Origin of the sequence: Corynebacterium halotolerans, from assembly GCF_050107895.1 — a bacterium.
GTDB lineage: Bacteria > Actinomycetota > Actinomycetes > Mycobacteriales > Mycobacteriaceae > Corynebacterium > Corynebacterium halotolerans_B.
In genome coordinates, this window is record NZ_JBNILW010000007.1 from 1 (window position 1) to 57,671 (window position 57,671).

At 65.8% G+C, this 57,671-nt stretch carries 46 protein-coding genes, 3 tRNA genes and 2 pseudogenes (1 of these 51 running past the window's edge); 24 read left to right on the forward strand and 27 right to left on the reverse strand.

Annotated elements, in window-relative coordinates; genetic code table 11:
• A pseudogene (locus ACQCVD_RS08160) lies at nucleotides 1–131 on the forward strand (IS5/IS1182 family transposase); the annotation flags it as partial.
• Here ACQCVD_RS08160 and ACQCVD_RS08165 read toward each other — a convergent pair.
• Both ACQCVD_RS08165 and ACQCVD_RS08170 read right to left on the reverse strand, forming a co-directional pair.
• A pseudogene (locus tag ACQCVD_RS08165) lies at nucleotides 129–398 on the reverse strand (class I SAM-dependent DNA methyltransferase); the annotation flags it as partial. The pseudogenes ACQCVD_RS08160 and ACQCVD_RS08165 overlap by 3 nt on opposite strands.
• A 315-nt stretch (nucleotides 399–713) precedes the next feature.
• Nucleotides 714–797, reverse strand: a tRNA-Leu gene (locus ACQCVD_RS08170).
• A gap of 463 nt (nucleotides 798–1,260) precedes the next feature.
• Here ACQCVD_RS08170 and ACQCVD_RS08175 point away from each other — a divergent pair.
• The 7 genes from ACQCVD_RS08175 to pknB are packed head-to-tail and all read left to right on the forward strand — an operon-like array spanning nucleotide 1,261 to nucleotide 10,957.
• Complete coding sequence (locus ACQCVD_RS08175) at nucleotides 1,261–2,307, forward strand: DUF3662 and FHA domain-containing protein (protein WP_426823245.1); 1,047 nt, start codon at nucleotides 1,261–1,263, stop codon at nucleotides 2,305–2,307.
• A 39-nt stretch (nucleotides 2,308–2,346) separates the two neighbouring features.
• On the forward strand, nucleotides 2,347–2,838 hold the full coding sequence (locus tag ACQCVD_RS08180; protein WP_426823246.1) for an FHA domain-containing protein FhaB/FipA: 492 nt from the start codon (nucleotides 2,347–2,349) through the stop codon (nucleotides 2,836–2,838).
• A complete protein-coding gene (locus ACQCVD_RS08185) occupies nucleotides 2,835–4,334 on the forward strand; it encodes a protein phosphatase 2C domain-containing protein (RefSeq protein WP_426823247.1) in 1,500 nt (499 codons plus the stop codon). The genes ACQCVD_RS08180 and ACQCVD_RS08185 overlap by 4 nt, the downstream gene beginning before the upstream one ends.
• Nucleotides 4,335–5,801: an FtsW/RodA/SpoVE family cell cycle protein gene (locus tag ACQCVD_RS08190; RefSeq protein ID WP_426823248.1), complete on the forward strand. Its 1,467-nt coding sequence runs from the start codon at nucleotides 4,335–4,337 to the stop codon at nucleotides 5,799–5,801.
• Between the two features lies 1 nt (nucleotide 5,802).
• Entirely contained in the window at nucleotides 5,803–7,251 is a 1,449-nt protein-coding gene (locus ACQCVD_RS08195; protein WP_426823249.1) for a penicillin-binding transpeptidase domain-containing protein, read from the forward strand.
• 53 nt (nucleotides 7,252–7,304) lie between these two features.
• On the forward strand, nucleotides 7,305–8,942 hold the full coding sequence (locus ACQCVD_RS08200; protein WP_426823409.1) for a protein kinase domain-containing protein: 1,638 nt from the start codon (nucleotides 7,305–7,307) through the stop codon (nucleotides 8,940–8,942).
• Nucleotides 8,939–10,957, forward strand: a complete 2,019-nt coding sequence (gene pknB, locus ACQCVD_RS08205) for a Stk1 family PASTA domain-containing Ser/Thr kinase (RefSeq protein WP_426823250.1) — start codon at nucleotides 8,939–8,941, stop codon at nucleotides 10,955–10,957. Before ACQCVD_RS08200 ends, pknB begins: the two co-directional genes overlap by 4 nt.
• 222 nt (nucleotides 10,958–11,179) lie before the next feature.
• Here the strand turns inward: pknB and ACQCVD_RS08210 are convergent, their stop codons facing one another.
• A complete protein-coding gene (locus ACQCVD_RS08210; RefSeq protein WP_426823251.1) occupies nucleotides 11,180–12,532 on the reverse strand; it encodes an MFS transporter in 1,353 nt (450 codons plus the stop codon).
• 510 nt (nucleotides 12,533–13,042) lie between these two features.
• On the opposite strand from ACQCVD_RS08210, the gene ACQCVD_RS08215 reads away from it, so the two are divergent.
• A complete protein-coding gene (locus ACQCVD_RS08215) occupies nucleotides 13,043–13,825 on the forward strand; it encodes a thioesterase family protein (RefSeq protein ID WP_426823252.1) in 783 nt (260 codons plus the stop codon).
• 262 nt (nucleotides 13,826–14,087) lie between these two features.
• On the forward strand, nucleotides 14,088–14,357 hold the full coding sequence (gene crgA / locus ACQCVD_RS08220; protein ID WP_426823253.1) for a cell division protein CrgA: 270 nt from the start codon (nucleotides 14,088–14,090) through the stop codon (nucleotides 14,355–14,357).
• Nucleotides 14,358–15,138: 781 nt separating this feature from the next.
• Here crgA and ACQCVD_RS08225 read toward each other — a convergent pair.
• The 4 genes from ACQCVD_RS08225 to ACQCVD_RS08240 form a co-directional block, all read right to left on the reverse strand.
• On the reverse strand, nucleotides 15,139–15,861 hold the full coding sequence (locus tag ACQCVD_RS08225; RefSeq protein WP_426823254.1) for a rhomboid family intramembrane serine protease: 723 nt from the start codon (nucleotides 15,859–15,861) through the stop codon (nucleotides 15,139–15,141).
• A 118-nt stretch (nucleotides 15,862–15,979) separates the two neighbouring features.
• Complete coding sequence (locus ACQCVD_RS08230; protein ID WP_426823255.1) at nucleotides 15,980–16,513, reverse strand: peptidylprolyl isomerase; 534 nt, start codon at nucleotides 16,511–16,513, stop codon at nucleotides 15,980–15,982.
• A 193-nt stretch (nucleotides 16,514–16,706) separates the two neighbouring features.
• Nucleotides 16,707–19,049, reverse strand: coding sequence for a 5-methyltetrahydropteroyltriglutamate--homocysteine S-methyltransferase (gene metE / locus ACQCVD_RS08235; protein ID WP_426823256.1), 2,343 nt, complete (start codon nucleotides 19,047–19,049; stop codon nucleotides 16,707–16,709).
• A 123-nt stretch (nucleotides 19,050–19,172) separates the two neighbouring features.
• A complete protein-coding gene (locus ACQCVD_RS08240) occupies nucleotides 19,173–20,231 on the reverse strand; it encodes a methylenetetrahydrofolate reductase (protein ID WP_426823257.1) in 1,059 nt (352 codons plus the stop codon).
• A 490-nt stretch (nucleotides 20,232–20,721) separates the two neighbouring features.
• Between ACQCVD_RS08240 and ACQCVD_RS08245 the strand changes: the two genes are divergently transcribed.
• Nucleotides 20,722–21,636, forward strand: a complete 915-nt coding sequence (locus ACQCVD_RS08245; RefSeq protein WP_426823258.1) for a hypothetical protein — start codon at nucleotides 20,722–20,724, stop codon at nucleotides 21,634–21,636.
• 407 nt (nucleotides 21,637–22,043) lie between these two features.
• On the opposite strand, the gene ACQCVD_RS08250 is transcribed toward ACQCVD_RS08245, so the two are convergent.
• The 3 genes from ACQCVD_RS08250 to ACQCVD_RS08260 all read right to left on the reverse strand — a co-directional run bounded on the left by ACQCVD_RS08250 (nucleotide 22,044) and on the right by ACQCVD_RS08260 (nucleotide 25,901).
• Complete coding sequence (locus ACQCVD_RS08250) at nucleotides 22,044–22,655, reverse strand: hypothetical protein (RefSeq protein WP_426823259.1); 612 nt, start codon at nucleotides 22,653–22,655, stop codon at nucleotides 22,044–22,046.
• A gap of 102 nt (nucleotides 22,656–22,757) precedes the next feature.
• Entirely contained in the window at nucleotides 22,758–24,638 is a 1,881-nt protein-coding gene (locus ACQCVD_RS08255) for an FAD-dependent oxidoreductase (protein WP_426823260.1), read from the reverse strand.
• A gap of 249 nt (nucleotides 24,639–24,887) precedes the next feature.
• Nucleotides 24,888–25,901, reverse strand: coding sequence for a helix-turn-helix domain-containing protein (locus ACQCVD_RS08260; RefSeq protein WP_426823261.1), 1,014 nt, complete (start codon nucleotides 25,899–25,901; stop codon nucleotides 24,888–24,890).
• A 245-nt stretch (nucleotides 25,902–26,146) separates the two neighbouring features.
• On the opposite strand from ACQCVD_RS08260, the gene ACQCVD_RS08265 reads away from it, so the two are divergent.
• Entirely contained in the window at nucleotides 26,147–27,199 is a 1,053-nt protein-coding gene (locus tag ACQCVD_RS08265) for a hypothetical protein (protein WP_426823262.1), read from the forward strand.
• Nucleotides 27,200–27,261: 62 nt separating this feature from the next.
• On the forward strand, nucleotides 27,262–27,831 hold the full coding sequence (locus ACQCVD_RS08270; RefSeq protein WP_426823263.1) for a phosphoesterase: 570 nt from the start codon (nucleotides 27,262–27,264) through the stop codon (nucleotides 27,829–27,831).
• 67 nt (nucleotides 27,832–27,898) lie between these two features.
• Here the strand turns inward: ACQCVD_RS08270 and ACQCVD_RS08275 are convergent, their stop codons facing one another.
• The 5 genes from ACQCVD_RS08275 to gyrA form a co-directional block, all read right to left on the reverse strand.
• On the reverse strand, nucleotides 27,899–28,522 hold the full coding sequence (locus ACQCVD_RS08275) for a GNAT family N-acetyltransferase (protein WP_426823264.1): 624 nt from the start codon (nucleotides 28,520–28,522) through the stop codon (nucleotides 27,899–27,901).
• A gap of 126 nt (nucleotides 28,523–28,648) precedes the next feature.
• Nucleotides 28,649–28,721: transfer RNA gene (locus ACQCVD_RS08280), tRNA-Ala, on the reverse strand.
• An 8-nt stretch (nucleotides 28,722–28,729) separates the two neighbouring features.
• Nucleotides 28,730–28,806 (reverse strand) — tRNA-Ile (locus ACQCVD_RS08285).
• 161 nt (nucleotides 28,807–28,967) lie between these two features.
• Nucleotides 28,968–29,312, reverse strand: coding sequence for a DUF3566 domain-containing protein (locus tag ACQCVD_RS08290; RefSeq protein ID WP_426823265.1), 345 nt, complete (start codon nucleotides 29,310–29,312; stop codon nucleotides 28,968–28,970).
• A complete protein-coding gene (gyrA, locus tag ACQCVD_RS08295; protein WP_426823266.1) occupies nucleotides 29,313–31,913 on the reverse strand; it encodes a DNA gyrase subunit A in 2,601 nt (866 codons plus the stop codon).
• Nucleotides 31,914–32,041: 128 nt separating this feature from the next.
• Here gyrA and ACQCVD_RS08300 point away from each other — a divergent pair, with 128 nt between their 5' ends.
• The 3 genes from ACQCVD_RS08300 (at nucleotide 32,042) to ACQCVD_RS08310 (ending at nucleotide 33,462) form a co-directional block, all read left to right on the forward strand.
• A complete protein-coding gene (locus ACQCVD_RS08300; RefSeq protein ID WP_426823267.1) occupies nucleotides 32,042–32,284 on the forward strand; it encodes a CopG family transcriptional regulator in 243 nt (80 codons plus the stop codon).
• Nucleotides 32,281–32,565 carry a hypothetical protein gene (locus ACQCVD_RS08305; RefSeq protein ID WP_426823268.1) on the forward strand — a complete coding sequence of 95 codons (285 nt, stop codon included), beginning with the start codon at nucleotides 32,281–32,283 and terminating at the stop codon, nucleotides 32,563–32,565. Before ACQCVD_RS08300 ends, ACQCVD_RS08305 begins: the two co-directional genes overlap by 4 nt.
• Nucleotides 32,566–33,000: 435 nt before the next feature.
• Nucleotides 33,001–33,462, forward strand: a complete 462-nt coding sequence (locus ACQCVD_RS08310) for a DUF6918 family protein (protein ID WP_426823269.1) — start codon at nucleotides 33,001–33,003, stop codon at nucleotides 33,460–33,462.
• Nucleotides 33,463–33,529: 67 nt separating this feature from the next.
• Here the strand turns inward: ACQCVD_RS08310 and ACQCVD_RS08315 are convergent, their stop codons facing one another.
• From ACQCVD_RS08315 to dnaA, 7 genes are all read right to left on the reverse strand, one after another.
• Nucleotides 33,530–34,012: a flavin reductase family protein gene (locus tag ACQCVD_RS08315; RefSeq protein WP_426823270.1), complete on the reverse strand. Its 483-nt coding sequence runs from the start codon at nucleotides 34,010–34,012 to the stop codon at nucleotides 33,530–33,532.
• A 268-nt stretch (nucleotides 34,013–34,280) separates the two neighbouring features.
• On the reverse strand, nucleotides 34,281–35,195 hold the full coding sequence (locus tag ACQCVD_RS08320) for an alpha/beta fold hydrolase (protein WP_426823271.1): 915 nt from the start codon (nucleotides 35,193–35,195) through the stop codon (nucleotides 34,281–34,283).
• Nucleotides 35,196–35,336: 141 nt separating this feature from the next.
• Nucleotides 35,337–37,376: a DNA topoisomerase (ATP-hydrolyzing) subunit B gene (gene gyrB / locus ACQCVD_RS08325; RefSeq protein WP_426823272.1), complete on the reverse strand. Its 2,040-nt coding sequence runs from the start codon at nucleotides 37,374–37,376 to the stop codon at nucleotides 35,337–35,339.
• Nucleotides 37,377–37,527: 151 nt separating this feature from the next.
• On the reverse strand, nucleotides 37,528–38,238 hold the full coding sequence (locus tag ACQCVD_RS08330) for a DciA family protein (RefSeq protein ID WP_426823273.1): 711 nt from the start codon (nucleotides 38,236–38,238) through the stop codon (nucleotides 37,528–37,530).
• A complete protein-coding gene (recF, locus tag ACQCVD_RS08335; protein WP_426823274.1) occupies nucleotides 38,222–39,430 on the reverse strand; it encodes a DNA replication/repair protein RecF in 1,209 nt (402 codons plus the stop codon). Before recF ends, ACQCVD_RS08330 begins: the two co-directional genes overlap by 17 nt.
• Nucleotides 39,431–39,553: 123 nt before the next feature.
• Nucleotides 39,554–40,753, reverse strand: a complete 1,200-nt coding sequence (gene dnaN, locus ACQCVD_RS08340) for a DNA polymerase III subunit beta (protein ID WP_426823275.1) — start codon at nucleotides 40,751–40,753, stop codon at nucleotides 39,554–39,556.
• Between the two features lie 778 nt (nucleotides 40,754–41,531).
• A complete protein-coding gene (dnaA, locus tag ACQCVD_RS08345; RefSeq protein WP_426823276.1) occupies nucleotides 41,532–43,637 on the reverse strand; it encodes a chromosomal replication initiator protein DnaA in 2,106 nt (701 codons plus the stop codon).
• An 800-nt stretch (nucleotides 43,638–44,437) separates the two neighbouring features.
• Here dnaA and rpmH point away from each other — a divergent pair.
• The 8 genes from rpmH to ACQCVD_RS08385 all read left to right on the forward strand — a co-directional run bounded on the left by rpmH (nucleotide 44,438) and on the right by ACQCVD_RS08385 (nucleotide 50,438).
• Nucleotides 44,438–44,581 carry a 50S ribosomal protein L34 gene (gene rpmH, locus ACQCVD_RS08350; protein WP_156193598.1) on the forward strand — a complete coding sequence of 48 codons (144 nt, stop codon included), beginning with the start codon at nucleotides 44,438–44,440 and terminating at the stop codon, nucleotides 44,579–44,581.
• Between the two features lie 26 nt (nucleotides 44,582–44,607).
• Nucleotides 44,608–44,976, forward strand: coding sequence for a ribonuclease P protein component (gene rnpA / locus ACQCVD_RS08355; protein WP_426823277.1), 369 nt, complete (start codon nucleotides 44,608–44,610; stop codon nucleotides 44,974–44,976).
• The gene (gene yidD / locus ACQCVD_RS08360) at nucleotides 44,960–45,223 is read left to right on the forward strand and encodes a membrane protein insertion efficiency factor YidD (RefSeq protein WP_426823278.1); all 264 of its coding nucleotides are present in this window, start codon (nucleotides 44,960–44,962) and stop codon (nucleotides 45,221–45,223) included. Before rnpA ends, yidD begins: the two co-directional genes overlap by 17 nt.
• Before the next feature lie 74 nt (nucleotides 45,224–45,297).
• A complete protein-coding gene (gene yidC, locus ACQCVD_RS08365) occupies nucleotides 45,298–46,254 on the forward strand; it encodes a membrane protein insertase YidC (RefSeq protein WP_426823279.1) in 957 nt (318 codons plus the stop codon).
• Between the two features lie 185 nt (nucleotides 46,255–46,439).
• Nucleotides 46,440–47,084 carry a 16S rRNA (guanine(527)-N(7))-methyltransferase RsmG gene (rsmG, locus tag ACQCVD_RS08370; protein WP_426823410.1) on the forward strand — a complete coding sequence of 215 codons (645 nt, stop codon included), beginning with the start codon at nucleotides 46,440–46,442 and terminating at the stop codon, nucleotides 47,082–47,084.
• 139 nt (nucleotides 47,085–47,223) lie between these two features.
• Nucleotides 47,224–48,333: a ParA family protein gene (locus ACQCVD_RS08375; protein ID WP_426823280.1), complete on the forward strand. Its 1,110-nt coding sequence runs from the start codon at nucleotides 47,224–47,226 to the stop codon at nucleotides 48,331–48,333.
• Nucleotides 48,334–48,365: 32 nt separating this feature from the next.
• Nucleotides 48,366–49,733: a ParB/RepB/Spo0J family partition protein gene (locus ACQCVD_RS08380; RefSeq protein ID WP_426823281.1), complete on the forward strand. Its 1,368-nt coding sequence runs from the start codon at nucleotides 48,366–48,368 to the stop codon at nucleotides 49,731–49,733.
• Between the two features lie 36 nt (nucleotides 49,734–49,769).
• On the forward strand, nucleotides 49,770–50,438 hold the full coding sequence (locus tag ACQCVD_RS08385; protein ID WP_426823282.1) for a hypothetical protein: 669 nt from the start codon (nucleotides 49,770–49,772) through the stop codon (nucleotides 50,436–50,438).
• Between the two features lie 183 nt (nucleotides 50,439–50,621).
• On the opposite strand, the gene ACQCVD_RS08390 is transcribed toward ACQCVD_RS08385, so the two are convergent.
• The 5 genes from ACQCVD_RS08390 to ACQCVD_RS08410 all read right to left on the reverse strand — a co-directional run.
• On the reverse strand, nucleotides 50,622–51,803 hold the full coding sequence (locus tag ACQCVD_RS08390; protein WP_426823283.1) for an N-acetylmuramoyl-L-alanine amidase: 1,182 nt from the start codon (nucleotides 51,801–51,803) through the stop codon (nucleotides 50,622–50,624).
• Nucleotides 51,804–51,910: 107 nt separating this feature from the next.
• Nucleotides 51,911–52,234, reverse strand: a complete 324-nt coding sequence (gene trxA / locus ACQCVD_RS08395) for a thioredoxin (protein ID WP_426823284.1) — start codon at nucleotides 52,232–52,234, stop codon at nucleotides 51,911–51,913.
• A gap of 41 nt (nucleotides 52,235–52,275) precedes the next feature.
• Nucleotides 52,276–53,217: a thioredoxin-disulfide reductase gene (gene trxB, locus ACQCVD_RS08400; RefSeq protein WP_426823285.1), complete on the reverse strand. Its 942-nt coding sequence runs from the start codon at nucleotides 53,215–53,217 to the stop codon at nucleotides 52,276–52,278.
• Nucleotides 53,218–53,613: 396 nt separating this feature from the next.
• Nucleotides 53,614–54,183: a sigma-70 family RNA polymerase sigma factor gene (locus ACQCVD_RS08405; RefSeq protein ID WP_426823286.1), complete on the reverse strand. Its 570-nt coding sequence runs from the start codon at nucleotides 54,181–54,183 to the stop codon at nucleotides 53,614–53,616.
• 165 nt (nucleotides 54,184–54,348) lie between these two features.
• On the reverse strand, nucleotides 54,349–57,671 hold the 3' portion of the coding sequence (locus ACQCVD_RS08410) for a murein biosynthesis integral membrane protein MurJ (RefSeq protein WP_426823287.1). 214 nt of this gene lie beyond the right edge of the window; only the last 3,323 of its 3,537 coding nucleotides appear in the window; the start codon falls outside the window, past its right edge; the stop codon is at nucleotides 54,349–54,351.

The window sequence follows — 57,671 nt, forward strand, 5'->3', positions numbered from 1 at the left end:
CATTGAAGCGTTCATTTCTTTAGCCAACGCCGTGATCGTTGTCCGCCGGCTGGTCCGGGAAGCCTGGAGCACCTATCGCTGGGAGACTCGCCCGACCCAACGACCCTGACCTATCCGCGCGATCTCTTATACCGCACGACGTGGGGCGAGGTTCGCAGTTCCTCTACCTCGCGGAGCGGATCACCCGTGGTCTCCCGGAAGTAAACGACGTTCTTCTGCGCGACTTCCTGGTCAAGGTCTGCGGCGACGTTGAGCGAGCCCTTACGGAGCCGCGTCACATTGCCTTTTGGCTTCCCGTAAGCCAGGAGCAAGTCGAAAATGAAGTTTCGGTCGTAAGATTCACGTCCTCCAAGCGGTGCGACACGTTCTTCTACCGCCCGCAGATTGAGTCTAGCCACACCCAAGCTCCTTATTTATCATTAAATTTCTTTGCTTCAAGCTTATCGGAGTGGCGGCACCGCCCTCTTAACGACTGTTGGCAAAGGGTGACGGACCCCACCTGGCTGCGTTGAACAATAAAGGTCGATATAAAAGGCGAGATAATCTAAACCCCTGCAAAGTGACTGGAGACAGCCTGAAACCAGAACTTGCGCCCGAAACTCCCCCAAAGCACATTTCATGGCCACCCGGTGCCAAAAACAAAAGAAACCAGAGGCCACACCCTCTTTCGAGTTTGTGACCTCCGGTCGTTGCGGTTCGAGAACCGCTCACTGTGCCCGGGGGGGGACTTGAACCCCCACGTACTTGCGTACACTGGCACCTGAAGCCAGCGCGTCTGCCAATTCCGCCACCCGGGCCGGGTGGTATCCGCTCGGCTAGTGCCTTGCGACTTATTTAAGATAGCATGCGCCCCACTCAGTTCCGCAAATCACCTGCTAAATGCACGGATTTTCCCTCTACGGATCAAGACAGAAACCTGTCTCCTGTGGTGTTATCTCTACGTTTTCACTTGTGTTGCCCTCTATACTGATGGGGATCGTACGGCCGACCATTGGTGCTTCCCTTTTTGATCTGGAAAGAAGCGGGGCATGATGGGGCGTGAACGCACTACGCGTTGACGTGCCGACGGCACCCGGAAGCCATTCGGGCCACCCGATGTTCGTACGAGTGAAAGTTTCTGTCATCCGTTTCCGGCCGTGCCTGCTCCTCACCCTGAGGAGCCGGCACGGTCAGACTGGTGCCGGGCCTGTTACCTCCTGGGAATGGGACCGGCGTCAGCTGGATTGTTTCCGTCAAAGGAGTTGGAGGAGGAGGTCGCAAATGTCCGTCTTGGGGCGTTTCGCCAAGCTCGACAGTGCCCTGCAGCGCGGCCTCGACAACAGTTTCGCGCTGGTCTTCGGTGGCCGGGTCGTGCCCGCTGAAATCGATGAGTTGCTCAAGCAGGAGGCCGAGGACAATATTGTCCGCACTTATGACGATGTCATCGAGGCTCCCAATGTCTACTCGGTCGGTGTGAGCGGGAAGGATTTCCGCAACCTCTCGGAGCAGAGCCCGGAGCTGCCGGATTCGTTCGCCGATCAGATGGCCCGGTACTGCCGTAACCAGGGGTGGACCCTGGCCGGCCCGGTCGTCGTCACGATCGGCGGCGATTCCGGCATGCGCACCGGACAGCTGAAGGTCTCCTCCACGTCCTCGCCGCAGCCCGCCGGGCGCAGCGGCTTCGACGATTCCGAACTGGTCGCTTCCGAGTCCTCCACGGGGGACGAGGAAGATCCCGGCGCCGCCGGAACCGAGTGGTCCGCGGATTCCGACGTCCCCGCCTCCTCCGACCGGAACTCCGGCGCAGTCGCGTCCGGGGCAGCCGGTCTCGGGGCGGGTGCCGGTGCCGTCGCCGCTTCGGCGGCGGGGGCACCGGGTACCGTCGATCCCTCCGCCGGAGCCGACGCGGGGCAATCCCACGAAGAAAGTGAGAACATGAGCGATTCCGGTAATCAGGAAGCACGCAGCAATGCGGCCACCGAACACATGGCGGCGCAGTCCCCGGACGGTGCAGTCACCCCGGACACCGGCTCCGGCCCGACGGTGAGCCTGCTGTTGCAGGACGGTTCCAGCCGGACCTACCTGGTCCACGAGGGTTCGAACATCATCGGCCGTAGCAATGACGTCGATTTCCGGCTTCCGGATACCGGGGTGTCCCGGCAGCACGCCGAAGTGACCTGGGATGGCCGGGATGCCGTCCTGGTGGACCTGCAGTCCACCAACGGCACCACCGTCAATGACACCCCGGTGGAAAACTGGCTGCTGGCGGACGGTGACGTGATCACCCTGGGGCACTCCCACATTGAAGTCCGCATCACCGGGCGCTGATCCCGCACCCCGCCGACCCCAACTGAGGAGGTAGACCGCATGGATTCTCTGATCCTGCTGTCGTTCCGGATCGCACTGCTGGTGCTGCTGTGGTTCTTCGTGCTCATGGCGATCAACGCCATGCGCCGGGACGCCAACGCAGCCGCCGGTGTCACGGGTCGCCGTGGCCGGAAGAACAAGTCCGCCGCCGTGGCCACCCCCGCGGTTCCGCCGCCACCGCCCCGCAAGCGCGGTGAGCAGGCCCGCGAGCTGACCATCGTGGAGGGGCCGTTGAAGGGCTCCCACATGGAGATCACCGCGCTGGATGAGGTGGTGCTGGGCCGTAGTCCGGACTGCACCTTCGTGGTCGGTGACGACTACGCCTCCGGCCGCCACGCCCGGCTCTTCCGCCGCGGCAATGACTGGTTCGTCGAGGACCTCGATTCCCGCAACGGCACCTTCGTGGGCGGTTACCGCATCGATCAGCCCGAGAGCGTGACCGTGGGCAGTGACATCAAGGTCGGCAGAACGACAGTGAGGCTGATTCCGTGACGCTGCGATTCGAGTTTGCCGCCGCCTCGGACCGCGGGCTGGTCCGGAACAACAATGAGGACTCCGCTTACGCGGGGCCCCATCTGCTGGCACTCGCCGACGGCATGGGCGGCCACGCGGCGGGAGAGGTCGCCTCCCAGCTGATGATCAACCATCTGCAGAAGCTGGATGCGGACGCCGGCGACAATGACATGCTCGCCCTGCTGGGCGGCGTCGCCGAGGACGCCAACCTCTCCATCGCGGAGCACGTGCGGCAGCACCCGGAGACCGAGGGCATGGGCACCACGCTGTCCGCCCTGATGCTCAACGGGGACGAGCTCGCGCTCTGCCACGTCGGCGATTCCCGCGGCTACCGGCTGCGCGACGGCCAACTGCAGCAGATCACGGTGGACGACACCTTCGTCCAGTCCCTGGTCCGCGACGGCAAGCTCGACCCGGAGGACGTGTCCACCCATCCGCAGCGTTCGCTGATCCTGAAGGCCTACACCGGCCGGCCGGTGGAACCGACGCTGCTGAACGTGGATCCGCGCCTCGGGGACCGCTACCTGCTCTGCTCCGACGGACTGTCAGACCCGGTCACACACTCCACCATCGAGTCGACCCTGGGCACCGGGACACCGGCCGAGGCCGCGGCCCGGCTGGTGGAGCTGGCCCTGCGCTCCGGCGGCCCGGACAACGTGACCGTCGTCATCGCCGACGTCGTCACCGATGAGCCGACGACGGCCACCCAGTCCCTGCAGGCCACACCGGTCACCGTGGGCGCGCTCAGCGGGGAGGCGGCCGACGCCCTCACGCACCCGAACACGGCTGCCGGTCGGGCCGCGGCGATCAGCCGCCGTCCCCAGACCATCGCCCCCAGCGGGGAGGCGCAACCGCAGCCGTTGGCCGGTGCCCCGGAACCCCCGGAAGCCGCCGACGACGAGGAGGACGACCATTCCGGCCGGAGTGGTCGTTCCTTCGGCCGGACGCTGATCACCCTGATCGTGGTGCTGATCGTGCTCATCGGGGTGGCCGGTGCCGGGTGGTGGCTGACCACGAAGGTGCAGAACACCTACTACGTGGCCACCACGGATCAGGAGGAGCTGGGCATCTGGAAGGGGGTGGACTTCTCCGTCTTCGGCAGGGACCTCAACGAGCAGTACCAGCAGGCCTGCCTGAACGAGCAGGGCCGGTTGCGCATGACCGGCACCGGGGAGGCCGGGGACACCGAGTGCAACCCGTTCTCCCTGAACGATCTGCCGGAATCCACCCGCTCCTCCGTGTCAGGCCTGCCGGGCGGCTCCTATGACGAGGTGCTGCAGCAGATGCGCCGGTTGGCCGATTCGGCCCTGCCGGTCTGTGTCACCCGGGAGGGGGAAACCCCCGAGGGTGAGACACCGTCCGGGGATGAGAACCCGGCCGACGCCGCCGACGCGGGCGCCGGGAACCCGGAAGCAAACGCCGCCACTGCCGGGGACCGCAACACCCCCGGCGTCGACTGTCGGGAAGTGGGTTAGATGAACGCCTTGAAGAACATCGTGATGCGCCGCACCGAGATGGGGCTGCTGATCCTGGCGGCGATCATCATCGCGGCCGCCCTGGTCAACCTCGAGCTGTCCCAGGGCAACACCCTGACCACCGAGATCCTCTGGTTGATCGGTGGCTACATCGTCGTGTTCACCATCGCGCACCTCGCGCTGTGTTTCACCGCGCCGTACGCGGACCAGGTGATCCTGCCGGTGGTGGCCCTGCTCAACGGGCTGGGTCTGGTGATGATCTACCGGTTGGACCTGGCCACGGGCAACACCATGGCCAACCGGCAGGTGATGTGGACGCTGGTGGGGGTGATCCTGCTGATCGGTGTCCTGGCCATCATCCGGGACCACCGGTGGCTCTCGCGCTACAGCTATCTGCTCGGCCTGATTGGCCTGGTCTTCCTGGCCCTGCCGCTGGTCTGGCCGACCTCCATGAATGCCGACGCCCGCATCTGGATCTCCATCGGCCCGTTCTCCGTGCAGCCCGGTGAGTTCTCCAAGATCCTGCTGCTGCTCTTCTTCGCGCAGCTGCTGGTGAACAAGCGCGCCCTGTTCACGGTGGCCGGCTACCGCATCTTCGGCATGGAGTTCCCGCGCCTGCGGGACCTCGCGCCGATCCTCGCGGTCTGGGCCGTCGCCATCCTGATCATGGCCGTCTCGAATGACTTCGGCCCGGCGCTGCTGCTGTTCACCACGGTGCTCGGCATGCTGTTCCTGGCCACCGGCCGGGTCTCCTGGCTGCTGATCGGCTCGGTGCTGGTCGCGGTCGGTGCGGTCGGTATCTACCTGATCTCCGGCAAGATCCAGGAGCGCGTGGACAACTTCCTGGACCCCATCGCCCACTACGACACCACCGGCTACCAGCTCTCCCAGGCCCTGTTCGGCATGTCCTGGGGCGGGGTCTCCGGCACCGGCCTGGGCCAGGGTTACCCGGAACAGGTCCCGGTGGCCCACTCGGACTTCATTCTCGCCGCCGTCGGTGAGGAGCTGGGGCTGGCCGGTCTGGCCGCTGTCCTGATGCTGTTCGGGCTGCTGGTCACCCGCGGCTTCCGTGCCGCGCTGAACACGAAGGACTCCTACGGCAAGCTGATGGCCTCCGGCCTGTCGCTGACGGTGGCCATCCAGATCTTCGTGGTCGTCGCCGGTGTCACGGCGCTCATGCCCATGACCGGGCTGACCACCCCGTTCATGTCCCAGGGTGGTTCCTCCCTGATGGCGAACTACATCCTGGTGGGCCTGCTGCTGCGGATCTCCAACGCCGCCCGCCGCCCCACCGAAGCGGAGCCCGCTCCCCCGACCCCGGCGGGCCGGCCCCAGTACGCGCTGGGGCATGAGCCGGACGGCTCGGAGACCGGCATCTTCCAGCAGTACCCGGGTGACGCAGCCGGCAACGTCCCGGGTGGGGCGTCGGCACGGCGTGCCGCGGACGGATCCGGGCAGGTGAACTGAGATGAACCGTTCCATTCGCTTCGTCGCGATCTTCTCGTTGCTCCTGGTGCTGATCCTCATGGTGAACCTGACGGTGATCCACGCCTTCCGCGACGACGAGTACGCGGCCAACCCCCTCAACAACCGTGCCTTCCTGGAGATGAAGACCCAGCCCCGCGGCCAGATCACGGCCGGCGGGCAGGTACTGGCCAGCAGCTGGCAGGACGACGAGGGGATCTACCACCGCACCTACGACAACAACTACCCCACCGCCTACGGGCCGGTCACGGGGTATCTCTCGGACATCTACGGCGCCTCCGGTCTGGAGTCCAGCTACAACAACATCCTCAACGGCACGGATCCCTCCCTGGCCGCCTCCCAGTGGCTGGACACGCTGACGGGCAAGGACAACGAGGGCGCCAACATCGAGACCACGCTGGTGCCCGCCGTCCAGCAGACCGCCTACAACGCCCTGGCGGAACGGGGCTACGAGGGTGCCGCCGTGGCGCTGCGGCCCTCGACGGGTGAGATCCTCGCCCTGGCCTCCACCCCGGGTTATGACCCGAACCAGATCGTGGACCCGGCCACCGCGGAGGACGCCTGGTCCCAGCTGAACAGTGATCCGGCGAACCCGCTGCTGAACACCGCCACGCAGGAGACCCTGCCGCCCGGATCGATCTTCAAGATCATCACCACGGCCGCCGGTTTGGACAACGGCTATGACAGCAGTTCCTCGCTGACGGGGGCCTCGTCGATCACGCTGCCGAACACCAACACTGGGTTGACCAACTACAACGCCCAGACCTGTGGTGGCGGTGGTCAGGTGACCCTGCAGACCGCCTTCGCCCTGTCGTGCAACACCGCCTTCGCGGAGATGGCGATGGACGTCGGCGATGAGGCGATGCGGGAGGCGGCCACCGCCTTCGGCGTGGGCGAGCAGTACGACATCGGGCTGCCCACCTCGCCCGGTTCCCTGGGTGAGATCCCCGACGACGCCTCCCTGGCGCAGACCGCCATCGGGCAGCGCGACGTCACCATGTCCGCGCTGCAGGCCGCGGTGATGGCCTCGGTCGTCGCCAATGACGGGGTGCGGATGTCGCCGTACCTGGTCTCCCGGGTCACCGGCACGGACCTGCAGGAGCTGCGCAGCCGCAGCCCCGAGGAGATGAACGAGGCGATCAGCCCCGAGGTCGCCGCGGAGCTGACGGACCTGATGCGCGCCTCCGAGCGCAACACCTCCGGCTACACCGGGCAGGACATCGCCTCCAAGACCGGTACCGCCGAGCACGGCGAGGGCGTCCCGCCGCACACCTGGTACGTGGCCTTCGCCCCGAGCGAGGACGCCGACGTGGCGGTCGCGGTCGTCGTCAAGGACGGCGGCGGGCAGGGCAGCAGCGCGACCGGTGGCTCCGTCTCCTCCCCGATCGGCCGGGAGATCCTCAACTCCGCGCTGCAGAACGCCAGGGAGTGAGGTGAACAGTGAGCAACGACGAGCACGACGGCACCCGCGCCGGGCATGAATCGGTGGGGGCCGACACCACCGGCCGGGAACGGCTGCAGCGCCTGATCGGCGAGGACTACCAGCTGCAGTGGATCATCGGCCACGGCGGCATGTCCACCGTGTGGTTGGCCGATGACATGGTCCACGAGCGTGAGGTGGCCATCAAGGTGCTGCGGCCGGAGTTCTCCGACAACCGGGAGTTCCTGGACCGCTTCCGCAACGAGGCGATCGCCGCGGAGTCCATCACCTCCGAGAACGTGGTGCGCACCTATGACTTCCGCGAGATCCCGGATCCGGCGGGCCACACCTTCTGCTTCATCGCCATGGAGTTCGTCCGCGGGGAGTCGCTGGCGGACCTGCTCTCCCGGGAGGGCACCCTCCACGAGGCGCTCGCCCTGGACGTGATGGAGCAGGCCGCGCACGGGCTGGCCGTGATCCACCGCATGGGGCTGGTCCACCGCGACATCAAACCCGGCAACCTGCTGGTCACCCAGAACGGACAGGTCAAGATCACCGACTTCGGCATCGCGAAGGCGGCGGCCGCGGTCCCGCTGACCCGCACCGGCATGGTGGTGGGCACCGCCCAGTACGTCTCCCCGGAGCAGGCCCAGGGCCACACCGTCACCTCCGCCTCCGACGTCTACTCCCTCGGCGTGGTCGGCTACGAGATGCTCTCCGGTGGACGACCGTTCGCCGGCGACTCCTCGGTCTCGGTCGTGATCGCCCACATCAACCAGGCCCCGCCGGCGCTGCCGACCTCGGTGACCGCGCAGGCCCGCGAGCTGATCGGCATCTCCCTGCGCAAGGACCCGAACACCCGCTTCGCCGACGGCAATGAACTGGCGCTGGCGGTGGCGGCGGTGCGCGGCGGTAACCGGCCGCCGCAGCCGAAGTCCGCGGCCATGACCCAGGTGGCGCGGGAGCCCTCCCCCACCGCCTCGACGGTCGCGCTCGGCAACGTCGCCCAGCCGGCCACCGTGGTCACCGCCGCCGCGGGCAGCGGTGCGCGCGGTGCGGCGGGCACGGCCGGGGCGACCCGGACGGCAGGCCCCGCCGGCCCCACCTCGATCCCGGCGAAGCCGCAGCCGAAGAACTCCGGCCCGGGTGGCTTCGGCACGGGTGTCGTCATCGCCCTGGGATTGGCGGCGGCCGCCGCCGGCGGCATCTACCTGGCGGCCAACGGGGCGTTTTCCGGTGGGGAGGACCCCACCTCCCCACCGACCCCGAGCCCGGAGATCGTGACCGAGTACGTCACGCCCACCGAGGAGGACCCCGAGCCGCCGCAGACGCAGACCTGGCAGCCGCCGCCGGCCACCAGTCCGGAGACTTCGGCGCGGCCGAGCTCCCCGACCTCCGGATCGCAGGAACCCTCGGAAAGCGGGGATGTTCCCCCACCGCAGTCGAACACCGCCACCCCGGAACCCGATCCGGGTGACACCGGTGGAGGTAACGAAACCGGCGGTGGCGGCGACAGTACCGGGGATGGGGGCGCCACCGCCCCCACCGGGGGAGACACCGGTGGCAACGGCGGGGCCGGAACGACCGTGCCCCCGCAGAGCGCGCCGGACGTACCCGCCGCGCCTCTGGGAACGACCCCGCCCGGTGGCGACACCGGCGCGGGCGGCGCCCAGACTGACTCTACGGAAGGCGGTGCGCTGTGACTCATGTGATCGATGATCGTTATGAGCTGGGCGAAAACATCGGTAACGGTGGCATGTCCCAGGTCTATGCCGCCCAGGACACCCTCCTCGGCCGGGGCGTGGCGGTGAAGGTACTGCGGCTCGAGCTGGCCCGGGACGTCAACTTCCGCGAGCGGTTCCGCCGTGAGGCGCAGAACTCCGGACGGCTGAATCACCCGTCCATCGTCGCGGTCTACGACACCGGCGAGACCGAGGTGGACGGCATCGCCGTGCCCTACATCGTGATGGAGCGCGTGCACGGCCGCACCCTGCGCGACGTCGTGCGCGAGGACGGGCCGATGAGCCCCGCAGCGGCCGCCGCCACCCTGGCACCGGTCTGCGACGCTCTGCATACCTCGCACGAGTCCGGCATCATCCACCGCGACGTCAAGCCGGCGAACATCATGATCACCAACACCGGCGCGGTGAAGATCATGGACTTCGGCATCGCCCGGGCGTTGGACGACAACACCTCCGCCATGACCCAGACCTCCGCGGTGATCGGCACGGCCCAATACCTGTCGCCGGAGCAGGCCCGCGGCAAACCCGCGGACGGCCGTTCCGACATCTACGCCCTGGGCTGCGTGCTCTACGAGATCATCACGGGCCGCCCGCCGTTCGAGGGCGAAACCCCCTTCGCGGTGGCGTACCAGCACGTCCAGGAGGACGCCACACCGCCGTCGGAACTGATCGCGGGACTGACCCCCACCGAGTCCATCAACGTGGATTCGGTGGTGCTCACGGCCATGGCCAAACACCCGGCCGACCGTTACCAGGATGCCGCGGAAATGGGTGAGGACCTGCAGCTGCTCGCGCGCAACGCGGTCACCCGCGCCGCGCGGACCCACCTGAGCCCGGAGGCCGGGGGCACGGGTGCCGACGTCGCGCCGACCAAGGTCGCCCACGAGGAGCACCCGACGATGGTGGCTCCGGCGGGCGCGGCTGCCGTCGGCGGGGCGGTCGCCGCCACCCACCGCACCCCGGACCGTCCGGGACCGACGGGGCGGGCCGATGATGCGGACCGGAGGAAGAACCGGTGGCTGGCCACCGCCGCGGCGCTGCTGCTGGTGGTGACCCTGGGTGTGGTCGCCGCCTTCGCCTGGGATGCCCTGCGGCCGACCGGGGAAAGCGAGCAGCGCACTGAAAGCGCGATGGTGACCGTCCCGGACGTGCTCGACCAGCCGGAGGATGAGGCGGTGGCCCAGCTGGAGGAGGCGGGCCTGACCGTCGACGTCGTGGAGGAACCCAGCCCGGACATCGACGAGGGCAACGTCATCCGCGTCGACCCCTCCGTCGGCTCCCAGCTGCAGCGCGGCACGGAGGTCACCCTGGTGGTCTCCACCGGTGAGGAGATCACCACCGTGCCGGACATCCGGGGCATGACCACCGAGGAGGCCGCGAGTGCCCTCAGCGACGTCGGTCTGGAGCTGGACTCGACTGTGCAGGAGGACAGCAGTGACGAGGTGGCCGCAGGCCTGGTGATCGGCCAGAACCCCACCGCCGGTTCCCAGCTGGCGATGGGCTCGCTGGTCTCGATCACCGTATCCACCGGCGCCGAGCTGGTGCGGGTGCCGTCGCTGAGCGGCATGGACTGGTCCCAGGCCCAGGACACCCTGACCTCCCTGGAATTCGTGCCGGAGGTGGAGTACGTGGATTCCATGGAGGATGAGGGACGGGTGCTCAGCGTGGCTAACCAGGGCACCGAGCAGCCCCGCGGTTCCACCGTGACGGTGCAAGTTTCCAACGGTCAGCTGATCCAGATGCCCGACATCACCCGACTGGACAAGGGGGATGCCCTGTCCGCGCTGCGCTCGGCCGGTTGGGAGGGTTCGGATTCCCAGCTGGTGGCCGGGGAGACGGTGGACACGGGTGCCCTGGTGGATCAGGGACTGATCGCGGTGAGCACGCCGGCGGGTGGGGACACTGTCCGCCGGGACGCGGACATCAACGTCCGCTACTACGAGTTCAGCCTCTCCGCACTGAACCCGGCGCGGTAGCGCCCGGGCCCGGGGACGGGGGATGGTTCCGGTGAACACCGGAGCCCTCCCCCGTTTTTGTCATTCCCGGGAAGGACCGGGATTCCGGGAGGCCGCAATGGAGTATCCGGCTGCGGCAACGGTCGATGACCGCTTCGGCAGGGACGACGAGGACAACGAGGACACAGGAACGCGGCATGACACGATGCGTGTCATGCCGCGTTCCTGCCCTGCAGCGAAGTACTACTGGACGTGCGGGTTTGTCTCGTGGCCGGTGCCCTTGGCACGCGGTTCCGACGTGACGATCGCACCCCGGGGATGCTGGTTGCGGGAGATGCTGAAGATCAGTGCCCCCAGCAGACCCACGCCGGCGAAGGCGAAGAATCCCCACGGGTAGGCCAGGTTCGCCGAGACCAGGATGCCGCCCAGCAGCGGGCCCGAGATCGCACCGATGCGGCCTACGCCAGCGGAAAAGCCCATGGCGGTCGCCCGCATCGAGGAGGGGTGGTTCGCCCCCACGAAGGCGTAGACCAGCACCTGGGAGCTGAACACGAAGACGCCGGTCACAAACACGATCACGTAGATGCCCACCAGCGGCAGGCGCACGGCCAGCAGTGCCAGGAACACCGCGGAGGCGACGAACCAGAACAGTGCCACCGAGCGCGGGGTCCACCGGTCGGCCAGGGTGCCGGCGATCAGCAGGCCGACGACGGCACCCACGTTGAGAACCAGCAGGAAGCCCAGGGAGTTACCCAGATCGTAATCGGCCTGCCGCATGATCTGCGGCAGCCAGGTGTTCATTCCGTAGACCAGGAGCAGTCCCATGAAGGAGGTGGCCCAGATGACCAGGGTGTTGCGGCGGTAGTTCGAGGTGAACAGGGCAGCCAGCGAGCTCTTGTCCTCGACCTCCTGGTTCGCCTGTCGGTCCAGGGCATCGTCGAGCTCGAGTCCGTACTGCTCCGCGATCTCCCGGGCGCGCTCTCCCTGGCCGCTCACGCGCAGGTACTGCGGGGATTCCGGCATGAAGGCCAGCATGAGCGGGGCCAGGATAACGCCCGGGATCGCACCGATCAGGAACATCGCCTGCCAGCCGAAGGCGTCGATGACCCAGATCGCCAGCAGTGCGGTCAACACCGCACCGACGTGGTAGCCGGTCATCAGCAGGGTCGAGGAGGAACCTGCCTTATCCCGGGAGCGGAACTCGGTGACCATGGAGATCGCCGTCGGTAGTGCGCCACCGAGGCCCAGTCCGGCGAGGAAGCGGAAGAGGATGAACCAGAAGACCTCCAGGTCAAAAGCCAGCGGCAGAGTGAGCACGGAGAACAGGAACACGCTGACAGCCAGAATCTTCTTGCGGCCGAAGCGGTCGGTGAGCACGCCGATGACCATGGCACCGATCATCATGCCGATCAGGCCGGCGGTGGAGATCTGGGTGCCGTGCACGGCGGTCAGCTCCCAGTGTGGATCCTCCAGCATCGAGGGCAGGGTTGCGCCCAGAACAACCAGGTCGAAGCCGTCGAGCATGGCAGCCAGCCAGGCCAGGACGGTCACAATGGCCGTGCTGCGTGTGGCAGTGGCGCGGGTGGGAGACGTCATGTGTTTAAACCTCAGTTTCGGTGTGTCGGGGGCAGCGGATAACCCAGGCAGAGATCTTCCGGCCGCGGGATCGAGGGTCAGAAAACGCCGTTCAGCCGGATACCTGGCGACGAAGCGACCTGCTCCTGAGATGGTGTTTCGGCTGGAACGTAATCGCTGGTCGTGGGCGAGGGACGCAACGGAGAGCAGCTGATCTCAGTGAGATCTGAACATCGGAGGCGGCACTGTCCAACCTGTCCAGCCCTGTGAGGGAAGGTGGTCAGACACAAGATTAGGACTCACGCCACAGGACACAAAAGCGGACGCACCGTAAACGGAACCGGGAAGACTCATGGTGGTCCGACCTGCGGAGACGTAGCTTACATTTTGCCCCAGGGTGGCGTTAGGGGTGTACCTCAGGGTTTCAGTGCAGTCTCCCGTTCGATGTGGAAGGAGGGGGAAGGCGGGAAGCCCGGGTGGCGATGGTGACCAAGCCCGGTTCCCGCCCGTCTCCTGGCCTAGGATTGCGGCATGAGCACGGCTTCCTACTTCATCCGTACCGGTCCCACCACCTTTGAGCCCACCCGCCATGCCGTGGGGGCCTGGTCGAAGGAGGACCACCATTTCAGCCCCATGGCGGGGTTGATGCTGCACGTCATTGAGCAGTCGCGTGAGGACACTCCCACCCAGCATCTTCAACTGGCCCGGATGTCCTTCGACATCCTGGGGCGCATCCCCCTTGCTGAGGTGGACATCCGGGTTGAGGTGCTCAGGCCGGGGCGGACCATTGAACTGGTCCAGGCCACCCTGCACATCCGGGACCGCAGCGTGATCACGGCCCGGGCCTGGTACCTCATTCCCACCGACACCACAGAGGCGGCAGCCTCCGAGATCACCCCGTTGCCGGCACCCGAGAACTGCCCGGTCCGCGATCTCGGCGGTACGTGGTCCGGTGGTTTCATGACCCAGCTGCAGGCCCGGGAAGCCCTCACTACGCGGCCGGGCCGGGGTGCTGCGTGGCTGACCTCTCCGACACAACTGGTCCAGGGCGAGAAACCGGTGGAGATCGCCGAGTACTTCGCCCGCATCGACACCGCCAACGGCGTCGCCGTGCGGCAGAGCCCGGAGCAGTGGATGTTTCCCAACGTGGACCTGACCGTGCATCTGTTCCGGAAACCGGTCGGCACCTGGACCGGATTGGACACCCGCGTCGACTGGGGCACCTCCGGCATCGGCATCACCAGCTCCACCCTGCATGACGTCGACGGCCCCGTGGGCCGGGTGGAACAGAGCCTGACCGTCCGGCGACTTTAAGGACCACGGTGACCGGCGCCCTGCGTTGCGGCCGGGACCTCACTGGAGGAGGCGCCGGGACTTCGTCGACGCGGCCCCCGGTAATTCCCCGGGGCGATCACGGGCCGGTGGCCTGCTAGAATCGACGAAGGAAAACCTGCAGGTCCTGATAACAACTGGATTCCCCGATCCGGTTTCGTGGATGCCATCCCAGCATCGGTGTCGTCATCCATCAGTCGGCCTGCACCAGGATACGTTCACTCACCACCACGAAGAGGTCCTCATGCCTAAGGCAAAAATCACGAAGAACTCGGTACCCCAGGCCTCCAGCGGCACCGCTCACCGCACCCCGGTCAAGATCAACACCGGTGGAACCCCGATGTGGTACAAGGTGCTGATGTTCGGCTTCATGTTGCTCGGCCTGATCTGGCTGGTGGTCAACTACCTGGCCGGCGAGCAGATCCCCTTCATGCTGGAACTCGGCGCCTGGAATTACGGCATCGGCTTCGGGCTGTTCATCATCGGCCTGCTGATGACCATGGGCTGGCGCTGATCTCCCCTCCCCTTCCGAGTGAACCCCGGCCGCTGTGGTCGGGGTTTTCCCGTTTCTGGAGACCTCTCTCGGAATCTTCAAGCTCACCCAAGCTTGTCAACGCCGCACCTCACACCGGCGCGGACACCCCACTGTCGGCGCGGGAGGTCAGCGAGCCGAATGTTTTTACCGGCCAGGATGTCGGCGAAGCTGTATCCGAAAATCTCAACCCCTGGTGACCTCGTCTGCTCCGAAAAAGGAGACCCACCTCTCCCCCAAGGACAGGTTTCTCCACTTGATTCACAGGGAGTAGGGAGCTTCCCCCGCTCGACTTCACCCGATTCCCATGCGGTATCTGGCTAGTTCCTGTCCGTCTCCTTCCGGAACCACATATTCTCACACCCTCTGCAAGGAAGTTATCCACAGCCTGTGGGTAAATCTGTGCATAAACTTCGCAGCACCGCACTTTCCACAGTCTCCACAGCCTGTGGATAACTCTGTGCACAACTTTGGGTGATCGCACACCAGTTCGCAAATATCCCCAAAGTGCCTGTGAATATGTGTAAGGCTCGAAGATTCAGCGGAGGCGTTCGATAAATTACAACTTTGTAATTGTCCACAATGTGGACAACTCCTGTGGATAACAGTGAGCTTTGGCAGGAAGTGGATAACCGGTGGACAACACGCCGAGGTTATCCCCAACCTGCGGAGAGGTGAGAGGTAGACAACAAAAATGCCGGGCCGAAGCCCGGCTGTTGCCAACACTGTGAACTGCGGTGAGAACCGATCCAGCCAGTCGATTTCACCCCGTCAGCAATCCCGCCATCCCTGAGTTAGCGGTGGTCACATTCCACCAGAGGACCAGTACGAGCACCACGAGAAGAACTCCCGTGGTCCCCGCCACCTGGACACGGCGGGACCGCGAGGCCAGGAGGAACGCCAGCACGATGCCGGTGGCCAGGCCACCCAGATGTCCCCACAGTGAGACGGAGGAGGCCACGAAGGTGTAGGCCACGTTGACCGCGATCAACACCAGCGGTGCCCGCAGATCGGTGCCCCGGCGCAGGCTGACGGTGACGAACACCGCCAGGAGACAGTAGAGCGCTCCGGACGCCCCGGCGGTGGGGGTCAGCGGTTCCAACCACAGGATGGTGGCGGACGCCCCGATGCCGCCGGCCAGAAAAATGGTGGCGTAGAGCGGACTGCCGTAGAATTTCTCGATCTCCCGGCCGACCAGGATGAGGAAGAACATGTTGACGGCCAGGTGGCCCAGATCCAGGTGCAGGAAAATCGCCCCGATGGTGCGGGCCAGACCGAAGGGTTCTCCCACCACCTCCGGTCCCCACAGAATCCAGGCGTCCCCCAACGAAGAACCTGCCAGACTGTGGATCAGCGACCGGGACTGGAGGGCGGTGACGGCCCACACGAGGCAGGAGATGGAGATGAACAGGGAGGTCACCGGTGCCTCCCGGGTGTATCGGGCGAGCCAGTCGCGCACGGTACCGGGTCCTTTCGAAGAGGTCATGCAGCCAGGGGGACGGGGTACCCCGGCGGGACACAAAAAGCCTGCGGACCCGGCGGGAAGCCCCTACGAGGCTTCCTGGCGGGTCCGCAGGCCAGTGGACAGGGTGGGGTGGCTCGGACTACTCCGAGATCTCCACGGACTCGATGACGACCGGCTCGACCGGGCGGTCCATGCGGTCGGTGCCCACAGCGCCGATCTCGTCGACGACCTTGCGGGAAGCTTCGTCGGTGACCTCACCGAAGATGGTGTGGGCGTTGTTCAGGTGCGGGGTCGGGCCCAGGGTGATGAAGAACTGGGAGCCGTTGGTGCCCGGGCCGGCGTTGGCCATGGCCAGCTTGTAGGGGCCGTCGAAACGCAGCTCGGGATGGAACTCGTCGGCGAACATGTAACCGGGGCCGCCACGACCGGTGCCGGTCGGGTCGCCGCCCTGGATCATGAAGCCGCTGATGATGCGGTGGAAGATGGCACCATCGTAGAACGGGCCCTCGTTGGTGCCCTGGGCGTTCTCGGTCTTGTAGTCCTGGGTGCCGTTCGCCAGCCCGACGAAGTTCTCGACGGTCTGCGGGGCGTGGTTGCCAAAGAGTTCGACAACGATGTCACCGTGGTTGGTGTGCAGCGTTGCGGTAGCTGTCTTCAAAGTCATGGTGACCATACTAGTGAATACACAGCTATCGCGGGCAACGGCGGTGAGCAGTTCCGCTCACCGCCGTTGTGTTTCCGGAGGAATGTCGGGTAGGTCGCGGATAATGGCCGATTGGGGGTTGCTGGGGACCACAATCCGGCAGTATCCGCGACCTACCCGACATGAACGACCATATCCCAGGGGAACAGCCGCCTATCGGCGGTTAAGCCACCGGTGCGGTTTCCTTCAGCTGCACGTTTTCCACCACGTGGTCCCGGGCGATGACGAGGTTGCGCAGGGAGGCCTCCACTTCCTCATAACCGCGGGTCTTCAGGCCACAGTCCGGGTTCACCCAGAGACGGTCGGCCGGCACGTGCCGGGCAGCTGCGGTGAGCAGCTCGATCAGCTCGGTGACCTCGGGGACACGCGGCGAGTGGATGTCGTAGATGCCCGGGCCGATGCCGGAGGTGAACTTCTCCTCGATGTCGCCGAGCAGCTCCATCCGGGAGCGGGCCGCCTCAATGGAGGTGACGTCCGCATCCAGATCGTTGATGGCCTCGATGATCTGGCCGAACTCGGAGTAACACAGGTGGGTGTGGATCTGGGTCTCCGGCTTGGCGTCCACGGCCACCAGGCGGAAGGAGCGCACAGCCCAGTCCAGGTAGGATCGGCGGTTCCCGGCCCGCAGCGGCAATAGCTCGCGCAGGGCGGGCTCATCGATCTGGATGATCTTGATGCCGGCGTCCTCGAGGTCGGCGACCTCGTCGGCCAGGGCCACGCCGAGCTGGTCAGCGGAGGTGGACAACGGGACGTCGTCACGCACGAAGGACCACGCCAGGATGGTCACCGGGCCGGTGAGCATGCCCTTGACGGGCTTGTCGGTCAGGGAGTCCGCGTACTTCGTCCACTCCACGGTCATGGCCGCCGGACGGGAGACGTCGCCGAACAGGATCGGCGGGCGGGTGCACCGGGAGCCGTAGGACTGGACCCAGCCGTTCTCGGTGACCACGAAGCCGTCGAGCAGCTCCGCGAAGTACTGCACCATGTCATTGCGCTCCGCCTCACCGTGGACCAGGACGTCGAAGCCGAGACGTTCCTGCAGCTCGATGACGTCGCGGATCTCGGCCTTGAGAGCATCCTCGTAGGCGGCCCCGTCGATGCGACCGGCCTTGAAGTCCGCCCGGGCCTTGCGCACCTCCGCGGTCTGCGGGAAGGAGCCGATGGTGGTGGTCGGCAGCTTCGGCAGGTTCAGGGCCCGCTGCGCCCCGACGCGACCGGCGAAGTCCGGCTCTCGGGTGACCTGCCCCTCCGGCAGGGCGGCCCGGCGCTTCTCGACGTCCGCGTCGTGCACCCGGGTGGATTCAGTGCGGGTGCGCACGGCGCGGTCCGAACGGGCGAAGGCCTCCCCGGCGGCGGTGGTGCCCTGCCGCAGCGCGGTATCCAGCGCCACGACCTCGCCTATCTTCTCGTCCGCGAAGGACAGCCAACCAACCACGTCCACCGGCAAGCTGGTCTCCGCGGCGACGGTGTGCGGCACGTGCAGCAGGGACACGGAGGTGGACACGGAGACCTCGTGGTCGGCCCGGTGGAACTTCTCCAGGACCTCGAGGCGCTCCCGCAGGTCCGCGGCCCAGATATTGCGGCCGTCAATCACGCCGACGACGATGCGGGTGCCCGGGTTCACGGTGGTGATGATCCGGTCCAGGTAGTCCGGAGCGTCCTTGAGGGTCTGCGGCGCCAGATCCACGCCGAGGGCCTCCGGGCGGACGTCGGCCAGCGCATCCAGCCCGGTCTGCAGCGAACCGTAGGGCGCGGAGAGGAAGACCGCGGGGCGGGTCGCGGCGTCGTCAAGCAGGGTGGCGTAGGTCTTCCGTGCCAGCTCGGCGAGCTGGTCGTCGCAGGCCACACCCAGGTCTGCGACGAGCGCCGGTTCCTCGATCTGGACCCATTCCACGCCGTTTTCCGCCAGCACCTGCAGGACCTCGGCGTAGGCGGCGGTGAGTTTCTCCAGGTGATCCAGCGGCTGAGTCTGCGCTCCCTCGGCGGGCTTGGACAGGGCGAGCAGGGTGACCGGGCCGACCAGGAAGGGGCGGACCGTCGTGCCGGCCGCCCTGGCCTCGGTGAACAGCTCCAGCAGGCGCTGCGGGCGCGGGCGGTAGTCGTCGTTGTCGGCGACCTCCGGGACCAGGTAGTGGTAGTTGGTGTCGAACCACTTGGTCATCTCCAGCGGGGCGGTGTCCGCGTTGCCGCGGGCCAGCGTGAAGTAGTCGTCCAGGTTCACGTCCTCGGCCCCGCCGCCGAGCAGGCCGACGGTCACCGCGGTTTCCAGCACGTGGTCATAGGGGGCGGCGTCGGCGGGGATGGCGTAGTCCTCGGTCAGTCCCAGCTCGACCAGGCGGGCCCAGTTGTTCAGCCGCAGGCTGTGGGTGGCGGAGCGGAAGGCCTCGGCGTCGATGCGGCCCTGCCAGTAGGATTCGAGCGCCTTCTTCAGTTCCCGGTCCGGGCCGATGCGGGGGTAGGCCTCGATGGTGGCGTTCGGGAATTGGACGTGCTTGATGACAGTCATGGCTAAGCTAGTGCCCTTTCTCGGGAAGAAATTCAGGTTCAGTACCGGCCCGGTGGTCGGGCCAGGTGTGATGAGATGAACTGCTCTTCGCGGGGGCTCCCGGTGCTGTGGTGTCGGATGCGGTCACGCACGTCTGGTGCGTGGTGCGATTCCTATCCTGTCCAGCAGTTCTGTGACGGTGTCAGCTCGGTTGAAGGTGTTCAGGTGCAGGCTCTCCGTGTCATTTTCCAGGAGTTCCCGCGCCAGCTCAGCGGTGAGTTCCAGACCGAGGTCGTACTCGCCCTCCGGCGTGCCCGCTCCCTCGAGCCGGCGGATCAGCCGGTCGGGGACGGTCAGGCCGGAGAGCTGCCCCATTCGGCGCAACCGCTGCACGCTGGTCATCGGGACGATCCCCGGGATCAGCGGGATCGACACTCCGGCCAGGCGGGCGCGTTCCCGGAAGCGGAGGAAGTCCTCCGCGTCGAAGAAGAGCTGGGTGATGGCGAAGTCCGACCCGGCGCGCTGCTTGGCCAGCAGCACATCGATGTCTTCGTCCCAGCCGGAGGACTCGAAGTGCCCGGCGGGGTAAGCGGCCACCCCCACCGCGAGCCGTCCGGCGGCGAAGCGGGCGGCCTGCTGCTTCTCCACGTCCCGGATGAGCCGCACCAGGTGGTTGGCGTAGGGCAGGTGGCCGGGATCGGGCCCGGCCTGGTCCTCCGGATAGTCGCCCCGGAGGGCCAGGAAGCCCCGGACACCGGCGTCCACCAGGGTGTTGATCCAGCTGACCAGCTCTTTCCTCGGACCGGCCGTGCAGGTCAGATGCGCCAGGGGACGCATGCGGGTGGTCTGCGAGATCTGGGCGATGAACTCGGACGTGCCCTCCAGCCAGCTGGAGCGCTGTGAACTGGTCACCGCCAGGTAGTCCGGTTCGTAGGTGTCCAGGGTGGCCAGCAGGTGGTCGACCTTGGCCTGGTCCGAGTCGTGCCGGGGTGGAATGACCTCGAAGGACAGCGAGGTACGGCGGCGGGCGCCGGGCTGCCGCCCCAGCAGGTCCGTGGGGTCCAGGACAGGGGTCTGCGGGGTGGGGTGAACCAGATCCTCGTCCAACGGCGCGGATGCGGAGAACCGTGGCCGGTTGCTGCCGGTGACCTGGGAGAAGGAGACGCGGTGGGACGTGCCCAGGGTGGTTGCGTCGCCGCTCATGAGTGCCTCCTCAGAAAACTTCGTGGGTGTCCCGCCGCAGTTTTTTGGGGCGGGGTGTGCACGGCGTCGAGGAGGCTTCCTGTACCCGTGGTGAACTGCGTTTGAATCTAGCAACGCGGCACCACGGTGCCACAACACTTATTTTTCTGTGGCTCATCAACAAAGCCGGTGACCTGGACATATTGCTGGTCAATTCCTGAATATAATTCCTGCCGGAGAGGCGGTTCTCCCCCATTTCTGAACCAAGCTGTCCAGTTTCCCGCTCCTCGTTTCAGCACGCTTCAACACTCACTGCTGACCCTGCTGTCCCATCGGCGGGGGTGGCAGAACGAGGCCGGGTGGCGGAGGTGGCGCAGAGGCTCGGGTGGATGGACCACCGGATTCGCTGCGGGCACCGAATTCACAAGGAATCCCCGGCCACCGTTCAGCCGGGATGGCTAATCTGGAAGGCACGGATGACAAACGAGACCTCCGACATCAAGGGAGAAACATGAACACGAGCACGCTGAAGATTGCCCTCAACGCCAGTAACGCGGCGTGGAACCAGTTCAAGAAGTACCGCGACGAGAAGGCCATCCAGGCCTATGAGCGACTCTCTGAAGCCGCGGAATCTGTCGGCGGTGTCGAAGGTCTCCGTGAGCGTGGCAGCGAGCTGCTCGACGACTCCCGGCGGGAAGCCGGTAACGTCACCAAGTCCGCCCGGGCCCGCCTCAACAAGGCTCTCGATGATGCCCAGGCCAAGGGGCAGGAACTCGCAGAACGCGGCCAGCAGGTCGCCGAAGACACCCGGAAGAACGGAAAAAAGAAGCAGCGCAAGGCCGTCAAGGCCGCAGCACAGGGCCGGAAGGAAGCCACCCGAGCAGCCAACCGGACCCAGAAGAAGACCGCCAAGCAGATCGCCAAGCTCGGCCGGAATAAGCAGGACAAGCAGCAGGGCACCAGCAAGTGGCTGGTCTTCGGACTGGTGAGCGTGCTGATCGCCGCCGTGGGCGGAGGAGTCTACTGGTTCCTGAACCGGAAGCCCGCTCCGGGCACCACTCCTCCGCGTGTCGAGGAGCACGGTGGTGGCAAGACCGAGTCGACTCTGGTGTACTCGACCGAAACCCCGGCCGAAGTTGAACCGGCGAAGGGGAAACTGCAATCTGAGGAGGAACTGTTGGCATCACTGGACGATCAGCTGGACAAGCACCGCGCCGAGGAAGCCGTCGGCGACACTGCAGAGCAGGATGAGTCAACGGTCGCCGACGCCGCAGCCGAGGCCGTAGCCAACGCCGAGGAGGCCACCGCAGAAGCCGAAGAAGACGAGGAGCCCGTGGCCAACGAGGAACTCCTCGAAGAAGGCGAGGAGATCCAGGCGGAGTACGACAAGCACAACGCTCCCCACCGCGACCAGAGCGACAAGTAAGTTTTCGCGCTTCCTGGGTCTGCCCGGGCTGCTCCGGGGTCTGCCCGGGGCTGAACGAGATCGCGGACGCCGCCACGATGGATGTCGTGGCGGCGTTTTTGCGTGGTGTGGACGGTTTATGGATGGCGATTTCGGATCGTGGCTTGTGGCATGAACAGTGACCGGCAAAAACACACAACCGGTTGCGGGAGACGGTGCGGGGGACGGAGAACACGCCGCAACCCACCACTTCGCCTCCGCGATGAGGTCGTGGCAGCGTTTCTGTGGTGAAGGGGCATTAGTTCATGGCGTTCTCGGGGCGGGTGACAGCGTTGCAAAAGGATCGTGTTGATTTATAGGGGAAAATCGACACGATCCTTTTGCAACGCTGTCACCCGCGGGCTGCCTCAAAAAGCCGCCCCACAAAGCTATTCCGCTGCGACGAAACCGTAGGCTTCCGCCAGCGCCACAGCATCGGCCCACAGTGGAGCCTTGTCACCGTGCTCGTCCGGGTCGGCGAGCTGCGGCATCTCCTCGGAGAGGCTGGTGCTGAGCAGGTACTGCTGCTCCGGGTAGTAGATCTCCAGCTCCACGAACGGCGCTTCGGGATCATCAGCGGTGAATCCGGCGTTACCGGCCACCACCTGCACCAGTGGTTGGTCCCCTTCCGGCTCCTGATAGCGGAGGACATCCGTGGTGGTGTAATTTTCCACCGTATCCGCCGTGGACCGGCCGGTGCTCCAGATGAACCAGGGCAGATCATCCGGCACGCCCACGGCTTCCCCGGAGGGCACGCACATGCCACCCCGTGACAGTCCGTCGTCGGTGGCCTCAGCCGGCATCGGGTCCACTTCGCATTCGGGGTCAGCCGCCAGGTACTCACCCGGGAGGAACTCCCCCGCCTGCTCGTGGGTGTCCGTGACATCGATGGATTCCGGGGCCAGTGACTGCTCCGCGGTGTCTCCACCGCCGGAACAACCGGCCAGCACTCCCGTCAGCAACAGCCCCGTCATACCGGCACCCAGCACTTTTATCCGCATGAAAGATCAGCCTAACAACTCGGGCGTCCTCCGGAACCACCGCCGGAACACCGGTGAACTCCCCGGACACCAGCCCGGGGAGTTCACCGTGAGGGGAAAAGGTCAGCTGACCACGCGTGCCGTCTTCAGCCCGGCTGTGTTCGTCAGTTGCGCCAGCTCCTCGTCGCTCAACGTGGTGTCTGCTGCGGTGCCCCGGCTGAGGATCGCGGACAACACGGCCGTAAGCGCACCCTGCGGATCATCCACCAGGTGATGGGCGCGCCAGCCGATGTGCTTGTCCGGGCGGACCAGGATCATGCCGTCCTCGGCGACCTCGCGCTGGCGCAGCCAGTCGCCGTAGAGGTCCTGGTGTTCGCAGCCCTCGCCGATGACCACGGCCCTGATCTCCAGGCCCAGCTCGGTGGCCACCTGTGCAGCAGCCTCCGCCCAGGGGCGGCCCGTGATGCCCGTGAACAGGGTGAATCCGGTGCCGGTGGCCAGGTCATGGGTGGACTGCTTGGTCATGGTGTCCCCGATCCAGGCGTGCGGCAGGCGCAGGCCGGGGTAGGTGGACTTCTGATGGTGGAGCATCGGGTCCTGCGTCACCTCAGGGCGGCCGCCGCCGTCGCAGACCACGGCGGTGGAATCGTAGAACTGACCGATCTCGGTGCCCTGGGCGTTGAATTCATAGTCCTTGTCGTCCAGGGCCTGGCGCAGCGCCTTGCGACGGGCGGCTCCCTCGGGGGTGGGTTCCTTGCGCAGCTTGAGGTTCTCGCGGAACTCCTCATCCGTCTTCGCGTCGGCCACGCCCAGGGCCTCGAAGATGGGACCGTACTCCCGGCCCGAGTCATTGGCGCGCGTGACGATCTGCTTGGCCACGGGTGCCCGTTCCACGGAGTAGGTGTCCAGCAGCTCCGCCCCGGCCTGGCCGTTGATGACGGCAGCCAGCTTCCAGGCCAGGTTGTAGGAATCCTGGATGGAGGTGTTGGAACCCAGGCCGTGGCTCGGCGGATGGCGGTGCGCGGCGTCGCCGGCGATGAACACCCGGCCGTTCTGCATGTGGGTGGCGTACTGCTCGTTGTTGCCCCACAGCGAGTAGCCGGTGATCTCCATCTCCAGGTCCGGGATGCCCACCAGGTTACGGACGATGCGCTTGGCCTCGTCCTCATCCAGTTCCGGGGCCTCACCGTTGATGTCGTAGCCCCAGACCACCAGCCACTCGTTCCAGGGGCGGACGCAGCGGACCAGGCCGGCGCCGATGCCGCCGATATTGGAGCCCGGGTGGAACACCCAGTAGAGAATGGAGGGACGGTGGGCGGCCAGGTGGGAAAGATCCGCCTTGAACTGGATGTTCATCGAACCTCCGATGTCCATCTTGCCCTCGAAGGGGGTGTTGATGTCCTCGGCGACCTGTGACCGTGCTCCGTCCGCCCCGACCAGGTACTTCGCCCGGATGGTGTATTCATGCCCGGTCAGGCGGTTACGCACCTGGACGTCGACACCCTTGTCATCCTGGGTGTGGGAGAGGTACTCGGTGGAGAACTGGGTTTGGGTGCCTCGCTTGGTGGCGTTTTCCAGCAGGATCGGCTCCATCATGGTCTGCGGGAGATCGCAGGGCATGGACGGGGAGGCCAGTTCATAGTCGGCGCGACGGTCCGGGCGGTAACCCCAGGTGGGGCGGCGCCCGATCTCCTCGCCGGCCAGCGACTCGCAGTAGACGGTGTCACCCATCTGGTCGTGGGGCGTGGCCTTGGCCAACACCTCATCCTCGACGCCGGCGTCGCGGAGGATCTCCATGGTGCGCTGGTTCGTGATGTGGGCGCGCGGTGTGTTGGCGGTCCAGCGGTACTTGGTGATCATGATGTTGGCCACGCCGTGGGTGGACAGGAACAGCGCCGCAGCAGCGCCCGCCGGGCCGGAACCGACGATCAGCACGTCGGTGGTGACGATGTCATCGTTCTCCGGGGTCTCGGTGGCGGTGATTCCGTCATGGAAGACAGGCATGGTGATCTCCTCTGGATCGGGTGACCGGGGCACAGTAGTGGATGGTCACACGGATATTTCTGGTGTCCTTGCGGCCGGTGCCGGGTGGCGTTCCGGTCGGCGTTGACACGAATGTAGGCCGGATCACAGAGGTGGAGTAGCCTGCGTCACGTTCTTGTCCGCCCGGGGCAAGAACATGTCCGCCGGGGGACAAAACCCCGCTTCACGACGCCCCGGGGCGCGGGCGGGAGCGGCGTCGGCAAGCGGTGCTCAACCCTGCAGACGGCGCCGCTGCGCCTCCTTGCGGGACTGCAGCGGGGTCAGTTGGTAGCGCTCCCGGAAGGTGCGGCTGAAATGGCTCGGGGAGGCGAAGCCGAAGCGCCGGCCGATCTCGCTGACGGCCACACTGTCCTGGTCCCCCGAAGTCAGGGCGCGGTGCGCCAGTTCCAGCCGTCGACCCAGAATGTACCGCCCCACGGTGGTGTCGGCTGCCGCGAAGATCCGCCCCAGCTGCCGTTCACTGATGCCCACTGCCGCCGCCACCTGGGCGGGACCGAGGCCACGATCGGTGATGTTGAGTTCAATGTGGTTGCGCGCGGCGGCGATCAACCCGGTTTCGGCGCCGCGCGCCTCACCGAGCACCAGCTGCACCAGGCCGAGGAGCTCCTCCTCCACGCTCGGCAACGCCAGTTCCCCCGCCCCGGCGCGCGAGAGCGGCTGCGGTCTGCCGTTCGCGATGTCGGCGAGGGTGGCCTGGATCAGCCGTGCCAGAGTCTGTTCCCCCTGGCCGCCGCCGGGGCTGAAATCGAAGACCGCGGGCAGTTCCGGCCCCTTGCCGCCGACGAGTCCGGTGTAGCTGGCCTTCGGGACCGTCAACACCAGCTCCCGGAAGCCGTGGTTGAATCCGCGGAGAAACGGCCGGTCAGCGTCGTACACGATGGCCTGCCCGGGCTTGATGGAGATGTGTCCACCCCGGTGGAAGAAGAAGGCGTCCCCCTCCGTGGCGAAGAAGATCGCGATCACCCCGGTGGGGTTGGCCTCGATGAAGCCCTCGGAACGTTCCACCACCTGCGAGGTGCCGTACACGCTGGCGATCCGCACCGAGGGAAGGTGCAGGTTCGTCTCCTCGGCGTGCATCGGACGATCATCCAGGGTCCGGATGTCCAGGGGAATCAGGGCACGGGCATTGTGCCCCTCCCACAGTTGCACCCGGTCATTCGGCACGATGCCACGGGTGGTGAAGCGCAGCAGCTTAGCGGCGTCACGCTCTGACGGTTCAGACATGATGCCCACCACTCTAGAGATCCGGGGGCACCTCCCGCCCCCATATATCACATCTCTACTACGAAACCACGTCTCCCGGGCCGCCGTTCAGCCGGGGGAACCGCCGTTAGGTAACTTTAATCAGAAGCGTTTTGCAGGGTGATGAGTCTTTTCCGGGAGCAATCTCCCACATTTCACCCTCCAACGACACATCGGCCGTTCCCCGGCCGGTGTGTCGTATGCCCATGTGAAAGGACCTGTTCAGCATGAGACGACGACTCCCCGCCCTGCTTGGGACGAGTCTGCTCCTGGCCGGCTGTGCCGCCGGGGAACCGGATCCCGTCACCGGTGCGGTCACGGACACCACGACATCCGCGGATGCCAGCGCCGTCGCGGGCACCGCTCCCGAGCTGCCGCTGGGAGAATGGGCCCCCGCGGACTGCCCGGCGGAACAACCCTGTGACGTGGAGTTCCGGATCGTGGACATCCTGATCGCCGACACCTGCGAATTCGGCCGCAAGCCCGGCGCGGAACCGCTCCCCGACGACAATTGGGTCCTCACCATTTACACCGAGGCACGCTCCGGGTTGACGGCGGACGGCAAGGCCCACATCTTCTCCACCCCGGAGGTCGTGGACGAAGCGGGCGAAGTGCAGCCCGCCACCTATGACCAACCCTGCGCCGACAATCCCGAGCACGCCGACTTTGAGTACCTGTTGACCGGGATCGAGGAGAATTCCGAATCCCAGTTCGCGGACATGCTGGCGGTACCGGCCGGTGCAGCGGCCCTGCTCTTTGAGGGACGTCGCATCGACCTGCCCGACTCCGGTGCCGAACCCACAGCGTCCGGCGAGGCCGGCGTCCGCCCTGACACTGGCTCGGGAGGCGGTGCTGCCGGCCTTCCCACCGGTGAATCCGTGGCTCCTCACCAGGTGGGCCGCTGCGAGGCGGACGGCCGGGCGATGTTCAGCGATGGAATCCGCCGCCCGGCGGCAGCCTGCCCGAATGACTCCGGCGGTGGTGCCGCTGGCGGTGGAGCCGGTGATGGGGCCCAGGAGGACCCTGCCTACCGCTGCGCCGATACCGGCGAACAGGTGGCGGATCCCTCGGATTGTCTGAGCACTCCCCCGGACACTCAGCAGCCTTCGCCCACCACACCACCCACCAGCACGACGACGCCCACTCCGACGGTCTCCCACCCGAACCCCAGCAGCTTCGACAGCGACTATGAGGAGCAGCTGTGGCACGACTGCGCGAATGACGTGGTCCAGGACAAACTGCTCTGCGACACAATGTACGAGCTCTACGGCGAACCCTGAGCAGTTCGCTGCGGCAAGGGTGGCACCGGAGCTGTCCGGGGTTCTGGCTACGCTGATATGACGTGACTGAGAGAACCGCTGCCGTGCTGAGCGAAGTCTTCGCTCCCTGGCTGATCAACATCGCCTTCTTCCTGGTGCTGGGAGGGGCCACCGGCGCCTGGCCCGCTGCCGGCGCCGCCGCGGTGGGCACCGGGGTGGTTCCCATGGTCCTCATCATCACGCTGATGCGGGCCGGGAAGATCGGGGACCACCATGTGACGGCCCGGGAGCAGCGTGGCGGGGTGCTCATCGGCATCACCTTGTGCGTGCTCGTGCTCCTCGGCGTGTTGATGATGCTGAGCACTCCCCTGCTCATCTGGGCAGGGGTGTGGGCTGCCCTGATCTTTCTGCTCGTATTCGGGGTGGTGACCGTCGCCGGCAAGATCAAGGCTTCTGTCCACGTGGGCCTGTGGGTGTGCGTGACCGCTTACCTGGGGCTCGCCGTGGCTCCCTGGTGGTTCCTTGCTCTGGCGCTCACGCCGCTGATCGCCCGGGCCCGCGTGGTGATCCAGCACCACAGCTGGACGGAGATTCTCGCCGGTGCGGCTTCCGGTGCGGTGGTCACGGCGATCGTGTACTGGCTGTTGCTGTGATTCAGAGGTGATTCGGAGCCGACGGGGCTACGCCGGGCGAGACCCTGTCAGCGTCACCGGAGCGTAGCTAGAGGGCGGAGAGCCTGGTCTCCGGCTGTTCCCGCCACCGGTAGGTTTTCTCCACCAGCCGGCGCTGCCGAAATCCCCGCCACCGGTCGAGCAGACCGCGGAGGCGGGGCCCGTCGTTCCCGGGGGCGAGGACCTTCTCGAACGCCAGCTCCCCGATGGTTTCCGGGTCCGCCTCCAGGTCGAACAACGGGGTGTACCCCAGGTTCAGATAGAGATTCCTCGCCTCCGGTTGGCGCGGTCCCGTGGTGAGATAGGCGTTGCGGTAGCCCCGCTCGACGATGGCGTTCTCCAGTGCCGTCATGATGCGGCGGGACCGCCCCTGCCAGCGGTGTTCCGATGAGGTCCAGACCCGTTTGATCTCCGCCGTCTCATGGTCGAGGTACATGAACGCGCCCCCGGCGATGGTTTCTTCGCCGCGGCGGATGAGCAGCAGATCACCATAGGGCGGGGCGAACACCTGGGCCGGGAACAGCTCGATCTCGGCTGGAGCATCTTCGGGCCTGGTGAAACCGTGATAGTCCGCGTAGCGCGTGGAGTACTCGTGGCTGAGTTCCTCGATCAGCGGCCGCGCGGCCGCTGAGTCGAGACGGCTGTGCACGAGACGGTCTGAAGATTCTGTCACGGCGGGCCTTCCAAGGGAGAACATGCAGCTGGGTACCTGACGGAGCCATTTTCCGGGGCTCCGCGGACAGGAAAAGAGCCACTCTCCAATTTCTCGGAAAGTGGCTCTCACCTGGTACTTCTCTTGTGGAGCATAGGAGAATCGAACTCCTGACCTTCTGCTTGCAAAGCAGATGCTCTACCAATTGAGCTAATGCCCCAGGTTCCTTGGTGGGCCTAGCAAGAATCGAACTTGCGACCTCATCGTTATCAGCGATGCGCTCTAACCGACTGAGCTATAGGCCCTGGGAACGAATATGTACTTTACCCACTTCCCTGGAAGTTAAACAAATCGCCAGTTCAAAACGGGTTTTTCTTCGGCAATTACAGCGGGACAGGCGCTTCCACCGACGACGCCCCGGGTGCCGCAGTCCGCGGCGCCCGGGGCGTCGATAAGCGGTGGCGGGTTAGTCCGCCCCCTCCTGAAGGGTGAGGGTGAGCCCACCGAAGAGGTCCACCAGCGAGTTGTAGATGATGGCCACCAGCGGAGCCAGCACGGTCACCAGGATGGCCCCGATCGCACCGACCAAGGCAGCGATGGAGATGACCATGCCGAAGCCTATGGCCTGCTCACCACCCACGCCCGCGACCACGGAGTTGAGCTGGTCCCAGATGCCGGCGGCCTGCATACCGAGATAGAGAATGGCCACACAGAGGATCCACGCCACCAGCCCGACCAATGACATGGCCAGGGCGACCCGGAACGCCGAGACGGCGGATACGCGGGTGATGGCGACTTCTCGTGCTGCCATTTACTTCTCCTCTTCCTCGGTATCAGTCTCGTTGGAGTCTAGTTCAGGCTCGGGCTGATCCGTCGTTTTCTGCGCGGCGCGTTCCGTCGGGCCGGCAACCTCTCCCTTGGCCACGGCCTCGGCGGTCTCCTCGCCTTCGCCCTCGACGTTCTTGTCGATGGCCAGCAGTTCGACGTCCTTCTCCAGGTCGACGAGACGCACGCCCATGGTGGCACGGGAAGACGGGCGGATCTGGTTGACCTCGGTGCGGATGACACCGCCGGCAGTGGTGATGGCGAAGATCTGGTCGTCCTCGTCCACCGCCAGAGCACCGATGAGCTTGCCGCGCTTCGGGGTGTACTTGAAGGTCATCACGCCCATGCCACCGCGTCCCTGGGAGTTGTAATCGTCCATCGGGGTGCGCTTGCCGTAGCCGCCGGAGGTGGCCACCAGCAGGTACTCCCCGTCGCGGACCACGGTCATGGCCAGCAGCTGGTCCTCACCCTTGAAGCGCATGCCCTTCACACCGGCGGTGGCCCGGCCCATCGGGCGCAGCTGCTCATCGTCGGCGGGGAAACGGATGGCCTGGCCTTCCTCAGAGACCAACAGCATTTCATCGTCATCGGCGCACAGGGCCGCGCCGATCAGCCGGTCATCTTCGTTGAGGTTGATGGCGATGAGACCGCCGGAACGGTTGGACTCGTAGTCCGCCAGCCGGGACTTCTTCACGCGCCCGTGGGCGGTGGCCAGCACCAGGTACGGCGCATCATCGTAGGAGGTGATCTGGATGACCTGCGCGATGCGCTCCTCCGGCTGGAATTCCAGCAGGTTGGCCACATGCTGGCCACGTGCCGTGCGGGTGGCCTCCGGCAGCTCATAGGCCTTCAGGCGGTAGACGCGGCCGAAGTTGGTGAAGAACAGGATCCAGTCGTGCGTGGAGCTGACGAAGAAGTGGCGGACCACGTCATCCTGCTTCAGTTCGGCACCGCGCACGCCCTTCCCGCCGCGCTTCTGCGAACGGTAGGAATCGACCTTGGTGCGCTTGGCGTAACCGGTCGAGGTGATGGTGACCACCACGTTCTCCCGGGCGATCAGGTCCTCGTCGGAGACGTCCCCGGTGGCGTGGACCAGCTGGGTACGACGGTCATCGCCGTACTTCTCGACGATCGCCGACAGTTCCTCGTAGACGATCTTCCGCTGCCGCTCAGGGCGGGCGAGGATGTCCTTGAGGTCCGCGATCTCGAGTTCGATCTCGGCGAGTTCATCGATGATCTTCTGGCGCTCCAGGGCGGCCAGGCGGCGCAGCTGCATCGCGAGGATGGCGTCGGCCTGCACGTCGTCGACGTCGAGCAGCTCCATCAGTCCGGTGCGGGCCTCATCCACCGTGGGCGAACGGCGGATCAGGGCGATGACCTCGTCGAGCATGTCCAGTGCCTTGACCAGGCCGCGCAGAATGTGGGCGCGCTTCTCGGCCTCGTCCAGGCGGAACTGGGTGCGGCGGATGATCACGTCGATCTGGTGGGCGACGTAGTGGCGCAGCATCTGGTCCAGGCGCAGGGTACGCGGCACACCGTCGACGATGGAGAGCATGTTGGCACCGAAGTTGGTCTGCAGCTGGGAGTGCTTGTACAGGTTGTTGAGCACCACGCGCGGCACGGCGTCGCGCTTCAGGGTGACCACGATGCGCATGCCCACCCGGTCGGAGGACTCGTCCTCGATCTTGGAGATGCCCACCAGCTTGCCGTTGGTGACCTGCTCCGCGATGTTGGAGATGAGGTTGTCCGGGTTGACCATGTAGGGCAGCTCGGTGATCACGATGATCTGGCGGTTGCCCACCTCCTCGATGGCGGTCACGCCGCGCATGCGGATGGAACCACGGCCGGTGGTGTAGGCGTCCTTGATGCCCTGGTCACCGACGATGAGGCCGGAGGTCGGGAAATCCGGTCCCTTCACGTAGCTCATGCAGGCGTCGAGAGCGGACTTCTCATCGGCGTCCGGGTTCTCCAGCAGCCAGAAGATGGCGTCGGCCAACTCCCGGAGGTTGTGCGGCGGAATGTTGGTGGCCATGCCGACGGCGATGCCGTTGGAGCCGTTCATCAGCAGGTTCGGCACGCGCGAGGGCAGCACGTCCGGCTCCATGGTCTTGCCGTCGTAGTTCGGGGAGAACTCCACGGCGTTTTCCCGGATGTCCCGCACCATTTCCATGGCGATCGGGGTGAGCCGGCACTCCGTGTAACGCATGGCCGCCGGGCCGTCGTTGCCGCGGGAGCCGAAGTTGCCCTGCCCCTCGACCAGCGGATAGCGCATGTTCCAGGGCTGCGCGAGGCGGACCAGGGTGTCGTAGATCGCGGAGTCGCCGTGCGGGTGGAACTGGCCCATGGTGTCCGCGACGGGGCGCGAGCTCTTGACGAAGCTGCGCTCGGGGCGGTAGCCGGAGTCGAACATCGCGTAGATGATGCGGCGGTGCACCGGCTTCATGCCGTCGCGGACCTCCGGCAGCGCACGACCCACGATCACCGACATCGCGTAGTCGATGTAGCTGGTCTGCATCTCCTCGTTGATGTCGATGGGGAAAATGCGGTCGAACTCTGCGGTTCCGCCGCCGTTGTTGTCGTCGCTCATGCTCACCTTTTCTTCTCGAATGTGGCTAGACTCCCCCACTCTACTCCCCCGCCGCCGGAAAAGCCGTTTCCTGGCCCTCTGACCGCTTCGCCCTCAATTCAGTGGTATCACTCTGCTACCATCTGGCCATGGCCATGACACTTCGCCTCAACGAGGAACAGGACCGCGCGCTGACCCTGCTCGCCCGCGCCCAGGGCAGCAGCAAACACGAGGCCGCGGTCCGTGCGATCATCTCCACCGCGGCCCGCACGCTTGCCGACGCCGAGGTGGAGGGCCTGGCGCGCGAGATCCTGCCCGGCTACGCCGAGACCCGCCGCCGGATCCGCACCACCCGGCCCCAGCCCGGCGAAGACGCCCCGTGGCCCCTGTGAGCCACCCCGCCATCCGCGGCCTGAGCACCGCCCAGCTGCTGTCCGTGGCGGATCTGGTGGGCCGCGAATTCCGCGCTTCGGTGAGGGACCTGTCCGCGATCGCCGCCAGCGCCGCCACCACCACCGCCGAACTCAATGGCATGCCGATTCATGATTCCGTCACAGCAGCGGCGGCCCACCTGAAACGGACCATCCAACGGTTGACGCCGATGACGGACGCGAACGAGGAACTCGCCGACATGGCCGCCCTCGTCCTGCTGGAACTGAACCGGGAGGGCTGAGAATTGTTCCGCCATCAGTGCGTTTCCCTTGGCCCGGTTGGCGTGATTGTGTAACATCTGTGGTTGTTGTGACTGCAGACGACATTTGAGGTTCAGTTGCTGCGGCGGAAGAGTCATAACACCCAGTTCCCCATTGTTGCGTCCGCCAATCCATGGCGGTATCCCCAATGGGGTTCTTCCTTGATCAGGGCAGCCGATAATCGATGGCCCCCATTCTTGGATTTCCGGAGCATTTCCCGCCCGTTTCATCCTGTCCCAGGGCGGTTAGACAGGTTCCGGGACCCTCCCTGGTTCCCTCACCGGGAGAACCGGTCGGCGGCGGGGCCGCAGGTGATCCCAGCCGTGAACTAGACTGCCCTCTATCCCCTGCAGCGGTTCATCACCCGGCAGGATCAGTTCCCATCACCCCGCAGCCCAGACCTGAAAGGCACTCTCATGACCGATCTCTCCGCGGCCCTGACCGGTTCCCAGCGTGAGGCCGTCGTCCACGACCTCGCCGCTTTCGCCGACCAGACCGTGTCCCAGCAATCCGGGGTCTCCGGTATCGCGATCAAGGGTGCCTACTCCGCGGTCCAGAAGATCCGCCCCGATTTCATCGCCCGCGCGATCGACGGTCTCCTCCCGGATCTGGCGGAAGCTCTCCAGCCGCACTGGAATGACTACCGGGAAGCCGGCGGTGGCGAACCCGATACCGCCGGCACCTTCGGCACCTTCCTGGACAACCGGCGGGAACAGGTCGCCGATTCCCTGCTGGAGATTGCGGACCGCACCGCAGACCGCCTGGATAACGCCACCCTGGTCAAGATCTACCGCGGAGTGCGTGGTCGTGGGGAGAAGGTACTGGCGGCGAATGTCACCGGCATCGGCCGGGTCGTCGAGAAGCACGTCGCTCCGTAACTGACGTCCCAACCACAGGAAGCCGCCCACCGGACCTGCGTCCGGGGGCGGCTTTCCTGTGGCCGGTCTAGAGTTGCACGCCGCGGATCTGCGAGCCGTGGAACACCAGGGCGCTGGCGGCCGGGTTCTCCGCCGCATCCTCGATCTCGAGGATGGCCAGGAGATGATCGCCGGTGTCCACCTCCTGCACAAGGTGGGTGCGCAGCTGCGCACTTCCCTCATTGAGCAGCACCGCGCCGTGCTCTTCCCGGAGATCCAGCCCGGTGAATCGGGTGGCGGCGGGGCCGGCGATCTGACGGACGATCGTGCGGTGGTTCTCACTGAGCACCGTGATGCCGATCTGCTCGGCGGTGCGCAGCACCGGCCAGGTGGTGGACGTCTTCTGGATGCTCAGGCCCACGAGCGGTGGTTCCAGACTCAGGCCGATGAAGGAACCGACGATCATGCCTACCAGCTCTCCCTCGATGCGCGCAGCCACGGCCGTGATCGGGGTGGGCGCGTGAGCGAGAATGGAACGAAGGGCAGTCGGCGCGAGCGTCGGGGACGTCATCAGTTGGATTCCTCCAGTTGTGGGGCGATCGGGCCGCACGTGCGTCCGATCAGACTTCAGTATGAATGGTTGTCACCGTCCCCGGTAGCGTCCGGCAGGGAAACCGCTCCCTCAGCGTGGTCGCCGTGACACGGCCACAGCCCAGCTGCTGCTGGATGAAACCGGAGACAGAAGGCCGGTCACTTGGTCTCATCAGTGGCAACAACAGGTGACGCGGAACTATTCCGGCCCCTGCCTCGGGGCCGGTTGGGCTGCTCCGGCAGCTGTCTCACCGGACGGCGGAGATGTCGTTGTCCACCAGGAACCGCTCGAAGCGGTCCGCCGTCACCTGCGGTTGCCGGGCCCAGCGGTTGTGCCCGAGATCCCCGGCCAGCTCCTCGATCCGCAGGCCCGCCTTCGGCAGGTGCTCCGCCAGGGCTGTGCTGGAGGCCCGCGGGCAGTCCAGGTCATTGGCGAATCTGGTCAGCAGCACCGGCAGCTCCACCTCCCGCATGGCAGCGGGATAATCCAGATCAGCACCACCCAGCTCCGCGAATGTGTTGTGCAGGGCCAGGCGGCGCCACTCCGCCATGTGCTGGCCGGACTGCCGGCCATAACCCACCGGATCCCAGCCGGCGACCTTGCCGGGCCAGAATCCCAGGGAACCCCCGATACGCCCCAGCAGAATGGTGCCCAGGCGGAGCCGGCGCCGCATGGGCGTGGGGAAGGTCGGCAGGTGGGGCGAGCCACTGCCCACGCCGAACAGACCACGGACGTTGAGCTCCCGGGCGTCGTCACGCGCCAGGAAGAGCACCCCGACCTGGCCACCCATGGAATGGGTGAGGAGCACCGTCGGGTGGTCCACGAGCAGGGAGAGGTGTGATTTCACGGCGCGAATGGTGCGGGGATAATCCTCGGCCGCCAGGTCGTGGTAGCCCCACCGTCCGGCGCGGGTGGCCCGGGCGGTACTGGCGCCCTGCCCCCGGAGTTCGCCCGTGGCCACCGGATAACCGCGCGCGGCCAGCTCCCGGGCGATCGGCCGGTAGTAGGAGGCCCCCATCCCGAACCCGGGCCAGAGCATGACCAACGGCGCGGCACCCGCAGCGGTACGGCCCACGGGCTGGTGGACCTCCACCGGAGTCACCGAGGAATCCGGCAGGTTCACGTCCACCACGGTCGGTTTCTCCGGCTCGGCGGTATTCATCGGCAGGTTTCTCCTCAGGGTCTCAGGCAGTCGGTTCCAGGGTATCGCGGTTCCCGGCGCGGATCGGCGGAGATGACGAAAACCACCGGGGCCTGACGCCCCGGAGAGGGGCGTCAGGCCCCGGTGGTGGGCGGCGAAAGCCTAGATGTCCAGGAAGCGGACGTCCTTCGCACGGCGGGTGATGAAGGAGCGTCGGGCGGCGACGTCGTCCCCCATGAGCACCGAGAAGAGCTCATCGGCGCGCTGGGCGTCCAACATGTCCACGCGGCGCAGGATGCGGGTCTCCGGGTCGAGCGTGGTCTCCCACAGCTCGTTCGCGTTCATCTCACCCAGGCCCTTGTAGCGCTGGATGCCGTCATCCTTGTTGATCTTGCGGTTCTTCTCCAGGCCCTCGGCGAGCAGCTTGTCGCGCTCGTCGTCGGAGTAGGCGAAGCCCGGCTCTCCCTTGGACCACTTCAGCTTGTACAGCGGCGGGTTGGCCAGGTAGACGTGGCCTTCCGCGACCAGCTCCGGCATGAAACGGAAGAGCAGGGTCAGCAGCAGGGTGGCGATGTGCTGGCCGTCGACGTCGGCGTCGGCCATCAGCACGATCTTGTGGTACCGCAGCTTGGTCAGGTCAAATTCCTCGTTGATGCCGGTCCCCAGTGCGGTGATGATCGCCTGGACCTCGGCGTTCTTCAGCGCGCGGTCCAGGCGGACCTTCTCCACATTCAGGATCTTACCGCGCAGCGGCAGGATCGCCTGGTACATGGAGTCACGGCCGGCCTTGGCGGAACCACCGGCCGAGTCACCCTCCACGATGTAGAGTTCGGACTTGATCGGGTCCTTGGAACGGCAGTCGGCGAGCTTGCCGGGCAGTCCACCCATGTCCGTGGCGGATTTGCGGCGCACCAGGTCCCGGGCCTTGCGGGCGGCGATCCGTGCCTGGGAGGAGGACACCGCCTTGGAGATGATGGCCTTGGCCTCGGCCGGGTTGGCCTCCAGCCAGTCACCGACGTGCTCGTACGTGCTCTTCTGCACGAAGGAGCGGATTTCGGTGTTGCCCAGCTTGGTCTTGGTCTGCCCCTCGAACTGGGGGTCGCCCACCCGCACGGAGATCACGGCTGATAGGCCCTCGCGGCAGTCATCACCGGTGAGGTTGGCGTCCTTGTCCTTGAGCAGCTTGTGATCCCGGGCGTACTTGTTCATCAGGGAGGTCAGCGCCGAGCGGAAACCCTCCTCATGCGTGCCGCCCTCCACCGTGGCGATGGTGTTGGCGAAGGTGTGGACCGACTCCTTGTACCCGGAGTTCCACTGCATCGCGACCTCGACCTCGTGGTCCTCACCCTTCGCGTCCAGCGAGACGATGGAGGGGTGGATCGCGGTCTTCGCCTTGTTCAGGTGATTGACGTAGTCCGCCAACCCGTTGGGGTAGTGGAAGACATGCTTCTTCTCACGCTTCTTCGGTGCCTTCGGGGCGTCGCCGGCGGCGGTGTCATCGAAGGAGGGGCTGTCGACGTCCTGGGCGGTGTCGCCCTCCTCAGCGATGGCCTCCAGTTCGAGTTCCTCATCGGTGACCCGCTCATCCTTGACGGTGATGGTCAGACCCTTGTTCAGGAAGGCCATCTCCTGCAGGCGGCGGGAGATCGTGTCGAAATCGAAATTCGTGGTCTCGAAGATCTCCTTGTCCGGCCAGAACCGGATGGTGGTGCCGGTGCCGCGGGCGTTGCCGCCCTCGATCAGGTCATCCGGGATCGAGTCATTGAAGTTCTGGATCCAGTGCTTGCCGCCGAGCTTGATATCGGCCTCGACCCTGGTGGACAGGGCGTTGACCACGGAGATACCCACGCCGTGGAGGCCGCCGGACACCGCGTAGGAATCGGAGTCGAACTTGCCGCCGGCGTGTAGCTGGGTCATCACGACCTGAATGGTGGGGGCACCGGAGGCATGCATTGCCACCGGGATACCGCGTCCGTCATCGACGACCTGCACGCCACCATCGGCGAGCAGGGTAACCTCGACCTTGCTGGCGTGACCCGCCATCGCTTCGTCGACTGAGTTGTCCACGACCTCCCAGACCAGATGGTGCAGTCCTCGGGAGCCGGTGGAACCGATGTACATGCCAGGGCGCTTACGGACCGCCTCGAGACCCTCGAGCACGGTGATCGATGAGGCGTCATAATTGTGTTCTGTGGTAGCCACGTGGAACGAGCACTCCTCGCTAAATTCGTGTAGAGACTGTTCCATTCTACACACATAGTGCCCCCCTACGTACCTGGACACTCAATCCGTCGGACGGCCACTCAGAGGCCGCAGAAACTAAATCCCCAGGTCGGCTGAAACCCGGCCGAGATCATCCGAAAGTGTCCCGCGGTCCCCGTCCCTTGACGTGGATCTGGCCGCGATACCAGTTCTGCGCCTTCGGTCCGTGGATCTTGAGTTCCGCGACCACATCCGGCCCGACCCGCTCGGCGATGGCCTGCAGGATCTGGCGCTGCATCATCCGCAGATTCGTCGCCCAGGCGGTCGAGTCACAGGTGATGAACAACGTCTTGTCCTTGAGCATCTCCACCTTCGTGTGCTGCGCAATCTTCTCGCCGACCAAGGTGTCCCAGTGGGAATGCACCCAGCCGCCGGCGAGCTCCCGCCGCCAGCCGCGTCGGACGATCTCCGTGCCCAGCACCGCGCCCAGGTTGTCCAGGTTCGGCCGCCGGGGGAGCCGCCGGCCATCCGGCCCGGTCGGCTGTCCGACGCCGCGAGCAGGGCGGCGCTTCTCTGCAGCCTCCTCGTTCTTCGCGGCGGCCTCACCGGCGTTCTTCCCGTCCTCGGGTGGACCACCGAGCCCGGGGATGCCGGGGATCTGGCCCCGGTCGGTTTTCCGTTCCGCGCCCCGACGGCGGGGAAGCTGACTGCGGCCCTGCCGACTGAGATCGGGTACGGTGCCGGAACGGCGCTTGGCCACCGCCCGCAATTCGGCGAAGGCCGCGCTGATCGAATCATCGGATCCCGGCGTACCGCCATGGTCGCCCTGCTCCGGCGGCAGGGGATTATTGTTCTGCTCCACCTGGTGCCTCCAACTGCGAAATCCGGCCGGCGTCAGTGGTGGTCATGGTGACTCTGTGACGCTGGACCACAGCATCCAGGTTACCCGGTAGATCGCCGTCGACGGCCGCCGTGATCAGCACCTGTTCGGCATCCGTGGCGATAGCCACCAGCTTCTCCCGGCGCTTCCGGTCGAGCTCCGCGAAGACATCATCGAGGATCAGCACCGGGTCGCTGCCGTCCGCGCGCAGCAGGGAGAATTCCGCGAGCCGCAGGGCCAGCGCGAAGGACCAGGTCTCGCCGTGGCTGGCGAAACCCTTCGCCGGTTGTTCTCCCAGAATCAGCTCCAGGTCATCGCGGTGGGGGCCCACCAGTGACATGCCGCGCTCAATCTCCCGCTGCCGGCGTTTTCCCAGTTCAGTGAGCATGGCAGCCTCGATCACCGCCGGCTCCAATGCCGTGGCGGTGTCACCGACGAGCTCCCGCAGTGTGTCATCCACGGTGCTGCGGTAACCCAGTTTCGCCGGCCGGGATTCCGGGGCGATGCCGGCGTAAGCGTCATGGACGTGCTCGGACAGCTCCACCAGCAGCTGTTTCCGGGCGGCGATGACCTGGGAGCCGAAGCCCGCCAGCTGGCTGTCCCAGACATCGAGCGTGGACAGCGCACTCGCGCCCTCCTCACTGTGGTAGCCCCGCCGCAGCGCCACCGTGGCGGACTTCAACAAGGCGTTGCGCTGTTTGAGTACCCGGTCATAGTCCGCTTTGACACCGGCGAGCCGGGGCTGCCGGGTGGCGATGATCTCATCGAGGTAGCGGCGCCGTTCGTTGGGTTCGCCCCGGACCAGCGCCAGGTCCTCCGGGGCGAATAACACGGTCTTGACCACGCCCAACAATTCCCGGGGAGAATTCAGGCGGGTGCGGTTGAGCTGTGCCTGGTTGGCTGCGTGCGGCTTGATCAGCAGGTGGGTGGTCAACTCGCGGCCCTGGTTGACCGCCGTGGTGGATATCCGCGCGTTGGGAGCGCCCGCCCTGACCAGCGGGCCGTCCTGACTGACACGGTGGGAGCCCAGATGGGCGGTGTAGCCGATGGCCTCGACGATGTTTGTCTTCCCGAAGCCGTTGCGACCGATGAACACGGTGGCGCCGGGCAGGAGGTCGAGGCTCAGTTCCGGCCACGACCGGAAGTCCCGCAACTGCAGTTGCCGGATGTGCATCGGTTAGTCACCTGCCCTCTCAAAACCGCTGTGCGCCACCGGGGGACGGACCGGGGTTCTTCCCGCCCGGTGGCTGCCGGCTGCCCGGGACAGCTGGCAGCTGGCCCAATTCTTGAAGTTCGCTCAGCCCGGCAGGCGGACCGGCATCAACAGGTAGGTGAAGTCGGTCTCCGGCGTGGGGAAGCTGCCGTCGGAGTCGGGTTCCGGCGTGGCCTCCTTGAAATCATCCGGCTCCGGCAGGAGGATCGCGGACCGGGAGGGCTCCGTGAATCCGAAAACGACGTTCTCGGTGTGGACCACAGCTAGCCCGTCCTTGAGGTAGCCGGGGTTGAAGGCGATGATCAGCTCATCCCGGCCGATGAAGGAACAGGGGATGGTCTCTTCGGCGTGGCCGGAATCAGTGCCGCCGGCGGAAAGGATCAGCTGATCCGGCGAGAACTGCATCCGGATCTGCGCGTTGCGCTCCGTGACCAGGCTGACGCGGCGGATTGCCTCCTGCAGGGGAGCGATCGGCACTGAGGCCATCGAGGTGTGGGTCTTCGGCAGCAACGGGTGGATGTTCGGGAAGTCCGCGTCGAGCATCCGCGTGGTGGTCTCCCGGTTCTCGGTGTGCACACCGAACAGGCCCTCCCGGCCGACCTGATCTCCCTGGCCCACGGCGATCTCCACCGGATCCGTCTGATGGGGATCGAGGGTACGGGCGTTTTCCTGGAGCGTCTTCGCGGGGATAAGCAGGTTCGCCTTGACGTCCGGGGTCACCGGCGTCCACTCGAAGGTACGGAGCGCCAGACGGAACCGGTCGGTGGCGGCCATCTCGACCCGGTCACCGTCCACGACCACGTGGACACCGGTGAGCATCGGGAGGGTGTCATCCTTGCCGGCGGCAGCGGCCACCTGGGTGATGGATTCGATGAACAGCTGCGGGTCGATGGTGCCGGTCAATTCCGGCAGTTCCGGCAGCTGCGGGTAGTCGTCCAACGGGATCAACGGGAGCTCGAAGCGGGAGGAGCCGCAGTGGATCAGCAGCTTGGTTCCCTCGACGCGCAGATCCACCGGCTTGTTGGCCAGCGTGCTGGTGATCTCGGCGATGAGCTTGCCGGCGACTGCGATCCGTCCCGGCTCCATGACCTCGGCGGAGACCTTGACCCGGGTGGAGACTTCGTAGTCGAAGCCAGCGAACTCCAGTCCATTGTCGTCAGCGGTGATCACCATGGCGCGTAGCACCGGCTGGGTGACCTTGCTGGGCAGGCTGCGGGCCACCCAGGCAACTGCGTTGGCCAGGTCATCCTTGGCCACCCGGAATGACACGGCTTGGGACTCCATGCTTCGTCGGCTCCTCGAGGTCTTCAGGTCGGGACACGGGTCTTGTCATTCCCGGGGGATCCAGGAACCACAAAACCCGGTGCGCAGCATCGTGCTGCGCAGTTGGGGAATTACAAACCACGCTACCCGGCGGTCCGGGGTTTGCGGGAATTTGTAATTCCATGTCTTGGCGTTTTCGGGCCCGGCGGAGCGCCGGAGCCGACGAGTTCTCCCCACCCCTTCTTTCTTCTTTAGAGCTCCCTAGTTAAAAGACAGTAAAAGCAGTAGGTCCTGTGCACTCTGTGAATGGGTGGGTAAATGCCAAGCTAGTCGATCCAATCCGGCTTGTGTGACGGCTTGTGCAAAACCTGTGGATAACTTTGGCTGATTGTGGACAACTCCGGACCGCCGAAATCCATCCACAATCCCTCCACATTCGCCAGGTGATCTTTGCACAGGTGAGAGGGGGTTCTCCACAGACATTCCCGACTCCGGACGCTCTCATTTCGTGACCAGTATCACCGAACTACAATCTTGTAATTACACAGGTGTGAATAGATCTGTGGATAGATTTTCCGCGCTCGCCCGGCGGCGAGCGCCCGGCGGAGCCCTTTTCAGAAAAACAGCAGGTCAGCGCAGTCAGGGTGGGGTGGCGGAGAAAATTGTGCGGCGTGGAACTCCCCGCAGGGGAGGACAAATGACAGGAACCGCCCACTTCCTGCAGAAGCGGGCGGTTCCTGTCATTTGCCGTGGTGGCACAACGGCACCGGCGCAGTATTGGGGCGCCGGGGAAGGTGGTTTAACCCCGGCTACGGTTCTTGATGAGCTGGGTCAGCTGCTGGATCTCATCGTAGGTGTCGCGTTTTTCCTTCATTTCCTTGCGGATCTTCCGGTCCGCGTACATGACGGTGGTGTGGTCCTTCCCGCCGAAGTGGTCGCCGATCTTCGGCAGCGAGAGATCCGTCAGCTCCCGGCAGAGGTACATCGCCAGCTGACGCGCATGGGCCACGGCCCGGGTCTTGCCGGCGCCCCGGAGGGTGTCCAGGGTGATGTCGAAGTACTCGGCGGTCACCTCCATGATCGCGGGAGCCGTGATCTCCACGTCAGCGTCCTCGGGCAGGATGTCGCGCAGGGCGATCTCCGCCATCTTCAGGTCAATCGGCTCATTGATCAGGGAGGAATACGCCGATACCCGGATCAGTGCCCCCTCGAGCTCGCGGATCGAGGACTCGAAGCGGGAGGCGATCATCTCCAGCACATCCCGGTCGACGTAGGTCTCGTCCGCCTGCGCCTTCTTCATCAGGATCGCGATGCGGGTCTCCAGGTCCGGGGGCTGCACATCAGTGATGAGGCCGGCCTCGAAACGGGTACGCAACCGGTCTTCCAGGGTGGTCAGCTGTTTCGGCGCCCGGTCAGAGGACAGGATGATCTGTTTGTCGGACTGGTGGAGAGCGTTGAAGGTGTGGAAGAACTCTTCCTGGGTACCTTCCTTACCCTCCAGGAACTGAATGTCATCGACCATGAGGATGTCCAGGTTGCGGTAGCGCCGCTTGAAGGATTCCTGCCGGTCATCCCGGACGGAGTTGATGTAGTCGTTGGTGAATTCCTCACTGGAGACGTACTTGATCCGCAGCCCGGGCTGCAGGACCTGGGCGTAGTTGCCGATGGCGTGCAGCAGGTGGGTTTTGCCCAGCCCGGAGCCACCCCAAATGAACAGTGGGTTATAGGCCCGGGCGGGATTCTCGGCCACCGCCACGGCGGCACCGTTGGCGAAACGGTTGGAGGAACCGATCACGAAGGACTCGAAGGTGTACTTCGGGTTCAGGGAACGTTCCTTATTGGGGTCATGCGCCGGCTTCTCCCGCGGGATGCGGCGGCCGTAGTTGCCGCCAGCCTGCTGGCCGTCCGAAAACGCCTGCTGCCTGCCCACAGAGGCGTCGTACTGCTGCATCGGCGCGTGGCTCTGCTGCCAACCACCGTCGCTGTAGGTCTGGTTGGCCGCCGGGAAAGATCCGTAACCGCTGTTGTGCTGCTGACCCTGGTCCGGGCGGTAATTATTCGGCTGTCCCTGACCCGGGAAATCCCCGGGGTAGGGCTCCGTCCCGAAATGGGATTCGGAAAAACCTGGTTGCTGCGGGTAGGAGGGCTGGTAACTCCTGCCCTGCGAGGAATCCGGTTCAGAGCGTGCGGGCGAGTCATTCGGCCGCTGCCGCTCGGGTGGTGTCTGCGAGGTGACGTCCTGCTGCACCGGCCGCTGTGGTTGCGGGGGCTGGGGACGGGCGCTCGTGGGGGGCTGGTCCTCCCAGAGGGTCCCCGGGGCCGCTGGTGGCATCGCGGAATTATGGCCGGTGACGCTGCCGGTTTTCGGCCGACGGTCGCCCGCGGGCCGCTGCTCCTCACCGGGAGCGGAATCGGTGGCGGCATCGTCTGTCCCGGCAGTGGCAGGTTCCACGCTCACCGCAATGCTGCAGGGATGTCCCATGTGGCGGGAGAGCACCTGGGCGATGTGCTCGCCGAGGTCATCCTCCACCACGTGCTTGGCCATGGTGTGGGGGGTGGCCAGCACCGCATAACCCTGCACCAGAACGATCGGACGGGCCAGCTTCAGGTAGGCCTTCTGCTGGTGGGTCAGAGTCGGGATGGCCGTGTTGGGTAGTTCCGACTCGTGCAAGAGCTCAGCGACTACCTGATGCCATGTTTCGGCCAGCGACGATGAGTTTTCCGTCACACTTTCCTCGTTCTTTGTAGTTGGTTGGGCACGTGGCCCACTGGCAATTTTCTCCCTCGGACGAACCGGAAAGAGGCGTCCGGGCAACCCCGGATTTTGGTATTCAGCCCCGCGGAGGGAGCTCGGCGCGGCAGTGCCCTGGGAAAAATGACAAAAGTTGTTCACCGCGCCTTTCACAAACGGAAAATGGCTGCAACCTTGTCTTCCACAGAGTTGTCCACACTTGTGGATAACTTTCCTGCGGGTGATTATCCACAGCTTAGCGCATCTGCTGTGGATAACGGAGAATCCCGCTCTTGGCTTGTTGACCTGCAGCTTTCTGTTTGGCTGGGGAAAAATTCAGGTCAAACTCCGCAGTTATCCACAATGTCGCACAGTCACAGGGTGTGAGTTGTGGAGGATTGTTTCATTGTTACTCCCCCGCAGGGGAAGGTGTCCAGACGGACCGGGGGCTATGTCAGGGGGAAGGTGTTGCGTTTGCCGCGGCCGCCGCGGCAGGCATTCGCTCGGGTGCAGCTGGCACAAGGAAACTGGGCGTGACCAGTCACGAATCACAGATTTGTAATTTCAGGGGCACCCGTGTGGGGCGCCGTCAAATCCGGGTGTGTCGATTTGTTCCGGCCCTGGAATATCGCGTAGTCTGGCATGGTCTGTCACACCACAGTGGGGTTCGACCTCGGATGCTGTCGCCGATGCTGCCGCGTCGCAGTGCGGCGAGGGCTGAAGATCACGGGCCCCAACACTGAAGTGTGCTTTGAGGGCAGAGTCGGCACATAGCCGGGCCGTGGTGCCCCGCCAGTTGGCGGAGTTTCCGGGTCAGTGCGGACCTGCGCACGGCAGCCTCGTCCCGCGGGGATCTGGTGGCCGTATCTCAACAACCAACATCCGATATCGGGTGGCCCAACCCGGCGGAGGAACTGCGGAGAAGCCGCAGGTTCCCCTGAAACGGCCACCGCACAATTTTTAGGAGAATTACCGTGGCAAAGGGAAAGCGGACGTTCCAGCCGAACAACCGTCGTCGTGCACGCGTGCACGGCTTCCGTACCCGTATGCGCACCCGTGCCGGGCGCGCCATCGTGTCTGCACGTCGTAGCAAGGGCCGCGCCAAGCTGACCGCTTGAGTTGCGCCTCTTCCCAGGTAGAAAAGGTGCTCCCGCGGCAACATAAGTTCACGTCACCGGTCGAATTCGACCGGACCATCAAACGTGGACGCCGTGCGGGCAGTCGGACGCTCGTCGTCCACCTGTGGGAGCAGGACACCGAAGCAAGTCCCGTCATTGCCGGCGGGCCACGCTTCGGCCTGATCGTTTCCAAAGCCGTCGGGAACGCGGTGGTCCGCCATCGCACCTCCCGGCGGCTTCGGCATGTCTGTGCCGATCTGGCCCGCGAATTGCCGGCCAACTGCAATCTGGTGATCCGGGCGTTGCCGCGCTCCGCGGACGCTGATTCCGCTGATCTGGAGCGGGATCTACGCCGCGCGGTGAAGAAGCTGATGTCTCGTGTGTCACCAGAATGAGCCACTGCCTGACGTCCCGAGACCGAGGAACCCGCTGGCACGGGTCCTGTTTGGTGCGGTGCGTTTTTACCAAAACTACATTTCCGCCCTTAAGATGGGGCCCACCTGCCGTTTCGAACCGAGCTGCAGCAGATACTCTCTGGAGGCATTGTCCCGGCACGGGGCGATCAAGGGGATCCTGCTGTCAGTGGTACGGCTCTCCAAGTGTGGCCCCTGGCATCCGGGTGGTTTTGACCCGGTGCCTTAGCCTGAGGCGTCGGGTGTGGCGCACGGAGCGTGTGGCCTGTCCAATCAAATACCACCGAGGAGTTCTGACTTAGAGTGCTCAACTTCATTTACTGGCCGATCTCGGCCATCCTGTGGTTCTGGCACAAGGTATTCAGCTTTGTGCTGGATCCTGGCTGGGGCTTCACCTGGGTGCTGTCCATCATCTTCCTGACCTTCACCATCCGCCTGATCCTGGTCAAGCCGATGGTCAAGCAGATGCGGTCCTCCCGCAAGATGCAGGAGATGCAGCCGAAGCTGCAGGCCATTCGCGAGAAGTACAAGAATGACCAGCAGAAGATGATGGAGGAGTCCCGCAAGGTCCAGAAGGAGGCGGGCGTCAACCCGCTGGCCGGCTGTATTCCGGTGCTGGTCCAGGTCCCGGTGTTCTTCGGACTGTTCCACGTGCTGCGCTCCTTCAACCGCACCGGCACCGGCGTGGGGCAGCTGGGCCTGTCCTTCGAAGAGAACCGTAACCTGCCGAACTACGTCTTCTCCGTCGCCGATGTGAACTCCTTCCTTGACGCCCGCATCTTCGGGGTCCCGATCTCCGCGTTCATCGGCATGTCGGAGGACATGTTCCAGGCCTTCCAGCCGGTGGATTTCTCCCGCTGGCAGATCATCCTGGTTGCCGCACCGCTGATTCTGATCATTGCCGCCGCCACGCACTTCAACGCCCGCATGTCCATTGACCGGCAGAAGTCCCGCCTGGCCTCCGGCAAGCAGCAGGCGCCGAGCGGTGAAATGATGCAGAACCAGATGCAGATGATGAACAAGATGATGCTGTGGTTCATGCCGCTGACCATCCTGTTCACCGGCTTCCTCTGGCACCTGGGCCTGCTGTTCTACATGGTCACCAACAACGTCTGGACCTTCTTCCAGAACCGCTACATCTTCGACAAGATGGACCGCGAGGAAGATGCGGAGGAAGCGGCGAAGAAGGCCGCTGCCCGGACCTCCGCGCCGAAGCCGGGCGTCCGGCCCGCTGGCGCGAAGAAAAAGAAGAAGAAATAGTCGGTCCCGCCGACACTTTCCCGGTCGGTGAATCACCACCGTTGAGAACCACAGCCACCGCTTCCCACCCTCGGGAAGACGGTGGCTGTTCTGGTTTCTGCGGTGGTGATCTAATCTTGTGGGGAGACTGAACCCGCCCCCGAGACAAAAGGAGAAGGTTTCACGTGAAACCAAGCGATTCGGAGCTGTCCCCGGAGGATGCCGCCACGCCGGGCGTCGCCACACGGCTCTTCGGGGAGAATCTGGACAAGGCGGTCGCCTACCATCACTCCCTGGCCACCGACGGCTCTGAGCGCGGTTTCATCGGCCCCCGCGAGGTTCCCCGTCTGTGGGACCGGCACATCCTCAACTGCGCGGTCATCGGGGAAGCCATGCCGCAGGGGGCCACCGTGGCGGACATCGGCTCCGGCGCTGGCCTGCCGGGTATCCCGCTCGCACTGGCCCGTCCAGACCTGAAGATCATCCTCATCGAGCCGCTGCTCAAGCGTTCGGTCTACCTTGGTGAGGTCAAGGAGCGGCTCGGTCTGGACAACGTCACGGTCATCCGGGGCCGGGCGGAGGAAAAGGCGGTGCGCAAGCAGCTCGGCAGCGTTGACGTGGTCACTTCCCGGGCCGTGGCACCGCTGGGGCGGCTGGCCGGCTGGTCTCTGCCACTGGCCCGCAAGGGTGGTGCGATGATCGCGATGAAGGGCTCCTCCGTCGGAGAGGAACTGGAGCGCGACGCCGCGGAGATCGCCCGCGCCGGCGGCGGTGAGGGCGAAATCATCCAGGTCGGTGCGGAGCTACTCGAGGAACCGACCACCCTGATCCGCATTCCGCGCATCAAATAACCGGCAATAACCATTTACCGCTGTGCGGTCGGCCGTACCCGCAGTGTCGTTGTGGAACCACACCCCCACACGGACTACTGTGGATATAGTGCCGAAGTGCACCGCGTTTCAGCTTCAGGAAGAGGGGCATTCACAGTCCATGGAAGATCAGCAGTGGGACGATACACCGATCGCTGAGGCGGCCCGTCGGGCGGCGCAGGTGCTCACCCCCAACTCTATGCGCCTGCCGCGTCCGGAGTCGCCGCGCCTGATCACCATCGCGAACCAGAAGGGTGGCGTGGGTAAAACCACCTCTTCGGTCAACCTGGCCGCCGGTCTGGCGTTGCACGGGCTGAAGGTCCTGGTCATCGACCTGGACCCGCAGGGCAACGCCTCCACCGCGCTGGGCGTGGAACATCGGGCGGGAACGCTGTCGAGCTATGAGATCCTGATCGGCGAGTGCTCCGCAGATGAGGCACTGCAGAAGTCCCCGGACTTCGACAACCTCTACTGCATCCCTGCCACCATCGATCTGGCCGGCGCCGAGATCGAATTGGTCAGCCTGGTGCGGCGGGAGTACCGCCTCTACGACAACATCCGGGGTGACTTCCTCACCGAGCACGGCTTCGACTACGTGATCATCGACTGCCCGCCCTCCCTGGGCCTGCTGACCATCAACGCGATGACGCTGGTTGATGAGGTGCTCATCCCGATCCAGTGCGAGTACTACGCCCTGGAGGGCGTGGGCCAGCTGCTCAACAACATCACCATGATTCGCGAGCACCTCAACACCAGTCTCCATATCTCGGGGATTCTGCTGACCATGTACGACGCGCGCACCAAGCTCGCCGAACAGGTGGCCTCCGAGGTCCGTGAGCACTTCGGCGACGTCGTGCTGAACACCCTGATCCCGCGCTCGATCAAGGTTTCCGAGGCCCCGGGATACGGGCAGAGCGTCATCCAGTACGATCCGGGGTCCCGCGGTGCCATGTCCTACCTCGACGCCTCGCGGGAGCTCGCCGAACGCGGTGATTTCCAACCGGCTCCCGGCACCGGCGCCATCGGAGTCAGCCCGGCCACCGCAGCGGAGATCGCCGACGCGGCCAAGCAGGCGGAGAGAGGCGGGTCAGTTGCGGAGTCGGCGGAAGTGTCAGACACTGCAGATGACTCCGCGCCGGCCCCGGGCCCTGAGGGCACGTCTGACAGCAAGTCCAGCGTGAAGGCTGGTGCGAACTCCGGTGCCCCCGCCTCGCCCAGCACCGAGAACTGACGGACCCGTAGTCCGAGAAAGGCACCTGAACAATGTCACAGGAAACACGAAAGGGTGGCCTCGGGCGCGGCCTGGCCGCACTCATCCCCAGCGCTCCCAGCACCACTCCCCGGCTGGGTGACTCCGCCGCCGACATCGTGCTCGGCGGCACGCGCGGAGCGCGCGGCAATCGGGACCGGAAGCGTCAGGAAGCGGCGGAAGCGGCGGAAGCCCCGAGCGAGGACCAGCACGAGAAGGTGGCCAAGGCCTTCAAGGGCACGGATGACGACGCCCCGGCCACCACTCCCCAGGCTCCTGCCGAGCCCCGGGTGCCGACGGTTCCGCCGGAGGTCACCGGCGGACGGGTCCCCAAGCTGATCGCGCAGGCGGCGGAGAACGACGCGCGCCGTCGCGCCACGGAGGAGGACAACGAAGCACCGGCGGAGGAAGCTCCCGCTGACACCGGAAAGCCCGGGGAGAGCACGGCGGGGACCACCGAGACGTCGGCACCCGCGGCCCCGGTGTCCCCGGTGTCGCCGGATGACGACGCTCCTACGGATGCCCCGACGGACGCCGATGAGGAGGAACCGGTGGTTCCCCAGACGGCTGAGGAGATCGGGGCCAGCTACCGCGAGATTCCGGTTGCCGAGATCTCGCCGAATCCGCAGCAGCCCCGGCAGGTCTTCGAGGAGGGTGCGCTCGATGAGCTGATCCACTCGATCAGGGAGTTCGGGCTCATGCAGCCCATCGTCGTCCGCCCCAAGGCGGAGGGCGGCTTCGAGCTCATCATGGGTGAGCGCCGTTGGCGGGCGACCACCGCCGCCGGCCTGCCGACCATTCCGGCCATCGTCCGGGAAACCGAGGACGGTTCCATGCTGCGCGATGCGCTGCTGGAGAACATCCACAGGGTACAGCTGAACCCGTTGGAAGAGGCCTCCGCCTACCAGCAGCTGCTGGAGGAGTTCGACGTCACCCAGGCCGAACTCGCCGAACGGCTGGGGCGTTCCCGTCCCGTCATCACGAACATGATCCGGCTGCTCGCCCTGCCCGTTACCGTGCAGCGCAAGGTGGCCGCGGGAGTGCTCTCCGCCGGGCATGCCCGGGCTCTGCTGGGGATCAAGGCCGGTGAGGAAGCCCAGGAGGAGTTGGCCGGCCGTATCACCGCCGAGGGGCTGTCGGTGCGGGCCACCGAGGAGGCCGTCACCCTACTCAACCGTGGTGATGAGACTCCGGCGAAGAAGCCCCGGGAAAAGGCCCCGCAACCGGAATACATCACCCAGGCCGCTGAGCGGCTGTCCGACGGGCTGGAGACGAAGGTCAGTGTGGCGATGGGCAAGCGTAGGGGAAAGATCGTCGTCGAGTTCGGCGACCGGGACGACTTCGAACGCATCATGTCCCTGATCGACCGCGAACGCTCCTGAGCCGGGCCGGGGAAACCAGGAGGGAGCACTCACACCATGGCTGCGAAACTCTATCCCGTGATCCAGGAGCATCTGGCGTTCGTGCATCCCGGCGCAGCCCGGTCGATATTCTGGGAAATCGACTCGGCCACCGCCCGGGAGATCGAGCGCGCCGGTGACCCGGGCTTCGAGAAGGAAGCCTGGCTGACCACCACGATCCTCAACTACGGCTGTTGCGGCTACAGCATCGCCACGCCCCACCCGGACGATCCCGGCCTGCCGGTCAAGGTGCTGGCCACCGTCCTCTACTGCGGACGTGACGATGCCCCGGGCAGCACCCAGTTGCCCACGGCCCCGGTCTCCGAGGACGCGGAGCTCATCAGCTCCCTGTTCATCGAACCTGAGCACGCGAGCGATGGCATGGCCGCGGTCCTGCTGGACGCGGCGATCATGGAATTGGTGCGCAAGGACGTCTCCGCGGTCGAGGCCTTCGGGCTTCGGGAGGACCATCACCTGGACCCCGACTCGCCCAGGGCAGAGACCGTGCAGGACATCGTGGGGCGGCGGGAACAGATCGGTCTGCTCCCCGAGCCGGTGCTGGAGTCCGCGGGCTTTGAGGTGGTCCGCGATCACCCGGTCCTCCCCCGCCTGCGCCTCGAACTGCCGCCCAACAGTGCTCTGCTGACTGCCGAAGCCGTCGAGCAGCTGCTGGCACGCACCCAGTAGCTGCAAGCTCCCTGCCCTGAGGTGCGGGACCCCTGCGGAACCGCCGACCGTGGCTCAGCCCGCCCTCAGCGGGGAATGTCACCCAAACGGTTGCCAGAAGCCCCTCTGAGAGCCCGGGAGGAGATAGATCAACCCCGGGCCCGTTGAGGGCTCCGGGACGGTCTACGGCGTTCCTGGTGCTTTTCAGGACAGCTCGGCGCGCAGCAGCTCACTGAACTTGTAGGTTCCGGTCGGCTGGTGATCCTGGTCCACCAGGTAGAGCCGCTTCACGGCCACGACGATCGCCTCCGCGATGGCGTCCCGGCCGTCCGGATCGGTCAGCACGGCCAGATCATGAGGATTCGTCAGGTATCCCGCGGCCACTTCGACGGTGGGCATCTGCGTCAGACGGAGCAGCTCCCAGGTGCGGGCGTGGTGGCCGCAGTTGATCAGGTCGGTGCGGGCGCAGACCTCCCGCTGAATGTAATCGGCGAGGTTCTCCCCGGTCAGCGAACGGCTTCCGATCTCACTGCCGAAGTAGAAGCTGGCCACGCCCGAGGCCTTCTCATTCGGGTAGCTGTCGCACTGCAGGCTGAGCATCAGGTCCGCACCGAAGGCGTTGGCGATTTCCGCGCGCTTTTTATGGGAGGGGTCGTCCATGCGCGGGCGCGAGAGGATCGTCTCCATCCCCGCGGCGATCATCCGGCCTTCGATACGGCCGGCCAGGTCCCAGAGGATCTCCTCCTCAGTGATTTCCCCGAAGCGGCCGGTGACGATCTGGCCTTTATTCGCGCCACCGAAAGCGGGGTCGATCACCACCCGCTTACCGGTCAGCTTCGGGCCGGCGTTACGCACGTGCTCCCGTTCCCGGATCGCCTGGGGTGAGCCGCCGGTGATGCGTCGGCCCAGCAGGCCGAGCGCCCGGATGGTCTCCGGTCCGCAGACTCCGTCATCCTGCAGCCCGTAGTTGAGCTGATAGGTCCGGGTGGCCTGGTACGTGGCCTCGCCGAAGTGGCCGTCCACGCGGTGGGAGTAGAAGCCCAGCTCCTGCAGCTGGTTCTGGAGCTGCACCACGTCATCGCCCACCAGCTGGTTGCCGGGGACGTAGGACAGCACGCGGGCGCCCAACTTGTAGGAGGCGTACCGCAGCTCCCGCAACGTCGTTTCATCGATCGTCCCGGTGGGGATGATGCCCCGGGACTGTTGGAAGGCCTTCAGTACCTCTGAGAGTTCGTTGTCAAAATCCATGTCGGCGTCGCTGTACTGGTGGGACTGCTTGCCGGAGACTTCTCCGGCAAATCCCTGCAGAAGTCCGAGGCGGGCGAGGGCCATCCGCGCCTCAGCCACCCGCGGGCTGTGCGCTCCGACCCTAAGCTCGTCTGCCACGACTCTCCTTCCGTCAGAGTGAGTGCAAATGCCCGTCATCCGGTCCGTCCGGCTCCTGAAGTCGGAGCCACCGGTTCCCGGGTGCGAGTCTGGAGTCAGCGTACCAGTTAGAGGTGGTCGTTCAGCTTAGCGACAATCTCCGCTTTGGGACGCAGCCCGACGAACTCATCGACCTTCTCGCCGTCCTTGAAAATCAGGACGGAGGGGATGGACATGATCTGGAACATCGCCCCCAGTGTGCGCTCCGCGTCCACGTCGACCTTGGCCACGGTGACCTTGTCCCCCATCTCATCGGCGATCTGCTCGATCATGGGGCTGAGTTTCTTGCAGGGGCCGCACCATTCGGCCCAGAAATCGACGATGACCGGTTTATCGGACTCGATGACGGTGGAACGGAAAGTGTCCTGGGTGACATCAACGACATTGCTCATGGGGTTCTCCTTGGTGGCTGTCTGACGGATGTGATCCGATATTAGTTGTCGGCCAGCGAGGCGAGGTAGTTCTCCGCGTCGATGGCGGCGCGGCAACCGGAGCCCGCGGCGGTGACGGCCTGCTGGTAGTGGTCGTCGACGAGGTCGCCCGCGGCGAACACGCCCGGAACGTTCGTGCGGGTGGACGGTTCCTCGACCTGCACGTAGCCATTGTCGTTGACCGCTACCTGGTCCCGGAAGAACTCGGAACGGGGATCGTGGCCGATGGCGACGAACATCGCCGTGACATCGAGGTTGGACAGCTCCCCGGTGACAGTGTCCCGCAGTTCCAGACCCTCGACCTTGCCTTCGCCGAGCACCCGGTTGACGGTGGTGTTGGTGACAAAACGGATCTTGTCGTTCGACTTCGCGCGGTCCAGCATGATGGCCGAAGCACGGAAGCCCTCACGACGGTGGATGATCGTCACGGACTCAGCGAACTTCGTCAGGAAGGTCGCCTCCTCCATCGCGGAGTCACCGCCACCGACGACCGCGATGTGCTGGCCCTTGAAGAAGAACCCGTCACAGGTGGCACAGGAGGAGACACCGCGGCCGAGCAGCGTCTGCTCACCCTCGACGCCCAGGTAACGCGGCGCGGAACCGGTGGCCAGGATGACGGCGCGGGCCAGGTGCTCCTCCCCACCGACCACGAGCTTCTTGACCTCACCGCTGAGGTCAACCTCCTCGACCAGTTCCATGCGCATGTCAGCGCCGAACCGCTCAGCCTGCGCCCGCATCTCCATCATCAGGTCCGGGCCCATGATGCCCTTTTCGAAGCCCGGGTAGTTCTCCACGTCGGTGGTGTTCATCAGCGAGCCGCCATACTCATAACCCTCGAACACGATGGGCTTGAGCTCCGCGCGCGCGGCGTAGACCGCTGCGGTGTAGCCGGCCGGACCGGAGCCGATGATCGCGACGTCGTGGACCTGGGCTGCCTCTGACATTGATGCCTCTTCCTGCTGTAGCTGTGTGGCGGCCGACAGCGGGGAGGGCGTCGGCGCGCGGGTTTCATGATCGTGAACGTCCTGATTGTAACGGTGCCGCCCGGAAGGTTCCCTGCGACGGGTCTCCGTACGGTGCGGGCGGAGCCGCTGGACATTCCCACTCCGTGCCTGTTCAACGATGCCACTGACCGGGAATATTCCCCGGGCCCTCCCCCGCTGGAAGCGCGCAGGTCTCCCCGATCAGATTCTCCGGCGCCACGACCGGGACGAGGAGGGCCGCAGCCCTCCTCCCCGGGACTGCGTCGGAGTCCTCCTGACGCCGGTTCTTCCGCTCGCCGGCGCTCCCATACGCCTGAGCCCCACCGGCGTGTCAGGGGCGATCGGGGCCGCTTCCGTTCACACCAGCGCCGGCTGCAGGATCTCCCGCAGGCACTCCTTGGCCCGGCCCCGGCGGGACTTGACGGTGCCGGGCCGCACGCCCTGCACGCGGGCCACGTGGGAAACCGGATAACCACCGAGGTCCACGAGCAGGAGTGCGGTGCACTGGTCGGCCCGCAGTGTGCTCAGGGCCTGCCGCAGCAGCAGGAGCAGGTCGATGCGGGGCACCGGGTCGTAGCTGAGTCTGATGTTGAGTTCATGCGGCACGGTGCCGTCGTCGAGGGCGGCCACCTCCCGTCGGCTGCGGTGGTAGGCGAAGTCATAGCCCGCGTTCATCACCAGCCGGTACAGCCAGGTTGACAGGGCGGCCTCCGCCCGGAATTTGTGCAGGTTCCGGCTGGCCTTCAGGAAGGCTTCCTGGAGGATGTCATGGGCGTCCTCCTCATTGGTGCCGTAACGGCGGGCCACCCAGAGCAGTCGTTTCCGGTAGCGGTGGACGATTTCGGTGAACGCTCCCCCGTCGCCGGCCACGTAGGAATACACCAGTTGCTGGTCAGTCTTGTTTCCGTACCTGTGTACACGCTTCATTAATCCCCCCGAATTAGTGTCGTGCCCCAATCTCACATCAGAGCCTGAAGAAAGACACAGGATCCCTGCCCAATATGTTGGGCAGGGATCCGAACGGGCCACAATATGTGGGGTTTTCCGTAGTGAGCTCCGGTCAGGAAGTTCTCAGCAGCGGGGTCCTTCCGGTCAGGGGGTGGGGACGGCGGTTGGCTCCGGCTCCCCGGACGAGGGCACGGTCGCCGGGGCGCCGACCAGGCGGATTTCCGCGATGTCCAGTGAGGTGGAGTCGCTCGGCGGGGAGGCGAACCACACGATCACCTCTTCCGTGTTCACCGGGTCCGCGACATCGATGCTGGTGCGCTGTTCCCCGAGGGTTCCCGTGGCCACCGCCGGGGCGTCGTCAAGCGAGGTGAGGGTGGTGGCGTCGGTGCCGACGGGCAGCGCGTGGACACTGATCTCCGCCCCCTGGGAATCGCCCAGGACCACGATCTTCTGCAGCTCGACCAGGTGCTCCGTGCTGAGCCGCACCCCGACGCCCGGGAACTGGCCGGCCGTGACCGGGGCGGTCCAGCTGGTGGCCTCGTCATCGTCGATGAGCTGGTCCAGCTGCCCAGCCACCGGCTGCGGCCAACCGCTCACCCCGGCCAGATCCTGGACGAGGGGCAGGGATCCCGGGACAGCTGTCTGGACCCCCTGGATGGATTCTTCATTGATCGGTGCGCCCTCATTGTCACCGGAGAGCAGTCCGGTGACGTAGGCCATGAGTGCGCCGATCACCGACACCACCAGAATCACCGTCACCGCGATGGTCGCGATCATCTTCCGGGAGTAACTCTTGGATCCGAATCCGGCCCGCTCGGTCGGCTGCGGGGCCGGTTCCTTGTCCACCATCAGGGCGGCGGAGGAGCCCGTGTCCCCCGCCAGGCCGACCTCCTTCAGCCGGGCCGCGAGCTCGCGGACGTCCATCGGCTCGACCTCGGCGTCATCCTCATCCTCGGGCGCCGGCAGATCCTGTTCCTCCCGCTTCTCGAACTCGGCGGTGCGGCAGACCTTGTCCCGGACGTCGACGACCGAGTCCGGCGCCGTGTCCGGATTAATCAGGCGGATCAACGCAGAACCGAGGGAGGCGGAGTCATTGGCGTAGCTGGCCTCGCTGAGGACCGCGGGGAAGGCCAGCACGGCCTCGCCGGCCGTGTTGATGCGGATGCGGGCATGGTTGTCCAGGCCCAGCGGGGTGAACGCGTCGCGGGCCGCCGCGGCGGCGTCGGTGAGGCCGGACAGGGCGTAGGAGGCCGCGTAGGGGTCGGCACCCGCCTCGGCGACGGCGTGCAGCGAGGAACCCGGCACCCATTCGGTGACCACCAGGCAACCGGAGCGGTAGGCCGAGACGTCGAGCACCGGGGCGATCGCCGGGTGCTCCAGCGAGTCGAGCTTCCGGGTGCGGCGGACCACCTCTGCGGCGGCACCGGCGGCCTTCGCTGGGGAGGCCGGCGCCAGCGGGGCGGAGCCGGTGGTGTCCACGAAGACCAGGCCGACCGTGCGGCCCGTGCTCCGTTCGCGGGCCTGCCAGAAGCGGGCCCCCGGCACGCTACCGTGGTCCGCCAGCAACCGGAAGCGGCCGTCGGCCACGGGGGCGCCGGGCACCAGGCGCGGTCCCCGGACGACACCGGCCGACAGAGGCGGCGGGACCGGGGTGGCGTTGAAGGCGTCCGTGCCCAGCAACTGGGTGGACAGCTCCTCCTGGGTAGGCACGGCGACGTCGAACTGCCGGGAGGTGTCCGGCTTGATGAAGCGACGCATACCGGGGATGCGCTGGAGCACCGCACCGAGGTTCTGGACCTCCGGGAGGCGGGAGAAGGACAGGGCGATGCCGGTGACGATGAGGAAGATGACGCCGACGATGCCGACCTTGATCATCTCCGCGAAACTGCTGAAGGGGCTCGGCAGCGCCGGAGTGACGAGGCCGAGCAGGAAATGCACGAACAGGGCCACGGCGGCACCGATGATGGAGGCGGCCACCGCCCAGCCGGTGGTCTTCATGATGCTGCGGAAACCGAGGGGACCCAGCTTGCGGCGCAGCAGGAAGGCCCCGATGAAGGCGCCGGCGACGAAGCCGAAGCCGTTGGCCGCACCGAGCAGGATGACCACGCGCTCCGGGGAGGCGGCGACCAGCGGCGAGGCCAGGGACAGGACCACCTTGGTGGCGGTGATGCCGGCGATGATGAAGGTCGGGGTCCAGGCTTCCTCACGGGCGTAGAACACCCGCAGGTGCAGCAGCACCAGGGCATAGGGAATCAGGGTGAACGCCGAGAAACTCAGCGTGAGCCCCAGCAGCCGGGCCGTTTCCAGGGGGAAGTTGAGGTACGCGAACAACGCGACGCCGATCTCCGGACCGAAGGCCATGAAGAAGATGATCACCGGGATCAGCGCGATGAAGGTCAGCTTGGTGGCCAGCGTCAGGTCGGCGACCACCGCCTTGTCATCGCCATCGGCGGCGTTGCGGGAGATCCGGGGCATCAGGGCGGTCAGCAGCGTGACACCGATGATGCCGTAGGGCACCTGCAGCAGCAGCCAGGCCTGCTGGTAGATGTTCGGCGCGGCACCATCCGCCTGCCCGGCGATGTGGGTGGTCACCATCCAGCCGGCCTGGGAGATGCCCACGTACACGATGATCGCCAGGGCCATGCCACCGAACTGCTTGAGCCGGTCGTCGATGCCCCACAGGGGACGCAGGTCGATGCCGGCGCGCCGCAGTGGCCGGATCATGATGAGCGACTGGACGATCACACCGAGGGTGGTGCCCAGGCCCAGGAGCATCACATGCGGATCAGTGACACTGCTCTGCGCGTCATCGCCGAGCCGACCCGGGATCAGCATGTAGAGCAGGAGCACCGCCACGCTGATGACGTTGTTGGCCACGGGCGCCCACGCGCCGGGTTTGAAGATGCCCTTGGTGTTCAGCACCGCCATGAACAGCGAGAAGATGCCGTAGAAGAAGATCTGCGGCAGCAGCAGGTAGGCGAAGGAGGTCGACTGGACGACGTTGACCTCGCTGTCTTCGCCGAGCATCACGCGCGTGATGAGCGGTGTCGCCAGCAGGGACACCGCCGTCACGATCACCAGCAGGGTGACCGCCAGCGTGAACAACCGCCGGATGAAGGCGGCGCCGTGATCGGCGTCCTCCTTCTCCGCGCGCACCAGCACGGGCACGACCAGGGAGGTCAGCACCGCACCGAGAACGATCTCCGTGATCAGGTTCGGCAGGGTGTTGGCGATGTTGAAGGCCGAGGCCACCATCTCGCCGAGCGAGGCGCCGATCAGCGCGTTGCGCAGGAAACCGGTGATCCGGGAGATCAGCGTGGCGATCGCCATGGAGCCGGTGGACCGGACCACGTCGGCGTTGGAGGCCACCTTGTCGGTGCCGCCGTCCTCCTCGGTGAGCGTGGCGGTCGCGGTGCCGGCTGCGGCCGAGGCCCCCGCCGCCGCGGCGAGGGTGGGATCCGGGGCCG

Coding starts and splice junctions, on each gene's coding strand:
- ACQCVD_RS08175 (WP_426823245.1), top strand. CDS start 1,261: ATGTCCGTCTTGGGGCGTTTCGCCAAGCTCGACAGTGCCCTGCAGCGC.
- ACQCVD_RS08180 (WP_426823246.1), top strand. CDS start 2,347: ATGGATTCTCTGATCCTGCTGTCGTTCCGGATCGCACTGCTGGTGCTG.
- ACQCVD_RS08190 (WP_426823248.1), top strand. CDS start 4,335: ATGAACGCCTTGAAGAACATCGTGATGCGCCGCACCGAGATGGGGCTG.
- ACQCVD_RS08195 (WP_426823249.1), top strand. CDS start 5,803: ATGAACCGTTCCATTCGCTTCGTCGCGATCTTCTCGTTGCTCCTGGTG.
- ACQCVD_RS08210 (WP_426823251.1), bottom strand. CDS start 12,532: ATGACGTCTCCCACCCGCGCCACTGCCACACGCAGCACGGCCATTGTG.
- ACQCVD_RS08215 (WP_426823252.1), top strand. CDS start 13,043: ATGAGCACGGCTTCCTACTTCATCCGTACCGGTCCCACCACCTTTGAG.
- crgA (WP_426823253.1), top strand. CDS start 14,088: ATGCCTAAGGCAAAAATCACGAAGAACTCGGTACCCCAGGCCTCCAGC.
- ACQCVD_RS08225 (WP_426823254.1), bottom strand. CDS start 15,861: ATGACCTCTTCGAAAGGACCCGGTACCGTGCGCGACTGGCTCGCCCGA.
- ACQCVD_RS08230 (WP_426823255.1), bottom strand. CDS start 16,513: ATGGTCACCATGACTTTGAAGACAGCTACCGCAACGCTGCACACCAAC.
- metE (WP_426823256.1), bottom strand. CDS start 19,049: ATGACTGTCATCAAGCACGTCCAATTCCCGAACGCCACCATCGAGGCC.
- ACQCVD_RS08240 (WP_426823257.1), bottom strand. CDS start 20,231: ATGAGCGGCGACGCAACCACCCTGGGCACGTCCCACCGCGTCTCCTTC.
- ACQCVD_RS08245 (WP_426823258.1), top strand. CDS start 20,722: ATGAACACGAGCACGCTGAAGATTGCCCTCAACGCCAGTAACGCGGCG.
- ACQCVD_RS08250 (WP_426823259.1), bottom strand. CDS start 22,655: ATGCGGATAAAAGTGCTGGGTGCCGGTATGACGGGGCTGTTGCTGACG.
- ACQCVD_RS08255 (WP_426823260.1), bottom strand. CDS start 24,638: ATGCCTGTCTTCCATGACGGAATCACCGCCACCGAGACCCCGGAGAAC.
- ACQCVD_RS08260 (WP_426823261.1), bottom strand. CDS start 25,901: ATGTCTGAACCGTCAGAGCGTGACGCCGCTAAGCTGCTGCGCTTCACC.
- ACQCVD_RS08265 (WP_426823262.1), top strand. CDS start 26,147: ATGAGACGACGACTCCCCGCCCTGCTTGGGACGAGTCTGCTCCTGGCC.
- ACQCVD_RS08290 (WP_426823265.1), bottom strand. CDS start 29,312: ATGGCAGCACGAGAAGTCGCCATCACCCGCGTATCCGCCGTCTCGGCG.
- gyrA (WP_426823266.1), bottom strand. CDS start 31,913: ATGAGCGACGACAACAACGGCGGCGGAACCGCAGAGTTCGACCGCATT.
- ACQCVD_RS08300 (WP_426823267.1), top strand. CDS start 32,042: ATGGCCATGACACTTCGCCTCAACGAGGAACAGGACCGCGCGCTGACC.
- ACQCVD_RS08310 (WP_426823269.1), top strand. CDS start 33,001: ATGACCGATCTCTCCGCGGCCCTGACCGGTTCCCAGCGTGAGGCCGTC.
- ACQCVD_RS08315 (WP_426823270.1), bottom strand. CDS start 34,012: ATGACGTCCCCGACGCTCGCGCCGACTGCCCTTCGTTCCATTCTCGCT.
- ACQCVD_RS08320 (WP_426823271.1), bottom strand. CDS start 35,195: ATGAATACCGCCGAGCCGGAGAAACCGACCGTGGTGGACGTGAACCTG.
- recF (WP_426823274.1), bottom strand. CDS start 39,430: ATGCACATCCGGCAACTGCAGTTGCGGGACTTCCGGTCGTGGCCGGAA.
- dnaN (WP_426823275.1), bottom strand. CDS start 40,753: ATGGAGTCCCAAGCCGTGTCATTCCGGGTGGCCAAGGATGACCTGGCC.
- ACQCVD_RS08375 (WP_426823280.1), top strand. CDS start 47,224: ATGGAAGATCAGCAGTGGGACGATACACCGATCGCTGAGGCGGCCCGT.
- ACQCVD_RS08380 (WP_426823281.1), top strand. CDS start 48,366: ATGTCACAGGAAACACGAAAGGGTGGCCTCGGGCGCGGCCTGGCCGCA.
- ACQCVD_RS08385 (WP_426823282.1), top strand. CDS start 49,770: ATGGCTGCGAAACTCTATCCCGTGATCCAGGAGCATCTGGCGTTCGTG.
- trxA (WP_426823284.1), bottom strand. CDS start 52,234: ATGAGCAATGTCGTTGATGTCACCCAGGACACTTTCCGTTCCACCGTC.
- trxB (WP_426823285.1), bottom strand. CDS start 53,217: ATGTCAGAGGCAGCCCAGGTCCACGACGTCGCGATCATCGGCTCCGGT.
- ACQCVD_RS08405 (WP_426823286.1), bottom strand. CDS start 54,183: ATGAAGCGTGTACACAGGTACGGAAACAAGACTGACCAGCAACTGGTG.